A 50,979-nucleotide genomic window follows, 5' to 3' on the forward strand; every position below is an offset into this window, starting at 1 on the left:
AAAGTGGTGAAGCCGCCACAAAAGCCGAACACCAGGCGCTGTTCCTCCTGGCTGACGCCCGTCGGTCCACCCAGATACCCGACCCAAAGCCCAAGCAACAGACTGCCAAAGACGTTCACGATCAGCGTTGCAACGGGCAGGTCATGGCGAATTCGAATGGCGATCCAGTGCCGCAGAACCGCGCCCAGACCGCCGCCTAAACCAAACATTGCATGCAGATAGAGATCGCTCACTCTGACGACCTCGGTGTTGAAAAGCGACGCCCGGCGGTTTCACCCAAAATCGCCGCAAAAAGACCCGCCACAATTTCCAAACCCGCTGCGGTTAGGGCAAGCCCGAAACTGACCTCTGCCAGACGTTCCAATTCCGCGACAAATGAGGAAAACGTAGATAACCCGCCACAAAACCCAACCGCGCCCAGATGCAGGACGTGGGCATGCACCCGGTGCCGGATGGCGTATAACCAGCCAAGCACAAAGCATGCGGCTATATTGATGCCAAAGGTCTCGGTTAGGATCGGCAGACCCGAGATCCCGAGCGACAACGCTTCTCTGACCAGTGACCCAGTCGCGCCACCCGCGAAAACGGCACAGAACATGAGAGCCGTGGCCCATGCTGTTTGCGATTTTTTCACAGCTGCTGATCCCACCCGCGTTAGTCTGTTATCGGGGATACCGATTGGTGCGACCGGGATCAACCGCACTTGGCGGATCACAAGTTCAACCATTTGCGTGATTTCGGGCGTAAAGGCTTGCGTATAATCGCGAATTTGTTTCACGTTGACACAGGGAACCGCCATATTGGGAGAGCACGAATGATTGTACGCAGACTCTATTACGTATTGAGCCTTGTGTGTCTGCCATTGACAGTTTTGGCTGGGTTTTTCTGGCCACCGGCTCATTGGTTCCTTATTGTCCTGATCCCATATGCGGTGACCGGTCTCTATGATTTACTGACCACCAGGCATAACGTACTTAATAACTACCCGGTTCTGGGACATTTCCGGTATATGCTGGAATTCGTCAGCCCAGAGATACGGCAATATTTTGTTGAAACCAACGAAAACGGCCGTCCCTATAATCGCATCATTCGCAGTCTGGTTTATTCCCGTGCCAAAGGGCAGGTTGATACCCAGGCATTTGGAACCCAATACGACATCCAAACCGTTGGATATCACAGGGCCAATCACTCGCTTGCGCCCAAACATGTGCCGGAAAGCGAAGAACGGGTGATGTTGGGCGGGCCGCAATGTTCCCAACCCTATAGTGCCTCGCGCCTGAACGTTTCAGCGATGAGCTTTGGTGCCCTCAGCGCCAATGCAATCCGAGCGTTGAATGGTGGGGCAAAGGATGGAGGTTTTGCGCATAATACGGGTGAGGGTGGTCTGTCGCCGCACCATCTGGCCGAAGGTGGGGATATCATCTGGCAGATTGGCACTGGGTATTTCGGATGCCGCGCACCGGATGGCGGGTTCGACAAAGACAAATTCACCGAAAGAGCCAGGAACGAGGTCGTCAAGGCGATTGAAATCAAGCTGTCGCAAGGGGCCAAGCCCTCGCACGGGGGGGTGTTGCCTGCGGCCAAGGTGGATGAAGAGATTGCGCAGATACGCGGTGTTCCCCTGCATCAGGACGTGATCTCTCCGCCAATTCATTCCGCATTTGACGGACCTACCGGCTTGATGAATTTCGTTCAAAATCTGCGCGAGATGTCGGGTGGCAAACCTATTGGGTTTAAGTTGTGCATTGGTCGTCCGTCCGAGTTCTTAGCGATATGCAAAGCCATGCTGGAAACAGGCATCCTGCCTGATTTTATCACCATTGATGGTGCCGAAGGCGGCACGGGCGCGGCCCCTGTAGAATTCACCAACCGGTTGGGCATGCCTTTGAACGAGGCGTTGATTTTCGTGAATAACTGTCTGCGCGGTGTGGGTTTGCGCGATAAGATCCGCATAATTTGCTCGGGCAAAGTCGCCACAGGCTATGACATCATCGAGAAATGCGCGCTTGGGGCCGATATGTGTAATGCGGCAAGGGCAATGATGTTTGCAGTGGGATGCATTCAGGCGCTTCACTGCAACACAAACCGATGCCCGTCCGGCGTGGCCACACAGGATCCGGTCCGAGGCCGCGCTGTGAATGTTCCGCAAAAAAGACAACGGGTACATCGCTATCACGACGCGACTTTAGAGAGCTTTCGCGAGCTGCTGGGCGCCATGGGCAAGGAAAAGGTCTCCGAACTTCACCCTTCGGACATCCTTCGGCGTACTGCAGATGAAAGAGATCGCTCTTATGCTGAACTCTATTTGCATCTTGAAGAAGGCGCTTTGCTGAAGGCTCCGCTTCCGGATGAATATGCAGAGGACTGGAATCGCGCATCGGCGGATCATTTCTGATTTTTTTGTGTGCATTGCCAAGGATTGATGTTTTTGGTTCGTCTTACCCATTGTGATGCGCATGAAAACATCGGATGAGAATCTGGCAAAGGCCGCTGCTGCAGGGGACGCTGATGCGTTTGCCACGCTATTGGCACGCCACTACGACAGGGTCTTTCGGTTGGCTTTTCGACTGACAGGACGCGCGGATCAGGCCGAAGATCTGACGCAGGATATATGCGCCGCCTTGCCGTCAAAGATCGTAGGTTTTCGTGCCGAAGCCCGGTTTACGACATGGTTGTACCGTGTTGTTGTCAATGCAGCCGAGGATGCACGCCGTCGCGCGACCCGTCACACAAAGGCGGCCCACGGCTGGGGGGATGTAGAGCAGATGCGCCGGGCCGAGGTGCAGGAAACGGCCGAGGCTGTCGATTGGTTGCAACGGGCCATGCGGTCCCTGCCACAGGACTTGCAAGACACTCTGGCCCTGACCCTCGAGGATGAGATGACTCATGCAGAAGCTGCAGAGGTGCTGGGTGTTTCCGAAGGGACAGTGTCCTGGAGGATGTCAGATATCCGCAAACGGCTGCGCGCCTTGCGGCAAGAGGAACTGGCACAATGACCGATGAACTGGACAAGCTGAAGATGCTGATGGACGCCGCCACGCCGACCCCGGATGCGTCGCGACGGATTGAAAATCTGAGCCAGGCGCAAAAAAAATTCGATAATATCCAAGGATCGACCTCTGCGCGACGTCCCACTGTCAAGCGCGGCCTCATAGCCCGCCTGACAGAAGGAGCGAAAGCCATGTTGAATGCCCTCTCTTATCGCGGTGTCCTGACCGCTACCACCGCAGTTGCTGCTGTGGCTCTGATTGTGATCTTGCCGCAGACGCGCGACGAGGTTGTTGCGCCACTGCCCTGGTCCGAGGACCGCGCCGACGCACGGCAGGAGTCTGACCTATTGGTGGCGGATATGCCCGAGGCCAATCTCGAAGAACCAGTTGTTGAGGCGCCTGTTGTGATTGAAGAAACAATCGAACCTTCCGCCAAGAGGCAGGGGGCCGTTGCGCAGCTGGGGGCTGCGGACCTTTTACAGCGCGCGCCGGCATCGGCGGTCGGGAAACTTGACCTTCAACATGAGACTGTTCCCGCGCCGGAACAGAATACCGAAACTTTCGCCAACGCGGACAGCAACTCGCTGAAGATCACGACGGACGAACCGGTTTCGACTTTTTCGATTGATGTAGATACCGCCTCTTACGCCATTGTTCGGTCGTCTTTGATGAATGGCCATCTGCCGCCCAAGGATGCGGTGCGGGTTGAAGAGATGGTGAACTATTTCCCCTATTCCTACCCGGCGCCTGATGGGGCGGAACCGTTCCGTTCTACGATCACCGTGACACCGACGCCTTGGAATGAGGGGACGCAGCTTGTTCATGTCGGCATCCAAGGGGTCATGCCCCAGATCGAAGACCGTCCTCCATTGAACCTGGTTTTCCTGATCGACACATCGGGCTCAATGCAGGATGCTAACAAATTGCCGCTGCTGAAACAGTCTTTCAGGTTGATGCTGTCTGAACTCAGTCCGGAAGATCAGGTTTCGATCGTCACCTATGCGGGAAGTGCCGGGCAGGTTTTGCCACCGACCGCGGCAGCCGAAAAGACGACCATACTCTCAGCCCTCGACAGGCTCGAAGCCGGTGGCTCGACAGCAGGGCAGGCCGGGTTGCAGCAAGCCTATCAAGTGGCAGAAGGTATGGCTGCGGACGGTGAGGTGACCCGCGTAATTCTGGCCACCGACGGCGATTTCAATGTGGGTCTGTCAGACCCTGATGCCCTGAAGGATTTTATCGCCCGCAAGCGCGACAGTGGTACATTCCTAAGCGTTCTGGGTTTTGGCCGAGGCAATCTGGACGATGCCACCATGCAGGCTCTGGCCCAGAACGGAAACGGGCAGGCGGCATATATCGATACGCTGGTTGAGGCGCAAAAAATATTGGTCGATCAACTTACCGGGGCGCTTTTTCCCATCGCCAACGACGTCAAAATCCAGGTCGAGTTCAACCCGTCACAGATCGCTGAATACCGACTGATCGGTTATGAAACCCGATCCCTGCAGCGCGAGGACTTTTCAAATGACAAAGTGGATGCTGGTGATATTGGAGCAGGTCACACCGTAACGGCAATCTACGAGGTCACGCCAGTTGGTTCCGATGCGATCAGAAACGGCCCGTTGCGGTATGCTGAACAATCCATATCGGAAGATTCAGCGGAAATTGGCTTCTTCAAAATGCGTTACAAGCTTCCTGGTGAAGATCAAAGCAATCTGATGGAGCAGCCTATCTTACCCGGACAAGGGACAGTCACGGATGACTTCCGCTTTTCCTATGCGATTGCAGGATTTGGTCAGTTGCTCCGGGGCGGAGAATATCTTGGCGGCTGGTCCTATGCGGATGCCATTGATCTGGCCACGCTGTCCCGAGGTGAGGATTTTTTCGGATATCGGGCTGAAGCTGTCACCTTGATGCGTCTGGCCCAGACGCTGGCTGAGTAAGGTCCGGGCTTGGGAGAAACTAGAATGACCTAGGGTTGTTGGCTGTATGGGTACTAATTCTACGAATGCTCCATTCGACAGCATCCCGCATGGTTTTCCCCAGAGCAACGTCAAAGGCAGTAACCAGATCTTCGGTCTGGTTACTTTTGGCAATTACGTTCTCTTGGAACGAATTCGAAGCGATGATTTTGTCGTCGAACTCGTCCACGATCTTGATATTCATGCGAACTTCGACGCGTACGGTCGAGCTTTCACCATCCTGGTTAACGACAATGCCCTGAAACTCGCGTAGATCGGGAACAATCACATAATCCGGACGAAGCCCCACGGTCGAACGACCCACGGCGGATACCCGTCCACTGTTTTCATAGCTTTCGACCAAAAGCGCCTGGACGATCAGCGGCGCACGATCCACCCATCTGGCACGCGGCAGATATTGAACCTGCAAAGGTGTCGGCTGAACTGCAATTTGATCGGTATTTACCGCGGCAGTCGCGGTTGGCTCTTGGACCACGATCTGTTTCTGGATGCGTGGCAGCGAAGAAGAAAACGTGCTTTTGGGTGTCAGCAGATAGAGATCATTGGGTTCTGAGGCCTGCCGCAGCGTTTCCAGTCCAGTACACGCCCCCAAAGACGCCAAAACTGCGGTCATTATCAAATGCCTGATCATTGACGATACTCCGATGCTTGGGTCCCAAGAAGGAAACGGGCGGGGTCGCGTTCAACTTTGTCCACCAGACGATCGAGGCTGATCACCAGTCGTTGGGATTCTTCTATGAAACGCGTGAATTGTGGCAGGCCAACCCGCATGAAATCGGACAGTTGACGGCGATTGTCCTGAACGATGCCGTCGATGGTTCCCAAAAGTTCCGAGGCCGATTTGGACGCGCTGAGGATATCGGCTGAAATATCATCAAGCCTGTCTGTCACTTTCGTCACCGTGGACGCCACTTGGTTGGCGGCATTGCGGACATCATCCATGACGACGCCGATATCTTTGTTGATCACCTCATTGGCCGAGTCAAATGCGCGTTCAGCTGAGGTCAAAGTGCCCTTTGCTGTTTCCATCGTACCAGTGACGGAGCCGAGCGTTTTGTTTGCGTTCACGAAAGTCTCGGAAACCGTGGCCAGCGCGACGCGCCCATCTTCGGTCAGGACCGTAAGGTGGTCTGCCAGGGTCGAGGCCCGTTCGATGAAGGGCTGCAGATCCTGCTGCATGATGCGATCTGCTGCGTCAAAAGTATCTTTTGCGCTGTCTAGGGCCGATACAGCTGTGTCGGATGCGGTTTTCAGGCTATTTAATGTATTTGTTCCGGCTTCCAGCGTTGTTTCTGCGGTGTCTGCCAATTTTTCGAGGCGTTTTGAGAAGGCTGAAATTTCTTTAGCTGCGCCACCCAAATCTGAGGACAAGTTTTCGAAATCTGCAAGGGTTTTGTCCAGCCTTCCGGTGGCCGAAGATACGTTCTCCAGAATCTGAGATACCTGCTGGCGGTTCTTGTCATCCACCACCTTGTCGATATCCTCGATCAGCGTAATCGCCTTTTCCAACAGTTTAGGGGCACCTTCGAACAAGGACTGGATGGTGCTGCGTTTGCTTTTGATAAGGCTGTCCTGCTCTAGTCGTTTGGCCGATGCCGAACCTCCGGTCAGTTCCACATAGCTGACCCCGGTGACCCCAAGCGATTGTAACTGGGCGACGGTATCCTCGGTCACCGGGATACTTGCGTCTACTTCAATGCGGACGCGCACTTTGGATGGGTGCTCGTCATCCAAGTTAAGGGAGATTACCTGCCCGACTGGCAGTCCGTTGTAACTGACGCCACCTGCCGCAGACAGGCCGGAAACATTGTCGAACAGTACATTGTAATAGGCGTATTGCCGGGAAACCTCGAATTTGGCCAGCCATAGAAAAAAGCCAAACGCACCCAGTATTCCAGCCAGGGTGAATGCACCGATCAGGATATAATTTGCTCGGGTTTCCATGGGTGTTACCTGTCCTGACCCTTTTTTTGTGCTGCGCGCGCCCGGGGGCCGGTGAAATATTCTTGGACCCAAGGATGATCGACTTTGGTCATCTCTTCAATCGGACCATCAACCAGAACACGTTTTTCTGCAAGAACTGCGATCCTGTTGCAAATCGCATAAAGGCTATCCAGATCATGCGTGACCATAAACACAGTCAGACCCAGCGCTTGCTGAAGCTCGCCAATCAGGTCGTCATAAGCAGCGGCGCCGATGGGATCCAAACCGGCCGTTGGTTCATCAAGAAATACGATCTCAGGGTCCAGCGCCAGCGCGCGCGCTAAAGCGGCACGTTTGCGCATCCCGCCCGACAGTTCAGACGGGAATTTGCCACAGCTCAGCTGCGGCAGTCCGACCAAGCTGATTTTCAGACCGCCAAGCGCCGACATAAGGCTTTCACTTATTCCTGTATGCTCGCGCAGGGGGGCTACGACATTCTGCAACACGGTGAGCGACGAGAAAAGCGCGCCGTCCTGAAAGGCGACGCCCCAGCGGCGTTCGATGCGCCGCCTCTCTTGTTCGGGGCCGTTCAGGACGTCGACGCCCAGAACTTCGATGCTTCCAGCGGCCGGTTTGTTCAGGCCGACGATGGTGCGGAGCAAGACGGATTTGCCCGTGCCCGAGCCGCCGACAATGCCCAGTACTTCGCCCCGCCAGACATCCAAATTCAGATCCTGGTGCACGATCTGCGGTCCGAACCGGTTGGTCAGATTGCGGACCCGTATCACCGCCTCGCGCTGGGTGTCGCCAATCGGCATCTGTTCGCGGGTTACACCGTCCATTTCAGACCCCCAGTACCGAGAAAAAGATCGAGAACATGGCATCCAGCGCGATCACCAAGAAGATCGCCTGGACCACGGACGCGGTGGTTCTTTGCCCAACACTTTGTGCCGATCCTTTGACCTGTAAGGCCTGCCAACAGGCGATGATACCGATGACCAGCGCAAAGAACGGTGCCTTGATCATACCGATGGCAAATTGCCAGATGCCGGTGTTTTCCTTGAGGCGGGTCACGAACATTCCGGGGCTGACCCCAAGGTCGATCCAGCTCATAAGTCCGCCGCCAATCAAGGCGGCGATATCGGCGATGAACCCTAGGATTGGCAGCATGATCAGCAACGCCACAACGCGTGGAATGACCAGAACCTCGATCGGATCCAGGCCCAGCGTCCGCATGGCATCTATTTCTTCTTGCACCTTCATCGAGCCGATGGAAGCTGTAAAGGCAGATCCCGAGCGACCCGCAACAATGATTGCCGTCAACAAAATGCCCAGCTCACGCAGCACAGAGATCGAGATCAATTCGACCACGAATATCTCGGCCCCGAACTGCTTGAGCTGCGTGGCCCCCTGAAATGCTAGTACAACGCCGATCAGAAAACCCATAAGGGCAACGATCGGAATCGCTTTCAAACCGGTTTCTTCCATCTGCGATACCAGCGCAGCCCGCCGCAGACGCCGCGGCATCAAGATTGTGCGGACCAGCCGGTGTAGCGTCAGGCCCAGAAACTCAAGCAACGACAAGCTGTCTTTCCAGCCACCGACTGTACGCTCGCCGACACGTGCCACCCAATCCAGAAAATCTGGCTTTCCGGGATCAGGGGCGGATTCGTCCGGCATGTTGCGGGAAACCGTTTCGATCAGCGCGGAATGCGCGGCGGTTGCACCGTGCAGCTCTACTTGCCCGCCGCTGGACTTCACCTTGCGGACAAGGCCGGCAATCAGCCAAGCCCCGCCAGTGTCGAGTGCCTTAACGCCTGTCAAATCAACTGTGACCGTTCCACCGTTGGGATGGAAATTCGCGAATTCACGCTCAACCATATCCAGAGACTGGGTGTGAAGATCACCCGATATCTGCAGGTGAACCTGATCCGTATCCAGGTCAGTTGTGAATGTAGGCGGGGTCATGGGGGTATCTGATGTGAATCTGCATGGTGCTGCAACGGGTTTTTGTCACGCTTCAAGTATTTAGCCATCAGGCGATGCAAGATGGCATTCATCGCAAGAATGATGGTGTGAGCTTGCAAAAGGCTTGTTTCGGCAACCAGTAGTGTTATTCTTTGCGCAGGTTTTTTGTTTGGTTATTATGGTTGTGTTCAATGTCTGATCATCACGCGAAGGTAGAAGTCGAAATTGGGTCCGAACGGGGCTTTGGTTACGTCTTCACCGCTGTCTTCATAATTATCGCTCTTTGGCCCTTGTGGGGCGGAGGGTCGGTGCGCCTGATCCCAATGGTTATCGCTGGGGTTATTCTGGCTTTGACAGTTTTTGCACCCGCTACACTGAAGGTGCCGAACCGGCTTTGGTTCAAACTCGGCATGCTTTTGGGTGCGATTGTGGCCCCAATCGTCATGTTTTTGGTTTTTATCACTACGTTTGTCCCGTTTGGGCTGGTTACGCGCCTGTTGGGAAAAGACCTGCTGTCACAGAAACTGGACAGTTCATCAGATAGCTACTGGATTGTTCGTGAAGAGCAGCCCGGCAGCATGAAACAGCAATTTTAACAAGGGAGTACCAGGCGTGACATTCGTATCCGAGCTCTGGTCATTTATGAAAGTCAGAAAGAAATTCTGGCTGTTGCCCATTCTGATCGTTTTGGGTGTGTTTGGTGGATTGATCGTGTTGAGCCAAGGCTCGGCGATTGCACCTTTCGTCTACACGTTGTTCTGATCACATGGCATACATTTTAGGTATTTCGGCGCTGTATCACGACAGCGCAGCGGCGTTGCTTTGCGACGGCAAGATCGTTGCGGCCGCGCAGGAAGAGCGTTTTACACGGCGCAAACACGACCCCGGATTTCCGGTAGAAGCCATCAATTACGTGCTGGCCGAATCGGGGGTTTCGCTTGAAGACGTCGACAATGTGGTTTTCTACGACAAACCGTTTCTAAAATTCGAACGGTTGATCGAGACTTACATTGCGGTGGCGCCACGCGGGTTCAATTCCTTCCGCATGGCAATGCCGGTCTGGCTGCGAGAGAAGCTGTTTCTCAAGGATCTGCTTGCAAAGCAGCTTCGCAAAATCGACCCGGAATTCGATCTCGAAAAACTGCTGTTCGCCGAGCACCACATCAGTCACGCGGCCAGTGCGTTCTATCCTTCGCCCTTCGAAGACGCGGTCGTGCTGACTGTCGATGGAGTCGGAGAATGGGCAACCACCACCGTGGGTATTGGTCGCGGTAACGAGCTGACCATGGTGAAAGAGCTGCATTTCCCGCATTCGCTGGGTCTGCTGTATTCTGCATTCACCTATTACACCGGGTTCAAGGTGAATTCTGGTGAATACAAGGTCATGGGCTTGGCGCCCTATGGCGACCCCAAATACAAGGATCTGATCCTTGAGCATCTTGTCGACCTGAAAGAGGACGGTTCGTTCCGCCTGAACCAGAAGTATTTCAACTATACAGCTGGTCTGACCATGACGAGCAAAGCGATGGAAGAGCTGTTCGACCAACCGGTTCGAAAAGCCGAAACCGACCAGCTGACGCAGTTCCACATGGATATTGCCGCCTCGGTTCAGGCCGTGACCGAAGAGATCATGCTGCGGATCACTCGGGACCTGGCGAAAGAGCATGGTATACGCAACCTCTGCATGGCCGGAGGCGTTGCTCTGAACTGTGTCGCGAATGGCAAAATTCTTCGCGATGGCGCCTTCGACAATGTTTGGGTGCAGCCCGCAGCGGGTGATGCGGGCGGGGCGCTGGGTGCTGCCTATGCGGCCTGGCATCAAGAGCTAGCGCAGCCGCGGCAGGTGACCTCGGGTGACCAGATGCTGGGAGCCTATTTGGGTCCACGTTACGAAGATGATGACATCGCACAAGAACTGGCGGCGGCCGGTGCGAAGTTCTCCACCTATGAAAATGGTGAGTTGATTGACCAGACGGCGCAGGCGCTGGCTGACGGGAAGGCCGTTGGTTGGTTCCAGGGGCGGATGGAATTCGGGCCGCGCGCGTTGGGTGCCCGCTCCATTCTGGGCGATCCACGGTCAGCTTCGATGCAGAAAACGCTGAACCTGAAGGTCAAGTATCGCGAAAGCTTCCGCCCATTTGCCCCATCCGTTCTGCGCGAAGACGTAGCCGATTGGTTCGAACTGGATGGCGATAGCCCTTACATGTTGATCGTGGCGGATGTGCAGGAAAAAATCCGGCGCAAGATGACCGAGGAAGAAGACGCTCTGTTCGGGATTGAAAAACTGAACGTCAAACGATCTGACATCCCTGCTGTGACCCATGTTGATTATTCTGCCCGTATCCAGACAGTCCACCAAGAGACCAACCCAGCCTATCACGCGCTGATTTCAAAGTTTAAAGAACTGACCGGATGCTCTTTGGTGGTGAACACTTCATTCAATGTGCGCGGCGAACCGATTGTGTGCACGCCCACCGATGCGTTCCGCTGTTTCATGGGAACGGATATCGAGGTCCTGTCCATCGGGAACTGCCTGTTGCGTAAGGAAGATCAGGATCCCGCGCTTAGGGAGAATTACGAGACAAAATACGAGCTGGACTAATCTGTTGCGCAAGCGACGGAACCGCGACACAGTCTGCCCCTGAGACCTATTTGGTGGAATCGGGGGCAGGGAATGCGGCAGCGTGGAAATGTCTTGTTTGTCGTGATTGACCAGCTTCGGGCAGACTGTCTGACCGGCGCGCTGGCCGAGCATGTCAATTTGCCTAACTTGCGCGCTTTTATGGACGAGGGCGTCACGTTTCAGCGCCATTTCTCGGTTACTAACCCTTGTGGCCCGTCGCGTGCGTCCATCCTGACCGGGCAATATGCGATGAATCATAGATCGGTTCGCAATGGAACGCCTTTGCGGCACGACACGCCAAACATCGCAACCGAGATGCGTAAGGCGGGATATCTGCCCTTGCTCTACGGGTATACCGACACCTCGGCTGACCCACGGGTTTACGATGCCAATGACCCGATCCTGAAATCTTACGAACGTCCCATGGAGGGGTTTGAAGAGGTCGTGGAAATGCGGCTTGAAGAATCTTATCCCTGGCGCGCTGACCTGCTGAAAAAAGGTTATAGGTTCGACACATACTGGGATCTGCACAAACCTGTTTCAACCTCAGGTGAGCCATCCAAATTGAACGACCCGGCGGTGTACTGCGCCGAAGACAGCGACACCGCCTTTTTGACCAATGCTTTTCTGGACAGTATCGCGGCCTTCGGCGACCAAAGCTGGTTTGCGCATCTGACCTATATCCGGCCTCATCCTCCTTTGGTCGCACCCGCTCCCTATAACGATATGTACGATCCCGTCGCGTTGCCGGGGCCGGTTGGTCATGTCAGCCCAGAAGATGAACAGGCAATACACCCGTTTTTTGGACCAACGATGGCGCGGTATTCGGCTTCGGATTTCGTTTTGGGTTTTGATGAGGTGCAACCCTCCACGGCCAATATTCAGGCGCTGCGCTCTGTTTATCTGGGTCTTGCAACAGAGGTCGATTATCATATCGGCCGCGTTGTCCAGTTTCTCAAGGACAGCAATCAATATGATGAGACATTGATCGTAATCACAGCTGACCACGGTGAAATGCTGGGTGATCGACATAGCTGGGGTAAGATGACCGTCTATGACGCAGCTTATCACACGCCTTTACTGATCCGGATGCCAGGCAATCAGGCGCAGGCCGGAGCCGTGGTGACGGCACCGACCGAGTCGATTGACATCACGCCAACCATTTTGGATTGGGTGGGCCAGAGTATCCCGAATTCTATGGATGGGCGGTCTTTGATGCCGTTTCTGCAGGGGCAGGGACCCAAGGATTGGCGAAGCTTTTCTTTCAGCGAGCTTGACTTTGCCGAGCCGGAAAATCCAACCCTTTGGCAACAGAAATTGGGAACGGGTAGTAGCGATTCATGCCTGTCCATCTTGCGTGACGAACGGTTTACGCTGGTCGAGTTTGCGGCAAACCTGCCACCGCTTTTGTTTGACCACCTGCGTCGCGGCGAAATGGAAAACGTGGCGAGCAACCCGGAATACGCAACAGAACTGGCCAGGTTGGGGCGCGAGATGCTGCGGCACCGTATGCGAAATATGGACCATACGCTTTCCCTGCATTCCATCACCGAAGAGGGGCCAAAATCCAAGCTCAGGCATTAGTCGGGAATGTTGCCCTGTCTCTGCTACACCTGCGATCAATCTGATGTTACGCATAGCTTCAGAGAGGGGGCAGATTGAACATCACAGATAACCAGATAAAGGCAATGACGACAGCTGGGCTGAATCTGATCGGTCAGGCGTTGTCGATCTACGACAGTCAGTTGCGGCTGGTGCTTTGCAACCGGCCTTTTCAGGTGATGTTCGACCTTCCGGATGATCTGGTCCGGCCGGGTGCGTTGTTCCGTGACACAATACATTTTCTGGCGAGCATCGGCGAGTATGGCCATGATGAGGTTGTCGAGGACATCGTCGCACATAGGGTCAGTCAGGCCCTCACTTTTGAACCGCACTATATTGAGCGCGTCAGGGCGAATGGGCAAGTGATCTCGGTCGAGGGTGCACCGCTGCCCAACGGCGGATGGGTAACGGTCTATACCGACATCACAGATACCAAACAGGCCGAAGCGCTATTGCGGGCGCGTTCCGAAGAATTGTCGGACGAATTGTTGACCCGGGCCGAGGAAATGGCGGCGACCAACCGAAAGCTAGCGTCGACCATTTCGGCTTTGGAAGAGGCAAAACGTCAGTTAACCGAAATCGAAGCCCGCACCCGGATGACAACCGAAATGATGCCAGCGCATATTGCGCATCTGGATGCCGATGGGCGGTACGATTATTCCAATCGCAAGCTCAGTTCGGTTTTGCCCGGCCGACCCTCTGAGATTCTTGGGATGCATATTTCTGACGCTTTGGGACCGGCCGCATTTGCGCGGATCGAACAGAACCTGAACCGGGCCTACGACGGGGAAGCCACGGTATTTGAATTCACAGAGGGTCAGGATTCACGTCGAATCCGTGTTTCGTTCACGCCCGACAGCGAAGGCGGTGTCTATGTGATGTCAGTCGACATCACTGAAGAAACGCAAGCCCGTGTGGCCCTGCAACAAACACGCCGCCGGGAAATGGCGGCGCAAATGACAAGCGGTCTTGCGCATGATTTCTCAAACTTGCTGACAATTATACTGGGGATGCAGGCCAAGCTTGATAAAATGGACCTGCCGGAAGGCGCACAAAAGCTGGTGGCCGCCACGCGCCAGACTGCTAAACGTGGCGGGCAGTTGCTGAACCGCATAGCAGGCATGACCGGTAACCGAACGCCGCAACCCAAAGCCACGGATATGCGTGCTCTGCTCGAGGATTTGCGTATTCTCGCCACGCCGTCACTGCCGCGTGGCATGGGGCTTTCGGTCGTGAATACATTGCCGGATGTGGCACTTATGCTGGATCAGGGGATGATGCAGGACGCCATCCTGAATCTGGTGCTAAATGCGCGAGATGCCTGCGGAGAAACAGGTCAGATCACGATCAGCGCGCATACGATTGGTGGAACCTGGGTCGAGATTTCCGTCTCGGACACAGGGCCGGGCTTTTCGGAAGAAGCGCTTGGCAAGGCACTCAATCCATTCTTCACCACAAAGGGTGACAAGGGATCGGGTTTGGGTTTGCCCATGGTTTACGATACGGTCAAACTGACCGGTGGAAATCTGAGCCTGCGCAATACACCAAGCGGTGCCATGGTGGTTCTTCGGTTACCATATCGCGCCGCACCGCCGGCGCTGGAAGGGCTGGTTCTGTTGGTTGAAGACAGCAGCCAACTTCGTCGGAATTTCCGTGATATGCTTGTGGAGATGGGGTTCACCGTGATTGAGGCGACCTCAACCGATGAGGCGCTTTCATTGGTGAACCAGATCGAAGACATCGCATTGATATTGTCCGACATTCGGCTGGAAGGACCAGAGACAGGGCTTGACCTTTTGCAGAAAGTGAACCCTTCCTTGCCGTGCATTCTAATGACATCGCTGCCTTATTCCGACCCGCTGCATCGTCAGGCACTGGCTTTGGCACCAGTTCTGCGCAAACCGTTCACACAAGCGCAGCTTACTGCCTTAATCCGAAATGAGGCCGCATGATGAACCAACCGCTGGTAACCATCTTAGATGATGAGCCTGAGATACGTCGTATCCTGACCGACACACTGGAAGAGGCGGGGTTCCGCACTCAAAGTTTTTCCCGTGCTCGTGAATTTGAAGCATCGTTGAAAAGAGTGGTGCCCGATGTGTGTCTGGTCGACCTGTCTTTGCCGGACACAGACGGCTTGGCACTTGTTCATCGCCTGGCTTTGGAACAAGGTGCCGCAGTCATCATTATTTCGGGGCGGGCACAGGTACAGGATCGTGTCACCGGATTGGAGCTTGGCGCGGATGACTACATCACCAAACCCTTTGATCCAGCCGAAGTGGTCGCTCGTATCCGGGCGCGGCTTCGATCGTCGCGGGCACCAGTGCCTCAGTCAGAGATCGCAGAATTCAACGGCTGGACCGCGTATTTCGACCGCTATGTTCTTGAAGACGGTTCCGGATCAGAAACGCCGTTCAGCCACGCCGAGGCCGAGGTGTTACGTCTGTTTCTAGATAGTCCTAAACGATTGATCAGCCGGTCGCAGATGCAAGAAGCGCTCGGGGGAGGCGCGGGCGACAGCTTTGACCGGGCCATGGACGTGCGAATATCCCGATTGCGAACAAAACTGGGCGAGGACCCCAAGAACCCGCGATTGATTAAAACCATCTATGGGGCAGGGTACATCTTTTTGGGCGACGTCGCCTGGCGATGATGATGACGAAGCTGGGTGCATCTGGCGTTCGGTTTGAAACGGGCTCATAAGCTGTCGGAACGTAGGGGCGTTAAAGTAGATATTGCGGTCGCCACCCCGTTATTGTCGGTCGCGTGTTGATAATCTGTCGGCAGGCACTGGATTCTCGGTACAGTCAGGCATAACTAACACAACCGCGCGGTTCTTTGGCTAAGGCTAACTTGGGTTGAAACGTGATCAGATATCGAATTCGAAAAGGTTTTGGAGCGTAAAATGATCAAAGAGACCTTAGCGAACTGGCGATCCAGCCATCTCGGTCGACTTTTGAGTGAAAGTCTTCGGAAGCAGGGTTGGTTGTACGGTGTTGCCATGGTGGCGATGATTGTCGTCGCAGCAACAACTGCGGGAACCGCATGGATGATGGAGAACATCGTCAATGCGATGACCACGCCTGAGATGAAGTCGCAAGTCTACCTGATTGCCGCAGCGGTCGTCGGCTTGTTTTTGAGTAAGGCTGTCGCCTCTTATATCCAGTCAATCTTTCTGGCGCGTGCGGGCAACCGGATCATCGCGGTGCAACAGGAAAGGCTTTACAATAAGCTGCTGAAACGCGGTGTTGGTTTCTTTGCTGAAACAGAATCGTCCAACCTTCTTATGCGCGTAACTCATGGCGCTCAGGCCGCGCGGCGGCTTATCGACGTCATGGTGACCAGCTTCGTTCGTGATGCCCTGACATTGGTCGGCCTCATCTTCGTGATGATTTACCAGGAACCTGTACTGTCAATTCTGTTCTTCTTTGTGGGTCCCGTTGCGCTTTTGAGTGTGCGTTACATCCTCAAAGGTGTGCGGTCGATCATGCAGTCAGAAATGAAGGCGCTGTCTGAAATCATCAAGGTTCTGCAGGAAACATCTGCGGGCATTCGGGTCATCAAGGTCTTTGCTTTGGAAGACAACATGACTGACCGTATGAATGGGGCGATCAGGTCGGTTGAAAAACGGGCGAACTCAATTTCCAGATTGCAGTCGATTGCCAGCCCGTTGATGGAGCTTCTGGCCGGTGTCGCGATTGCGGGTGTTCTGATCATCAGTACCCTTGATATTACCGGCGGCGAACCGACTTCGGCAGGTCAGCTGATGTCATTCATCACAGCCCTTTTGATGGCTTATGAACCCGCCAAACGCCTGTCAAAAATGCGGGTCGTGATTGAAACGGCCCTGGTACCAGTGGGGATGATGTTCGAGCTGCTCGATCAGGAAGACCCGATGGTCGAAAGCGTGAACCCTGAAAAGCTGAAATCCGGCCCGGGTGAAATCCGTCTAAACAACGTGACGTTCGGCTATCAGGGTGAGCAAAAAGTAATCCGAGATATGAACCTGACCTTCGAGGCAGGCAAGACGACAGCTCTGGTGGGTCAGTCCGGTGGTGGCAAGTCCACGATTTTTGGGTTGATCATGCGGTTTTATGATCCCGATCAGGGCAAGGTCGAAATCGATGGCCAAAATCTTGTCGATGTGAGTTTTGCCTCTTTGCGCCGGAAGATATCCTATGTGGGCCAAGACACGTTCCTGTTCTCGACAACCGTGATGGAGAACCTTCGTTTTGCGCGACCTGGTGCCACCGATGAAGAGGTGATTGAGGCCGCAAAGGCTGCCCATGCTGATGTGTTCATCTCACAACTGCCATATGGGTACGATACGCAGGTAGGCGAAAACGGCGCGTTTCTTTCTGGAGGTCAAAAACAGCGTCTGGCGATCGCGCGGGCAATTCTGCGCAATGCCGAGATTTTGCTTTTGGATGAAGCCACCAGTGCTTTGGATGCGGAATCTGAGGCGCTTGTTAAGGCTGCGCTGGACAAGTTGACCGAGAATGTAACAACCATTGTAATCGCACACCGGCTTTCGACTGTGCTTCAGGCAGATACCATTATGGTTGTTCAAGACGGTGAAGTTATCGAACAAGGCAACCTTGATGCGCTAATCGAACATAACGGGACGTTCCGCCAACTGTTTGACCAGCAATTCAAGCTTCCGGGATCCTAAGCTCAGTCCGAATGGGCGGGGCCCCACATAGATTCTGAACGGCATCGAGAAGTAATGGGCGTTGGCCCGGTCAATTACTACTCACGAAGGGCCTGATCTTTAACTTTGACAATCGGCTGCAGCAGGTAGTCCAAAACGGTTTTCTTGCCCGCAAGAATATCCACCTCGGCAATCATGCCGGGAATAATTTCAACCGCTACCCCGTTCCCATCCAACATCGAGTGGTCGGTCCGGATTTCCACGACAAAAACTTCTTCATCGTCCCGCTCAGATCGCGTTACGGTATCAGCCCCGATACGGATAATTTGCCCGTCCAAGGCCCCGTATCGAGCAAAATCATAGGCAGTAATCTTGATCCGAACCAACTGTTCAGGGTGCAGAAATGCGATGTCTTCGGGGCGGACATAGGCTTCGACCAACAAAGACTCATCCAGCGGTACAATTTCGATCAGTTCCTCACCGCTCCGTGCCATACCGCCTATGGTCGTGCGATGAATGCGATTTACGATGCCGCGTACCGGCGACCTGATCTGTGCCTGTTCCGCTCTGTTTCGTAAGGCTGGCAGTGATGGTTCCAGAGTAGCCAGTTCCGCAGTTGCCAATGCAAGTTCGGTCAAAGCCGCACTTCGAAACCTGCTTTGTGTCGCCCGAACCCGATCATCAATTTCCTCCAATCCTGTCTTCAGACGGTTGGTAGCGGCTTCAGCCCTGGTCCGGCGGCCTTGCCACTCAGCCTCGCTGCGTCGCAATGACAATAGTGTCGTGGCGGGTTCCATCTGCTGTTCTACTAGGGGGGTAATGATTGCCCGTTCCTCGGCCAGAACTTTCAAAGTCTCGGACGCGGTCACCGTATCGACAAGCCCTTCTTCGTATTCTCTTAACCGCTGTTCCCGTTGGCTCATCAGAATTGAGATTTCTGCCTGCAACTCTGATCGCCGGCCTTGAAACAGAGCTGTCTCAGACTGAACAACAGTCGGCGCACCTTGGACCAGGATCGTATCAAATGTCAGCTCGGTCCCGTCTATCTCAGCTTGCAGGCGCTGGGATCGGGCTCTCAAGCCATATGCACGCTGTTCCTCTTGGCTGAGCTTACTGTCGATTTGGGTGGTATCGAACTCCATCAGCAACTTCCCCTTTTCAACAACCTCGCCTTCTCGGACATTCAATGACTGCAGAATTCCGGACTCCGTAGCTTCAATCATCTGAACATCCGCCGACGGCACGATGCGGCCTTCTACACGGGTGACATCATCAAGTTCAGTGAAATGGGCCCAAAACGCTGCTGCCGCCAGGAAAGTCAGGATTACCAAGAGAAGCAATGAACTCCTTACCGGTGACCCGCCTCGCATTTCCCGGGCAAGCGAGGCTAGGTCATGATGCTGCGACATTCAGATGCCTCCGTTGCTTTCCGGAATGCTGTGACAGTATGCTTTTTGGTCCATCTACCCGTACTTTGCCGCCCTCTATGACGATAACCCTATCGACAAGTTCCAATAGGCTGGTTCGATGGGTTACGATCAGCATAGTTGTGTCGGGGGTCGCCTTTTTGAGCCGCTGTATGACCTCAGCTTCGGTTTTGACGTCCATGGCACTTGTTGGCTCGTCCAGAAGAAGAACCGGAGGTTTACCAATCAAGGCTCTGGCCAAGGCGATGGCCTGCCGTTGTCCCCCTGACAATCCCTCACCGCGCTCTGCCAGATTTTGGTCATAGCCTCCGGGATGGCGAGAGACAAAATCCTCGACCCCAGCGACTTGCCCCGCCCAAATCAGGTCCTCATCCCTTGGCCTGATTGCGCCGCTTTTGATATTGTCGCGGATTGACCCGGAAAACAGCCAAATATCTTGCAGAACAGAGCCGATATTGCGCCGCAAATCACCTGGATCAATTTGTCTGATATCGACCCCATCCAATTGAACAGACCCGGCGTCTGGATCGTACAAACCAAGCATTAGCCGCGCGACCGTGCTTTTCCCCGAGCCGATCGGACCAAGGATTGCAACCTTCTCTCCGGGCGAGATGGTGAATGAAACACCGGACAAGACGTTGTCGTGTTTTTCGGGATAAGCAAACTGGATATTTTCGAAGGTTAATCTCCCTTCAAAGCGATCGCGACTGATCCAGCTCCGCCCTTCGGGGCGCTCACTGTCGGCCTGCATCAAGGCATTAAGGTTTCGATAGGCATTTCGGGCCTGATTAACCCGTGTCAGGGTCTGTGCCAGTTGCCCTAGTGGCGCAAGAGCCCGGCCGGTCAACATGACCGAAGCAACAAGCGCGCCCATGCTTGCCTGACCATCCATCACAAGAAAAACACCGTAGAAAACGATAAGGACCTGAGCGGCCTGTTGGGTAAATCCGGTCAGATTCAAGGCAAATTGAGTCACCGCCCTGCTGCGCGCGCCATGTGATGACTGAAGCTGTATGGCAGCCTCCCACCGCGACCTCATGGGCCGGGCCGCCGCTGTCGTTTTTATGGTCTCCAACCCGGATACAGTTTCGACCAGAACCGATTGCTTGGATTGACCATCGGTGAAGCTTTTCTCGGCAAGGCGAGAAAGTATAGGTTGCACGATGATGCCTGCTAGCAAAACGACAGGCACAGCCAGAGCTGGAACAAGTGCAAGTGGGCCACCGACCAAGTAAATGACAAAGACAAACAATGCTATGAAGGGTAGATCCACGACTGCCACCAAGGTGGCGGATGTGAAAAACTCACGGAGTGTTTCAAATTCACGAATGGTGCTGGCCATGGCCCCTGTCGAACCTGTGCGCGCCTTCATGCGAATGTTAAGGACCTGGTCAAAGACTCTACGGCCCATCGAAATATCTGCTTTCTGGCCAGCCCGATCTATGAATCCTGCCCGCAGGAGTTTGAGCGCGAAATCAAAAAGCAGCGCGATCCCAACACCTGCTGTCAAAGCAATCAGAGATTCTGTGGCTTCGTTTGGCAAAACACGGTCATAGACGACCATGATAAAGACCGAGGTAGATAGACCAAGCAGATTTGCCAACGCCGCCGCAAGCGCAACCTGAGTGTAAGACCAACGATTTGCCGCCATAGCGGACCAAAACCAATGGCCCGAAGCAGAACTGAGCCCCGTGGCTAAATCCTCACGGTGATTGCGCCGCAGCAGGATCGCAAACCCTGTATAGACTTCTGATAGATCGGTTTGCTGAATTTGACCTATTTCCGTGCCAACCTCCGGATCATAGATCAGAACCCGACCATTTGGGGTTCGGCCATGAAACACAACGGATCTTCCCCCTTCAAGAATCAACAACGCAGGAACCAAAGTGTTGTCAAAAGCTGCCAAAGCCCTTTTTCCGTATCCCGCCTGGACCCCAACACGCCGTGCCAGTTCCAATGAATCGCGGATTGTAAGCTCTCCGTTCGGGCCTGTTTGGGCCGCGAGGATCCCGGCAAAAGTGATTGGACAGTCAAGATGGGCCGCAGCGTGCATCAGGCATTTTTCAAAGCACGATAACTCGGGCATTGCGAAGGCAGGTGTCAATTGTTTCATTGAGAGCCCTCAACGGAACTGATTGAAATGCCAAGGAGGTCCAGGATGTCACCAGTCAAACTAAGGATTGCGTAGTCTGTCAGGAAATAGTTCTGTTCGGCTAGGATAAGTCTTTCCTGCGCATTCACATAGTCGCGCTGTGCGTCAAGGATTTCGATCAGACTGCGTCGTCCGATTGTGAATTGCGCGCGCGCCGCTGCAACACTGTCAGCATTCGCTTGCGCAGCTATTCGCGCCTCTCTAAGCCGTTGTGCTCCAGCAATTTGGTCAGCGCGAATTGTGTCCAGCTCTCTTTGTATTTCTCGCGTTAGGGATTGATGAACGAATTCCGCTTCGCGAACTTTGGCTTCAGCCGCGGTGATGGCGGCACGGCGCTGTCCAGTAGAGTCCAGCTCATAATTGAAAGACAGGTCGACCCCGAAATTTGCGTCATTGCTATCATCCCGATCCGCAAATGCCGAAACATTCACGCCGGGTTGACGGCGTGCCAAAGCGGCAGCACGTTCTGCCTTGGCAGCAAGCAGGGCCGCTTCTGAACGTCGAATCTGCAGGCTTCCCGTTACGATACTATGATCCGATTGTGAGATCGTCGGCGCTTTGACTGGGGGTTGAAGATCACCTGACGGGCTGCCAAAAACTTCACGAAACCGGGCATCTGCGAGGTCCACTCTGGCTTTTGCATCCGCCAGTCGCGTCCGTGCATCGGCCATCCGCGACCGCGCTGTCAATACATCGGCGTTCGAACCAGCGCCTAATGCAGCCCTCTCGGAAATTTGTTGAACGAGCTGTTGATGGACTTCCACATTTTTCACCGAAATATCCAGGATTTTCCGTAAATCCAAGACCACTATATAGGCCTCAATCGCAGCCAGAGCGGTTGCCGAGGCTGTTGATAACTGGCCGCCGCGACTTTCAAAAACCCGTGCTTTTGCAGCAGTCAAATCACCGGATGCGGCCCCCCCGTCATAAACGAGCTGTGAGATCCGCAGATAAGGGGTCACGTTGGCTTTGTCCGAGTCTACCCGCTCGGATCTGGCGTTGATTCCAAGTGAAACCTGCGGAAGAAAGGCCCCTTTTGCCGCGTCGTGGTTGGCTACGGCCACATCCAGCGCGGACATAGATCGCGCGAGGTTGGGGCTGGTCTCGACAGCGTTCCGTACACGCTTGCCAAAGGAACTGGTGGTCAGTTTCTGAGATGGTTCATGTGTGCGGAAACCCACGGCCCCGGTCGAAAAAGAAGCCTCGACCCCGGCAATGTCAGGTGGCTGGGTACAGGCCGATACTATGCTGAAAGAGAGAGCAGAAATCAGAAAACTCAAAAAGCGACCGCATGTGGGCATTTGTCATTCACACTTCATTAGGGCCAGATTACGTCATCGGTTTGGGCTTGGGCGAATGCATTCATGAAACCGGTAAGTTCTGAATTTTCGGTGTATTTTACAGATGCACCGGCCTGGGAAATCTGCTTTTGCGCCTGAAAAAGCCATCTGAGATTGGATAATGAAGCCTGATGGCCATAGATCAGGCGTAAGCCTTTTGTTTCGACCAGTTCCAATTTGCGTTTTGCCGATAGCTGTTCCAGGCGTGCAGAGTTGATTTGCAACCAGTTATGTGCAGAGCCTAATTCCAAATTGTCGCTCAAGGGCTCAAACAGCCCAAATGCGTCTATCATCTTGCAAATTTCGGTAGTTCTAATCTGAGAGGTTGCGCGCGCTTTCAGGAAGTCTTGAACTTCTTTCAATTCAGTGCCGAGCTTATCCGGAGCTGAAAAAAAGGGATTGTCAGAGCACTCTTCGGTCAACAGGCCCGAACCTTCATCTACCACCAGCTGAAAGGTGCTGCCGCTATCCAGCCGGCGGCACGTAAAAGGATGACTACGCAGTTCGGACGGAATATAGCTGGCCAGCCAACGCCCTTCTGTTGAAACAAATGGCGAGGGTTCACCAGCAAGAAGTGAATATACCGCAATTGGTTCAATTTCTGGGCCGGTCCTGCGAAACACGATCGGAAAAGTGGCTGCAATCTGGAGCACCTCTTCTTCCACGATCACGCTCTCGGTGCGTTCAGCTGCAAAGTCATAAGATGTGAAACGCTTCCAATACCGATGACTGTGACGGTTGAAATTGATCGGAACTAGGCCATTCTGTGCCATTTCTACCTCTTGAAAATCGAGAGTACTGCCACCCGCGTAGGGTGGCAGCGTAGTCGAGCGTCAGGCACTGGCCCCGGTTGGATCGGTATGCAGAATATTGTCAGCAGTAAGCCCGCTGAGGTCATCCAATCCGGTGAAATGGGCCACTGTTTCGACTGTCGCCGCATCGGATGCGGAATAGTCGACCTTGACCAGCACACTGTCAGTTCCATCCGTAGCCAGGACATAGATCTCGTCACCTGCTCCGGCGCCGGTAAGGCTTTCGACCGCTGTCTCGATGGTTTGAGCCGTCAGATCGCTCAGCTCTGTCGTCAAACCAACCACTCCGGTGTCCGCGCCTAGTGCATCCCCTACTGAAAGCGTTTCCACACCGGTTCCGTCGCCGCGCAGGCTGCCGACATCCAATCCACTGAACATGATCGCATCAGCGGTGTCAGTCGCGGGTCCAGTCGTGAAGCCAGTGATCGTATCAACGCCATTTGCTGTTGGGTCCGGCTCGAACACGACAATGTCCCGACCAGCACCTGAGACATCCACTGTGTCATCGCCGTCCTGGCCACGAATGACGTTGTCGATGTCGGTTGCAATCAAAGTGTCGTCGCCTGACGTCCCGATCTGCAGCACCGATGGACCACCATCCGGAGTCGTCAACGTCAGAACAATCGGTTCAGAGGCATCTAGAACTGTCATCGTGAATGTGACGATTGGTTGGGACAGGTCGGAATAGGTGGTCGCCGCGCCAGCAAAACTGACGGCTGATCCACTCACCGGGTTCGTCAGGAACAAATCGAATGCCCCATTCTCGACATCTGATCCGGTGTCAAACGTCACCACTGAGGGATCGAAACCCAGTTCGGCTGTGATCGCCAGACCGCTGGACAGATCCGTATCAGGATCTGCGTAGATTTCAAATGTGACCGTTGATCCACTTTGTCCGGCTTCAGTGATCACATAGGCTGCAGGTTCATGGGCCGTGTTTTCATCCGTAACTGGCAAAGGATCAGGGCCACCTGCCACAGATACCTCTGCGCCAAAGTCCAGATCATCTCCCGCCTCGACCGATGCAAAGGTGGCCGCACTTACCGACAGTGTCCAGGTTCCGTCGGCACCGACCGTAGCGGTTCCGACTGACACGGAATTCAACGTCACATTTACAGCCTCGCCTGCGGCAAGGCCTATTGACGTGCCAGAGACAACGACTCCTAAACTTTGGGCGTCATCCAATGAAACGGCACCAGTTGTTCCGGTGTCATTGATTGTCAGGACAGGCCGGAAATCCGTGGTTAACGGGGTGGCGGCGGCGGTAGAGATGTTGCCGGCGGAATCCGTAACCGTCGCTGAAACCTGGAAGGTTGTGCTGTCTGCCAACGCTCCCAAGTCACCGGACGGAACGGTTGCTGACCAGGTGCCACTTGAGGCGGTGCCGGTATAGGATTGCCCGTTCAGTGTGACTGTAACCGTTTCCCCATCGGCGGCATCTGTTGTGCCGGTGATCGTCAGGTCACTATCTTTTTCGGACACATCCAGCTCGGACCCGACCGAAAGAGGGTCGATGGTGACCGATGGCGCGGTAAAGTCTGTGTCAAAACTGGTTGATGTCGCTGTTGTGTTCCCAGCCGCATCCGAAGCAGATGCCTCGACATCGTAGGTTTCGCTATCCTGAAGCCCCGCCAAATCCCCGGCTGAGGCGGTATAGGTCCAGGACCCGCCCGTTACAGTCGCCGTGCCGGTGACGTCAACTGTGCCGTCCTGCCGAACGATTTCTACGGTCACAACCGTGCCATCTGCCGCATCGGAAGTTCCGGACACCGTAAGGTCGGTTCCTTGTTCTGCTGCGTTCATGACAGCACCATCCGACAACCCGGTGATGGAAACCGCCGGTGCTGTGAAATCCGTTGTGAAACTGCCGCTGGCCTGCAGGGCCGGATTGCCAGCCGCGTCAGAGACATCTGCGGTAACATTGACGGTTGCTGCATCGGACTGGGCAGCAAGATCTACCGCCGGGACGGTCGCCGACCAGGTACCGCCAGAGGCGGTTGCGGTGTAGTCCTGCCCATTCATGGAAACGGTTACGGTTTGACCATCCTCAGCGTTCGTCGTTCCAGAGATTGTCAGATCAGTGCCCTGTTCGGCTGCATTCATGACAGCGCCGTCGGAGAAGTTGTCGATGCTGACAGTTGGCGCAGTGGCGTCCTTGGACAGGGGCACACTTGCCTGCGGTGCAGATAGGCCGTCTGTGTCAAGCACATCCGCAGTGATTGTAAAACTAGCCCCGTCTGTCAGCGATGCAAGATCGCTTGCCGGGACTGTGACACTCCAACTGCCGCCGCTTACTGTGCCGCTGTAGCTTTGCCCATCCAGAGATACTGTCACCACCTGACCGTCCTGAACATTTCCTGTTGTGCCACTGATGGTCAGGTCGGAGGCGGTTTCGGCAGCGTTGATGACCGCGCCAACTGACAATGGCGCGATATTCACCGAGGGTCCCGTCAGATCGACCGGAACTGAGGCGGTGGCCGGTACCGATGAGTTTCCTGCCAAATCATCTACGGCAACACTTACCGTGGCCGGATTTCCGGTGGAAAGCGAGCCGAGGTCGCTGCTGGGTATGGTGACACTCCAAGTACCGCCTGACGCGGTGCCGGTATATGTCTGGCCATCGAAGGTCACGGTGACTGTCTGCCCGTCTGCGGCGGATGTCGACCCGGTGACACTCAGGTCAGAGCCGATGTCCCCCAGGCCGATCGAACCGCCAGAGACCGGATCAAGCGTGATCGTTGGAGCGCTAAAGTCTGTGTCAAAGCTTGCGCTTGTCTGTATCGCCGGATTTCCTGCGCGGTCATCGACATCGGCAGTCACTGAAACGGTCACCCCGTCAGGCAGGGCGGCCAGGTCTGCAGCTGGCACAGTAACACTCCAGTGGCCGCCGCCATTCACTGTCCCAGCATAAGTCTGCCCGTTTACAGATACCGTTACTGTTTGACCTCTCTCGGCGTCAGAAGTGCCCGAGATTGTAAGATCAGTCGCTTGCTCGGCGGCATTCAGAATGGCCCCGTCCGAAAAGCCCGTAATGCTGACCGTCGGTGGAAGAGTGTCCACATCGAATCTTACCGTTTCGACCGATACTTCCTCACCCGTTCCATCCAGGTTGCGAACGGTGACTGTTGTCACACCTTGAGGAAGGCTAGCCGCCTCAACCGCCGTAAGGGAAATACTCCAACTGCCATCTGGATTGGGCGTTGCCGTCTTGGTCAGTGACCCGATTGTCACCTCGACCGTTGTGGTTCCGGTCGGTGCCATCAGGTTTGCGCTGGCGCTGTTCAATGCGTTCGCTTGCAGACCAGCAAGGTTCAGGCTCTGGAAATTTGGAGCGGGCGCCGGAGCTTCGTCTTCTCCACCGCCACCGCCACCACCGCCTCCTGCTGCGGCTGCACCCGCCAGACCAAGGCCCCCCAAAACAGCACCGGCGCCGCTAACGCCGCCAGCGGCTGCTGCGGCTCCCCCGGCTTCGGCGGCCAGTGCGAATTGCGCGATTTCCGCCGCCGCATCTTCGGCAATCATGATGGAGCCGCCATCCAGGATATGAACATTCTCTGCCGAGACCAAAATCGTGCGCCCATCTTCCAATTTGAGGAGAACATCGCCATTTGCCAGTAGCTTTGCGCTGTTAACGCCGGGAATCGCATCAGCGAATTGGAAGGTGTCCAGTTCTTCGGTCGTGGCCTGTGCCAACGCAGGAAGGGCAAGCAAGGCCAAACTTAGGCTGCCTGCGATGCCGCGCCCGACCCAGCGGCGCATTTTGTTGTCGATCCACTTGCGTATCTGTTGCCGCTGACCCGCATCGGGCCGGGTACTTGCAGGATTGCGTGTCATATCAGGTGTTTTGGTCATCTTGCCCTCACATGCTGTTTCCGCGCTGAAATCATGGGCAGCGACGTTTTGTTCATGTGTGTTGCCCATCGGATGTTCATGCGGTCGGACCAGAAAAAATTGTGTTAAACTGAAACCGAACTCCTCGTTTTCACCACAATCCCGCTTTGGTATTGGACCGGGCATCAGATCATCCTGTTCAAGAGCCAGATTTTGGCGTGGGGTGATTTGGTATGATGCTTCAGTTCGGCGGAGTAGTTGCAACAGGGAGCGCAGCGCTCGATTCAGGTATCGGCGATACGGCTTTAGAAACGTTTAACGGGGAAACGTATCTGTACAGCCTGACCGGACAGGGAGGGGGCATTGTTGTATGGCACCTCGTCGAAGGCGCGGTTCCCCAGCAGCAAGACATAGAATATTTCAGTGGTACAATCTCGGGCACAGTTGGACGTTCCGGGGTAACGGTTTCTCTGTTGGGGGGCGATCACATCGTTCTGGATGTCAGGTCCGCAGCCGGCCTTGTCAGCTACGAAATCCTTCCAGACGGATCTATCGGAGAATTACAGGAAACCGGGACCCTGAGCGGTGGGGGTGGCTATTCGGCCTTAGTGCAGGTTTCCTTTGGATCGGTCGACATTCTGGCCGTGGCGCAAGAGGGCAGCGGGTTGATTTCGACCTATACGGTCGGCTCAGATGGCTCACTGACCTTTGCAGGGGCCGTTGCAGGTCAGGCCGACTCGATCCAGACCGCTCACTCCGGGTCGGATCATTTTGTCGTCGCAACCGACGCCACCAGCAATTCGATAACGACCTATTTGGTGGACAGCAGCGCGGGAACCTTGAGCCTCGCAGATTCCGGCGATGGGGTCTCGACCTTGGGCATTGGCGCCCCAACGGCCGTCGAAATTGTGCAGGCGCATGGCCATTCCTGGGTCGTCGTTGCTGGCAGCGAAAGCAACACGATCAGCGTCATGGAGCTGTCTGGTGATGGCCGGTTGATACCCACCGATCATGTGCTGGATACACTGAATACCCGCTTTGAATCGGCTCAGGACCTGGCCGTGGTCGAAGTGAATGGTCAGGTGTTTGTCGTGGCCGGGGGAGGCGATGATGGGGTGACACTGTTTACCCTGACACCGGATGGTCAACTGGTCTATCTGGACAGTTTTGCCGATACGTTGAGCACCGGGCTGCAAAATGTCGAATCGCTCAGCGTGGCCCATGTCGGGGACGAAATTCAGATCTTTGCGGCCTCACAAGAAGAGGCTGGGTTGACGCAGCTTACTTTTTCGGTCGCTGACCTGGGTATCGTCGCGGACGGTTATGGGACAGTCACTGGCACCGCGCAGAACGATATGCTCAGTGGCAGCATCCTTGATGCCTCTCTACTTGGCGGCGGCGGCGATGACATCCTGATAGCGGGGATTGGGGCCACTACGATGACCGGCGGTTCCGGGTCTGATATCTTTGTGATGCAGACCGGAACCGCGATGACAACGATTACCGATTTTGAAGTCGGATCGGACAGGCTGGATCTGTTTGACTATCCATTTCTGCGCTCACCTGGACAGCTCACTTTTACGTCCACCGTGCAAGGTGCGCAGATCGAGTATCTGGATAATGTGGTTCAGGTGTTTTCGGCGTCAGGTGCTCCGCTGACCAGTTCAGATGTCTTTGGCGCCGGATTTGGCGGGCCAGACCATATTCCGGTGGATTTGAACGGTTTGGGCGGGCTCGACCCGGACAGTTCGGCAGGCATTCAAGGGAATATTACCATTGATTCACAAGCTGCAAACCCCGGTCTGTCAAACGCTGAAATACGTTTCACCCCGGAAGGGGGCGGCACGGTTAGTGTCCAAGCCGACGATGAAGGGAGGTTCGATCTGGATCTGCCTTCGGGCACATTTATCGGTGAACTGGATATCATAAAGTCCTATTCGGCTGGGACCGGCGAGATCACCGCTCTGGACGCATTGCAGGTCTTGCGACTTTCCGTGGGACTGGACCCGACATGGGGGCAGGCAGCACCGGAAAACCTGATTGCGGCCGATATAAATCAAGATGGCCTCATCAACGCTCTGGATGCGCTGGCTATCTTGCAGATCGCCGTCGGATTGCCCACAGCGCATGAGGCAGAGTGGGTGTTTCTGGACGCAGACGCCGATTTGTCGGGGATCACAAGTTCAAACGTGACCTACGAAACCGGTGTCGATGTCGTCGCGGTAGAAGGAGTGATCACGACTGACATGACTTCGATCCTGTTGGGCAATCTCGAAGCAGTTTAAAGACGACGGAATCTATTCCCGGAAGGCCCTGTTAAAGTAATCGGCCATCGGTTTTATCAGATATGAAAACGGGGATCGCTCGTCCGTCTTGATCATCGCTTCGACTGGCATGCCGGGTACAAGACGTTGTCCGTTCAGGCGCTCGATCTGGTTGGCATCAGGTAACATTTCAGCGCGATAAAATGTGTGTCCAGTGTTCTCATCAGTGAACGTATCGGCAGAAATCGTGACAACATGCCCTTCGATTTCGGGGGTTTCGCGTTGGTTGAAGGCGGGAAATCGCAGGAGGGCGGGCTGCCCAATATACACTTGGTCCACATGAATCGCATCTACGCGAGCGGCGATCAGCAGAGGAATTTCCTGTGGTACGACATACATCATCGGTTCTGCCGGCTGTACAACCGAATGCAGTGCAAACACCTGGCTTCCATAGACAGTACCGGAAACCGGCGCCCTAATATCCAGCCGCGATAGACGAACAGCAAGCGAGAGCCTGCGTTCAGACAGTTCGGCGATTTTCGATTGCGCATCGCGTAAGGCGGTGATTGCTTCTTCGCGGCGTGTCGCCTGCAGTTCTACAATCTTGATCTCGGTTGCCGCGATTTGGCCTTTGAGCCGCGCGGCAGCCGCTTCGAGCCTGCCTATTTCACCTGTCAGGCTGGCTTCTTCGCGTTGCAAGGCGGAGACCCGACTGGCTTGTGTCAGACCGCGTTGAAGCAGGCTTTGCTGGTCCTGCAGCTCCTCCTGTATCAGATCGACCTGACGGCGCAGCGAGACCAGTTGCGCCAAGGTGCCCTCGATCTCGCTTTCTATCTGAATGCGTTGCTTGCTCAACTGCAGAGTCTGCTGATTTAGGGTATTCAGACGTGCCTCGAACAGGCGTTGCTGGCCGGCGATCAGCTCAGGGTCAATGTCTTCTTGTTTCTGTACGTCGTTCAGCGCGGATGTCAAAACAGTCAGATCAGTACCATCGCGTTCGGCCTGAAGCCGCGCCTTTCGGACGAGTAATTCAAACAGCTGCGCCTCAACGATGGTCTTTTCCGAGGTCAGAAACGTGTCATCCAGACGTAACAGAATGTCGCCGCCGGTGACGGAATCACCGTCGCGCACAAAAATCTCGCCGACCACGCCACCGTCTGGATGCTCGACTACCTGTCGGTTGCTTTGAACTTCGATGACGCCCTGCGATACAATGGCGCCTGCCAGCCTGGTCTGCACCGCCCAAAAGCCCAACCCGCCGATTAAAATAGCCAGTGCGAGAAACCCGACCAGAGCAGGAAATGTAATGCGCCAAACAGGGCGCGTGTCATTATGATTGGGCTTTTGCATTACTCACCCACCCGTGCCAGACCCTTTTTGATCGCATTTGCGTTCTGAACCATGGCGCTTAGCACCTCATCGCGGCTGCCGGATTTCACGACCTGGCCATTTTCAACAACAGCAAGATCGTCGCATTCCGAAATGGCCTGTGGCCGGTGCGTCATGATGATGGCTGATTTACCCGCGGCCTTCAGTTCTCGGATCGCGGTGTTCAATGCCTCAGTGCCATCAGCATCCAGAGCCGAGTTCGGCTCGTCCAGGATCAGTAGGACAGGATCTCCATACAAAGCGCGCGCCAGAGCAATACGTTGCTTTTGGCCACCCGACAGTTGACTGTCATTGCCTTCCAGAAACGTGTCGTACCCCTTTTCCAACGTCAGGATTAGGTCATGTGCCTTGGCTTTCTTGGCTGCAGCGATGACCGCTTCCGAATCCGGGTTTTGGGACATCCGGGCGATGTTTTCGGTCACTGTTCCGTTGAACAAAGTGACTTCCTGCGGCAGATACCCGATGTGTTGGCCCAAATCATCAGTGCCGTATTGATCCAGCGTAGCGCCTCCAAGCCTGATTTCGCCAACGGCCGGTTTCCACAATCCTAACAGGGCTTTGGCAAGCGTGGATTTTCCTGACCCGCTTTTGCCGATCACGCCCAAAGCTTTGCCCGGCTCTAGTTTCAGTGAAACGTTCCTGAGTGTCGGTAAATCGGCGCCGGGTGGTACAACGGTCAGTCCTTTGGCGATCAGGCGCGCATCTGGTACAGGCAATTTGGTCCGGTCTGGCTCGGGCGGGGTGGTGTCCAGGAATCGGTTCAGTGAAATCCACGCAGATCGCGCACGCTCCACCAATGCCCACTGGCCCACCGCCTGCTCGACCGGGGCCAATGCGCGCCCAAGCAGGATGGACCCTGCGATCATTGCCCCGGGGGACAGTTCGTTTCTTAAAACCAGCAAAGCGCCCAATGCCAGCATGGCAGATTGCAAGAACAGCCGCATCGACTTGGTTAATGAGGTAAAGCTTCCGGTCCAGTCGCTTGCCGAGATGGTCTGTCTCAGCGCATCGGTCCTCTGGGTCAGCCAGCGTTGCGAGATGTCGTGCTGCATTCCTTGCGAGCGGACAACTTCAGCGGCTTGTCTGGCATGTTCTGAGAATGAGCCTGCCCGCGCCGAGGCCTGCTGCGCAGCGGCAACCTTTCTATGAGTGAGCGCCTGATTAAGCAGAGCGATGACAATCAGGATCGCGCCACCCGCAACCGCAAGCCATCCAAGTATCGGGTGGAATAGGAAGATTGCTGCCAGAAAAACCGGTGTCCAGGGGATATCCATTACGGCCAGCAAAACAGGTGAGGAACACAGGTTCTGGATTGCCTCAAGGTCGCGCAAGGCAGTGGCTGGGGCTGCACGGGCCTGCGGAACAAGAGATTTTCGCAGCGTTGCCTCGAACACCCGCTCGTCCAGTTGCGACTGGAACCTCGCTCCGAACCGCGCAACGATACGTCCTCGCGCAAAATCCAGCATGGCCATAAGGCTATATAATAGAGCGACAATCAGAAACAGCGCCGTGAGGGTTTCAACCGCCCGAGAGGCAAGGACGCGGTCATAAACCTGTAGCATGAATAAAGGCCCGGTCAGCATCAGCAGGTTGACAAAGATGCTGAACAGGAAGGCCAGTGCCAGAAATGACAGCCCCTTGTTGCGCACCTTGCGCAACTCATGTCTGGCAGGCAGGGACCTGGGAATTTCAGAGCTCACGTTGTTAGCCTTGGGTTACTGTTCGATACGGGCATTTGCGCCTTAATTTCTTGCACATTAGCCTTTGCTAAGCCTAATGCAAATGTGCGACTTCCCGGTTCAGGGAAATGGGCTGATATGTCAACATGATCACCACAGTCTCAAGCGGGTTTCTGCCAGACTGGGGCGATGGATCGCAAGGTGCTAAACGCTGCACTCAGATGAGCAACTTATGATCTGTAGGAAAACAAAAACTGACCAATCTGAATCCGGCGTCAGCCTGAATTCTATTGATGCAGGTCAATGCGCAGCGCCAGCGAATGGCGTTCATGTAGAACCGTTCAGGTCGCCTCGGGGTCATTCATCCTTTGAAATCTCATATTGAGACTGTATGAAGAGACCGGAAGTTTCGAAACCCAATCTCAGCTCTTTTAGGAGTTTGATGACATGAAGCTCAAGTTTCCAACTGCATATACAATTCTGTTTGCGTTGATAGCACTGGTCGCCATTGCAACCTGGTTTGTTCCAGCTGGCCAATATGACCGCGTCGCTAACGAAGCCCTAGGACGCGATGTTCCGGTACCGGGCAGCTATCAGGTTGTCGAGCCCAATCCGCAGGGGTTCTATGATGTCGTACTGGCCCCTATCGGGGGGTTCTATGACCCTGTCAGTTATGAAGCGCGGGCGATTGATGTTGCACTTTTTGTGCTGGTGATTGGCGGTTTTTTGGGAGTTGTAACGCGAACCGGGGCGATTGACGCCGGGATTGCGCGCGCAATGGTGCGTCTGAAGGGGCGCGAGAAATGGATGATCCCCATCTTGATGGCCTTCTTTGCTGCGGGGGGCACAATCTATGGCATGGCCGAAGAGTCACTGGCTTTTTACGCGCTGATCATCCCAGTGATGATTGCCGCGCGCTATGACGCGGTAGTGGGTGTGGCCATCATCATGCTGGGGGCGGGGGTTGGCACGCTGGGATCGACGATTAACCCGTTTGCCACAGTCATCGCCTCGGATGCGGCGGGGGTGCCCTTCACCAATGGCATAATGCTGCGCTTTGCGCTGTTGCTGGCATGCTGGTTGGCCTGTGTGGTTTTTGTCATGCGATATGCAGCCAAGGTCAAAGCCGATCCGGATCTGTCCATCGTTGCCGACAAGCGCGAAAGCAATGAGGCGCATTTCCTCAAAGGTGGCCGCACGGGCGGTGAAGCTCCGACCTTTACGGGTATGCATGGGCTGATCCTTTTGATCTTTGCGGCCAGCTTTGGCGTGATGATCTGGGGTGTCGCGGCAGGAGGCTGGTGGATGGCCGAGATGTCCGGCCTGTTCATTGTGTCCTCGATAATCGTGGGATTGATCGCACGGATCGGGGAAGAGGAATTCACCTCGACCTTCGTTGACGGTGCCCGGGATTTGCTGGGCGTTGCGCTGGTGATTGGGATCGCGCGCGGGATCGTAGTGGTCATGGACGCAGGAAACATCACCGATACCATTTTGTATTGGGCCGAAGGTGCCGTGGATGGTTTGGGCAAAGTGGCCTTTATCAATGCGATGTTCGCCTTGCAGGGGCTGTTGTCCTTCCTCGTCCCGTCATCCTCGGGCTTGGCGGTTCTGACCATGCCGATCATGGCGCCGCTAGCAGACTTTTCCGGCGTAGAACGGTCCTTGGTCGTGACGGCCTATCAGTCAGCCAGCGGTTTGGTGAACCTGATTAACCCCACCTTTGCGGTGGTCATGGGCGGGCTTGCCCTGGGGCGTGTGCCCTATGAACGCTGGCTCAGGTTCATGTGGCCGCTTTTACTGATCCTGATCGTCATCATCATGGCCGGGCTCAGCCTTTCCGCGTTGGCATGAGGTCGCATTATGCCCACCGACACCCGATCTAAACCCAAAGGAACCCTTGGGTTCTGGATGTGCACCGCGCTGGTGGTGGGCAATATGATCGGGTCCGGTATTTTCCTGCTGCCGTCTTCTCTGGCCGTGTTCGGGCCAATCTCGATGGCGGGATGGGTTCTGACCGCAGGTGGCGCGATTGTGCTGGCCCTGATCTTTGGACGGCTGGCGCGATTGTCTTCCAATACCGGCGGGCCATACGCTTATGCGCGCGAGGGCTTTGGTGATTTTGCCGGTTTCCTGATTGCTTGGGGCTATTGGATCGCGCTGTGGTCTGGGAATGCCGCCGTTGCCGTCGCCTTTGCTGGCTATCTCAGCTTTATGGTACCCGCCATCGGGGAAACTGCGCTCGCGGGATTGGCGGTCTCACTTGGTGCGATTTGGCTGCTCACCTGGGTCAATCTGCGCGGCGTTCGGCAGGCCGGGATTGTGCAAGTGCTGACCACGGTGATGAAGCTGGCCCCGCTGCTGGTGCTGATCCTGCTGGGACTGTCCCATGTCCAACCGGCCAACTTCCGGCCGGCCAACCTTAGTGGAATGTCGAACATATCGGCGATCTCGGCCTGCGCGGCGTTGACGCTTTGGGCCTTTGTGGGGCTCGAATCCGCAACGGTTCCGGCGGGCGATGTCAGGAACCCTACCAAAACGATCCCTCTTGCGACGATTGTCGGAACCTGTGTTGCCGCATTGGTCTATATCGCCACGACCTATGTGGCGCTTGGGGTGGTGCCATCCGGCACGCTGGCCGGAAGCAACGCACCGCTGGCGGATGTTGCGCATGTGATGTGGGGGTTTGGCGGTGCGGTATTCATCGCGGTCGGGGCCTGCGTTTCGACCTTCGGCACGCTCAACGGATTTGTGCTGCTGACCGGGCAAGTGCCACTGGGCGCGGCGCGTGACGGGTTGTTCCCGGCCGGTTTTGCCCGAGTGTCACGGACTGGTACGCCGGCATTTGGCCTGATCTCCTCAAGCCTGCTAGCCAGCGCTTTGATCGCTATGAACTATACCCGATCCCTGGCTGAACAGTTTGAATTCATCATTCTGTTGGCCACCCTATCCACGCTGGTTCCCTACCTGCTGTGCGCAGGTGCCGAGATTATGATCCGCGCAAAACGCAAAGAACGCACCCGCCTGCCACCGCAGGCCTTTGTGCTGGCGGGTCTCGGTTTTGTCTATTCATTCTGGGCGATTTTCGGCGCTGGAAAAGACGTCGTTTTCTGGGGCGTCCTGTTGCTGTTGGCTGGGTTGCCCATCCATGTCTGGCTGCGTTGGCAGTCCGGCGCGATTACATCAAAGGAGATATCATGACTGGATTTGGCGCACATTCCGAGATTGGGAAACTTCGAAAGGTGATGGTCTGCGAACCGGGTCTGGCCCATTCCCGCCTGACCCCCGGCAATGCGGCAGAGTTGCTTTATGACGATGTCCTTTGGGTGCACAAAGCCCGCTCTGACCATGCCGATTTCCGCATGAAGATGGAGGATCGCGGGGTTCAGGTTTTAGAATTCCAGACGCTGCTTGCAGAAACGCTGAAGGACAAGGGAGCCCGTAATTGGGTTCTGGACCGCCGCATTACCGAAAATCAGGTGGGCGTCGGTATGCTGAATGAGCTGCGCGGCTGGCTGGATGAGATGGCGGCCAAGGATCTGGCCAGATATCTGATCGGCGGCATCGCGGTCGAAGATATGCCGTTCAAACCCTCAGGTATGTTCGGCAGCTATCTGGGGCCATTGGGCTTTGTGATTCCACCGATTCCAAATACGCAGTTCACTCGTGACAACAGTTGCTGGATCTATGGCGGCGTGACGGTCAACCCGATGTACTGGCCGGCGCGGCGCCCCGAAACCCTGTTGGTGACCGCGATCTACAAGTTCCACCCCGAGTTCCGCGACGCAGATTTCGAGATCTGGTGGGGTGACCCAGACAAGGATCACGGCGCGGCCACGGTCGAAGGCGGTGATGTCATGCCCTGGGGCAATGGCAGTGTGTTGATCGGCATGGGCGAACGGACCAGTCCGCAGGCGGTTGGTCAGGTCGCCCGCGCTCTGTTTGCCAAAGGCGCGGCGGAGAGGGTTGTTGCCTGTCAGATGCCCCGCAGCCGCGCGGCTATGCATCTGGATACAGTGTTCAGCCATTGCGACCGTGAGACCGCGACTGCCTATGTTGATGTCTGTAACGACATCCAGTGCATCAGCCTGCGCCCCGGAAACAAAGAGGACACGATCGACTTCCGGCGCGATGACAAACATCTGTTCGATGTGGCCGCCGAATGTCTGGGGATCAAATCTCTGAACATCGTGCAGACCGGCGGAGACGCATTTAATCAGGAACGCGAGCAATGGGACGACGGCAACAACGTGGTGGCGTTAGAGCCCGGCGTGGTCGTCGCCTATGACCGCAACACCTATACCAACACGCTGCTGCGCAAGGCGGGGGTCGAGGTGATCACGATCTCGGGCTCGGAACTGGGGCGTGGGCGAGGCGGCGGGCATTGCATGACCTGCCCGATCTGGCGTGACCCTGTGGATTACTGAAAAAGGAGATTGACCAATGGCATTTAATATCAAGGGCCGCAGCTTTCTGAAACTGCTCGATTTTGACCAACGTGAGCTGCGTTATCTGCTGGACCTGTCGCGCGATCTGAAGCGCGCAAAATATGCGGGGTCTGAAATCCAGCATCTAAAAGGCAAGAACATCTGCCTGATCTTCGAAAAATCCTCGACCCGGACCATGTGCGCCTTTGAAGTGGCCGCGATGGATCAGGGTGCCGGTGTCACCTATCTTGGGCCCTCGGGGTCACAGATCGGGCATAAGGAAAGCATGAAGGACACTGCCCGTGTGCTGGGCCGCATGTTCGACGGCATTGAATATCGCGGTTTTGGGCAGGAACTGGCGGAAACTCTGGCCGCCAATGCGGGCGTGCCGGTCTATAACGGGCTGACCGATGAGTTCCACCCGACCCAGATGCTGGCCGATCTGCTAACCATGCAGGAATTTGGCGAAAAGCCCCTGCATGACATCAAATACGCCTATGTGGGCGACGGGCGGTCCAATATGGGCCATTCGCTGATGATCGCGGGCTGCATGATGGGGATGGACGTCCGCATCGCCGCCCCACGTGATCTGTGGCCGTCCGACGAATTCCGCGGTCCGGCAGAAGAAGCCGCCGGGCGCTACGGCGCGACGCTGACCATCACCGATGATCCTGCGGCCGCCGTGGATGGCGTGGATTTCATCCACACCGATGTCTGGGTTTCGATGGGCGAAGCACCCGAGGTCTGGGACAGCCGGATCAAGCAGCTGACCCCCTATCAGGTCAACAGCGCGCTAATGGCAGCGGCAAACAATCCAAACGTCAAATTCATGCATTGCCTGCCCGCCTTTCACAATACCGAGACTAAAGTGGGCGAAGACATCCACGAGAAATTTGGCATCACCGAAATGGAGGTCACCGAAGAGGTATTCGAAAGCCCCGCCGGTATTCAGTTTGAACAGGCTGAAAACCGGATGCACACGATCAAGGCGGTTCTGGTCGCCACATTGGGGGCCTGAGCCATGCGGATCGTCGTCGCCCTTGGGGGCAATGCGCTGCTGCGGCGCGGTCAGGCCCTGACCGCCGAGAACCAGCGTGAAAACACGGCCATCGCCGCTCAGGCGCTGGCCACCATTGCCGAGGGGAACGAGTTGATTGTGACCCACGGGAATGGCCCTCAGGTGGGATTACTGGCCCTACAGGGCAACGCCTATAAACCGGATGAGGCCTATCCGCTGGACGTGCTTGGGGCGGAAACCGAGGGCATGATCGGGTACATGATCGAGCAGGAGTTGGGCAACCGTCTGCCGCCCGAGACGCCTCTGGCCACGCTGCTGACCATGATTGAGGTCGATGCCAAGGATCCCGCCTTTGACGACCCCACAAAATTCATCGGTCCGGTATATGACAAACCCGAGGCTGAACGAATGGCCGCCGACAAGGGCTGGCAAATTCGTGCGGATGGTGACAAATGGCGACGGGTTGTTGCCTCTCCGCTGCCGAAACGGATTTTTCAAATCAGGCCGATTAAATGGCTGCTGGAACGGCAAACCGTGGTGATCTGCGCCGGTGGCGGGGGCATTCCCACGGCCTATACTTCTCCGGGTTATCTGGAGGGGATAGAAGCGGTGATCGACAAGGATCTGGCCTCGGAGCTGCTGGCCCGAGAGGTCGGGGCCGATTTGTTCATTTCGGCAACGGATGCTGATTGTGCCTATCTGGACTGGGGTACCGATACTCAGCGTGGCATAAAAGCCGCCTCACCAGAGGCCATGGCCAAGTTCAATTTCGCCGCCGGTTCGATGGGCCCAAAGGTCGAGGCCGCCGCCCAGTTTGCGCGGCTTACCGGCAAATCCGCAGCCATCGGCGCACTGGCCGATCTGGCGGATATCGTTGCGGGCAGGAAGGGCACAACCATAAGTAAAGACGCAGCTGAAATCCTATTTCACGACTAACTCAGATGATTGCTGGGGCTGACGGCATCTCTAACATAACCGCCAGCATGTTCAGTCCCACCTAAGTGGTTCTGTTTGAATTCTGGCAACAAGGGCGAGGCGGCACCGGGCGTGTATTCTCCAGAACCAATAACGGCTTGAACTTTCATTTTCTTTGCGCGACTTGAAAGCATGAAGACTTTGAACTGTCCAAACTGCGGTGCGCAAACCCCGATTGCGCTGAAAGGGATAAAGGTTGCCACCTGTGCGTCCTGCGGTACGACGTTGATGATCAATGATGTCCAGGTTCAATCGGCGGGCCAGCAGGGTGAGATGCACGATGCACCGCTTTTGTTCGGGATAGGCGATCAAGTGCAACTGGGTCGAACGTCGACATTGATTCTTGGTCATGCGCGCTATTCCTACGGGCGGGGGTTCTGGGATGAGTTCTGCGGTGTCGATGGTGATGGCCGCACCTGCTGGATATCGCTCGATGAGGGAGATGTCGTTCGGCAGAAACGCTTGACCGAAAAGGACACGCCGAAATTCATGCCTCCGTTCAAGCTGGGCGAAACGCTGGATTTCGACGCGGCCACATTCACGGTTACCGAAGTTGAACATGCCGAATGCATCGCCCTGCGCGGACAATTCGATGAGGTGCTAAAGGTCGGGGAAAGCCATGAATTCGTGAACGCTTCCGCCGGAGACGAGGCACTGTTGTCCGGTGAATTCTGGCCGGGTCATGCGATCTGGTTCTACGGTCGGTGGTACGACGCGTTTGATGTGAAGGTTCAGCGGCAGTCATGACCCGAAATCCAAGTCTTCTTTCGATCAACTGCACTTGCTGCGGCGCCGGTCTGGATGTACTGGGCGGGGGCAGGGTGATCGTGCAGATCTGTTCGTATTGCGGGGCCGAGCTGGATGCACAGAACAACTATCGGACATTGCGGCAGTTCAAGGATCAGAAACGCCCGGAAACCCCGCTTTCGATTGGGATGAGTGGGTCGTTGTATGGTGCCGAGTTCACCATAATTGGTCTGATCGAACATGCCGAACGCTGGGGCGGACGGGTCTATCAATGGATAGACCATCAGCTCTATTCGCCAACTCACGGCTATGCCTGGCTAACGCTTGAGGCGGGGCATCTGGTGTTTTCCAGACGCTATCGCGGATCGGCCTGGATGTCGGAGCGGTGGGTTGAGACAGCGGAATCTCCTCCCTCTGTGACGACCGAGGATGGGCGCTTTGTGTATTACGAGACCACCACAAGCGCGGTCACCTATGTCGAGGGCGAATTCACCTGGACGCCTTCACTGGGCGAAAAGACAACGACGATTTCAGCGATGTCTGATACGGCGATGCTGGGGTTTTCAACCACTGGGTCCGAACGCGAGACCTATCGCTCGTTCTATGTTTCGAAACAGCAGGCCGAAGCAGCTTTTGGGGTTTCATTGAACCTGAACCCACATCGGGTGCATCCGCTGCAACCTTTCATCGAGGGCCCAAACTATAGATTTCTGCTGGTCGTATCATTCGTGTTTACGATCCTCTGTCTTGTGATGGCGGTCTCCTTCTCTCAACGATCAGGAGAGAGGGCGATAGAGCGTCAGGCGCTAAAACGTGGCGACTTCCCCGCCGAGATCACAATCCCGCTTGAAGCCAATAGCCAACTGACGAAGGTTACCTTTTCGGGCAATGTTGAAAACAGTTGGATCTATCTGGACATTGAGCTGCTTGATCCGGACGGAGAGCCGGTGTTCCAGGCGGGTCGAACAATCGAATATTACACCGGTCGCGACTCGGACGGCACATGGCGTGAAGGCAGCAAATTTGCGAGCCTGACGTTTCGGCCAGATCGCACGGGTGACTACACATTGGCACTGGACGTGCCAGAGCAGGGGCTTTGGAACGGGCGGGGCGCAGGTTATGTGCCGGGGCAGCCGTTCAGCCAGTTGCAAGTCAGTGTCAAAACCGGACTGTCCAGCGGTCTTTGGACATTTGCGCTGGCCGGGGTTTTTGGAGCGCTGTTCCTGTTTCAGTTCGGGCGCAAATGGTTGCATCAACGCGCCCGGTGGTCGGGAACTGATTGGGTAGATGAAGATTAAAGTGACAGCTTTCAGGATCATTTTCATCGTCATTTCAACCCTGGCCGTGGCCGCCACGGGTTATGTCTCGTGGCATGGGTATTGGGCCGAAAGCCGTGACTTGGACACTTCGGTTCGGGTCGGCAGCGGTGGCGGCGGGTACTATCGGTCAAATCGGATAAAATAACGAGGAATCAATGGATTATATAGCAGCAATTCAGATTGCAGAAATCATCAGCACGATCTTTTATACCCTTCTGGGCGTCACACTGATGTGGGTTGTTTGGAAGGTGATCGACTGGATGACACCCTTCTCGGTCGTCCACGAAATCGAAAAGGATCAAAACATCGCGCTGGCGATCCTGATTGGGCTGCTGTTTGTAGCAGTTTCCATCATCATTGCGGCTGTCATCTTGTCATGACCCCGCCCCGCGCGGTTGAGGCGCGTGCCGCGTGGTTGTTGCTGGCCACCTTTCTGGTGGCCGTCGCCGGGCTGATCTACGAGCTGATTGCCGCCACCTTGTCCAGTTATCTGCTGGGGGATTCCGTCCGCCAGTTTTCACTGGTAATTGGCATCTTTCTGTCGGCGATGGGAGTAGGTGCTTGGCTGTCGCGCTTTGTCTCGGATGCGTTTTCCGGTTTTGTCTGGGCGCAGATCCTACTGGGCATCGTTGGCGGATTTTTAGCGCCGGTGCTGTTTCTGAATTATGCGTGGTTGGGGCAGGTGGCTTTGCCACTTTACGGCGCTTTGATTGCCATTGGCATCCTGTCCGGGATGGAGATCCCATTAATTGCCCGGGTGCTTGAACAGATCGGGGCGCTGAAGTTCCGATTTGAGAACGTGCTGAGCGTCGACTACATCGGAGCGCTGGTCGCCTCATTGGCTTTTCCACTATTGGTGATCCCGTATCTGGGGCTGATGTCGGCGAGTCTGGCTTTTGGCGGTCTAAACCTTGCCGTGGCTGGCCTGTCTCTGCTGGTGTTTCGGGAATGGGCTACGCGGGTCCAGGTGGCAGTCTGGGCGGTGGCCTTTGTGGCAACGCTGGGCGCACTGTGGCAGTCCGAACGGCTGGTCTCGGTCGCCGAGGCCGAACTGTTCGAAGATGATGTAATCCTGTCCGAGGCCACGTCGTATCAGCAGATCACCGTCACCCGGTACCGCGACCGGGTGCGCCTGTTTCTGGATCATTCGATCCAGTTCGATTCCCTTGACGAACACCGCTATCACGAGCCACTGGTGCATCCGGCCATGGCCCTTGCGCCGCGCGCGCGTGACATTCTGATCCTGGGGGGCGGAGACGGCATGGCCGCGCGCGAGGTGCTGCGCTATCCAGATGTTCAAACTGTGACGCTGGTGGATCTTGATCCGCGTGTGACGCAGTTGTTTCGCGACCATCCAGATCTGTCCAAGCTGAACGACAATGCTCTCAGCGACCCGCGCGTGACGGTTGTCAATGAAGACGCCTGGAGATTTCTGGAGCGGGAAACCCAGATTTACGACGTGGTGATCATTGATCTGCCAGACCCCAAATCCATCGCCTTGTCCAGACTATACACCAAGCAATTCTACGGCTTGCTGGCCGAACGGCTAAGCGGGCAGGGGGTCTTTGTCACTCAGGCCGGATCACCGTTCTTTGCTCGGCAGGCCTTTTGGTCGGTGGCCAAAACGATCGAGGGCAGCCGCAATCCGCAAAGGCCCGGACGGGGACTGCAGGCGGTTCCCTATCACAGCTACGTGCCGAGCTTCGGCGAATGGGGGTTTGTTCTGGCTACATTTGAACCATTGACCGACCGTAGAATCGAACTGCCGGATGGGTTGAGCTATCTCGACGATGATGTTTGGCGCGCGGCACAGATTTTTGGCGGTGATACCGACCGGATCGATGCCGAACCTAATACACTGCAATCGCACGCACTGATGGGATATTACTTAGACGGTTGGGACTACTGGTTCCGGTAAACCGCGGTTGACGCGCGTAATTTCAACTCGGGCAGGGTGCAGGTGCTTCTCAAGAAATGCGGCCGCTTTGTCCGGTTGCGTTGTGCCACACATGAAGATGTCGATGGCGGCATAATCATTTTCCGGCCAAGTGTGGATCGAAATATGGGATTCAGCCAGCAACAACACACCGGTCACACCGCCATGCCCGCCAAATTTGTGGAACTTGCCCGACAGTATCGTTGCGCCAGCTTCCCGCGCCGCGCCGGTCAGTGCCTCTTCGATGCGCGTTACGTCGGTTAGGTATAGGCTGCCGTAATGATCGACCAGAATATGCATTCCCGAGCCAGCCAGCGTGCCTGTGTCAGCGTTTTTGATTGCCGGTATGGTCATGATCCTGGTCCTTTCTGCGATTTGACTTTTCGCAGATTCTTAGGGGTTTGTGCGCGGCAAGTACCTAGTTGGCTTCGCCCTTCAGGGCAATGGAAATGAAATTGAGGGACGCAAAGAGGACTTTTCGAATTTAATAGTTAAGAAAGAAGAACGTACTCAGGTTAAATTTTCTCTTGATCAAATGGGACGCAGCTTTCCACGATTATGCTCGACCTAAGGTCCAGACTTGCGTGTCATGGTTCTGGGGTGATGGGCCGAGACGATAGGTTTCACTGGATAGTAATTTGGAGTTTTATCCTTGTAAATCTTCCACCAAATGGAATAAATGCAAGGTATGATCAAGCGCGGCGATAGAAAGTCAGTTGAAGACTCTCTCGAGAACCAGGCGGGCGTAGTCCTGCTTGGGCCGCGGCAAGTTGGGAAGACAACCCTCGCGCAGGATATCGCTGAAAGCCGTGACGCTGTCTATCTTGATATGGAGAGATCTGCTGATCGCCAGGTGCTCGAAGAGCCAGACCTCTATCTCGACGAGCAGGTTGGGCGCCTGGTGGTGATCGATGAAGTTCAGCTTATGCCAGGCCTGTTTAAGGCATTACGCGGTCAGATTGACCGACGACGAAGACAAGGGTATCGGACTGGGCAATTCCTGCTGCTGGGGTCGGCCTCGAACACGCTTCTGCACCAAAGCGCAGAATCCTTGGCTGGCCGGGTCAGCTATCACGAGCTGACGCCTTTCATTTTGTCGGAAACCGGAGTGGACTCGATCTCTGCGCTGTGGTTGCGGGGTGGGTTTCCAGATAGCTTCCTTGCCAAGAACGACAAAACCAGCCTGGCATGGCGCGAGGATTTCATCCGCACCTATCTGGAACGCGATGTTCCGGCTTTTGGGTTGCGCATCCCGGCGGAAACATTGCGCCGGTTCTGGACGATGCTTGCCCATGAGCAAGGCGGGTTACTCAATGCGGCGAAACTCGCGGGAAACCTTGGCGTATCGGGCCAGAGCGTTGCGCGCTATCTTGATTTGCTGGTCGACCTGATGCTGGTGCGCCGTTTGCAGCCCTGGCATTCCAATGCCGGAAAGCGTCTGGTCAAATCTCCCAAGGTTTATATTCGCGATTCCGGGCTGGCCCATGCGCTTCTTGGGATCGAAACACAGGAAGACCTGCTTGGGCACCCGGTTGTCGGCGGCAGTTGGGAAGGATTCTGTATCGAGAACCTGATCGCCGCGGCACCACGCGGAACAGAAGCAAGCTTCTATCGCTCTTCAGCAGGGGCTGAGGTGGATTTGATGTTGAAACTTCCCCGCGGCGGCCTCTGGGCCATAGAGATCAAGCGGTCGACATCAGCGAAGGTCACGCGTGGGTTTCACATCGCGACAGAAGAACTGGACGTCTCAGAGCGCATCCTTGTCTATGCCAACGACAAGGAAGTGCCGGGGCAGGGAGGTGTACGAGCTATGCCTCTCATGAGCGCGATGAAACGGCTGGCGTCTGCGTAGACGCAAGAGGGACCGCGCCATTGGCTCAACGTCATGCTCTAAATTCGAAGAAAACGTGGTCGTAGAAGCTATCGAATCCGACTGCTTGTAGTAGATTTCCCGAAGGAGTAGTCACGTTGACCGCCAGCCCGACAGGGACAGCTGGTTTACAGACGGTTGAAAGCTCTACAGAAAAACGCCTGTTTTGATTATTCCAAGCCTGCGCTTCTGCCGCGTCTCAACAAATTGAACCGAAAGCGGCGAGGGTCTCAAGCCGCTACTGAAAGGGAGCAGTACGGACAGGATACGGGATTTTCAGCGCATCTGCCCCGGTTCGTGGCTATACAATAGTCAAGACACTCGTTAAGGGGCTGTCTTTACCCATGGATGATGCATTGATTGCAATACCGCACAATCCCATCTCCTGACCGATGAAAAGAACCACCGCTGTGAAACAAACCATTGCAAATGCGCTGGCTCGCAAGGGCTATGACACCTTAACCCAAGTTCAGCAGGCTGTAACCCGGCCCGAACTGGAGGGGAAGGATATGCTGGTTTCGGCCCAAACCGGATCGGGTAAAACCATCGGATTCGGTCTGGCGATTGCGCCGCGACTTCTGGGTGACGCTGAGACTTTCGAAACCTCGGGCGCACCGCTGGCACTTGTTGTAGCACCAACAAGGGAACTGGCGCTGCAGGTCAAGCGTGAACTGAGCTGGTTGTTCGCCGATGCGGGCGCGTTTCTGGCGTCCTGCGTCGGAGGCATGGATATTCGGGATGAACGCCGTGCATTGGCGCGTGGCGCGCATATTGTTGTCGCCACTCCGGGACGGCTACGGGATCATATCATGCGGGGCTCGATCGACCTGACGGCCATTCGCGCCGTGGTTCTTGATGAGGCCGACGAGATGTTGGATCTCGGGTTCCGAGAGGATCTGGAATTCATTCTGGATGAAACACCATCAGACCGTCAGACTTTGCTGTTTTCTGCCACTGTCCCACGTGCGATTGCCAATCTGGCGACACGGTATCAGCGCGATGCAGAACGTGTGAGCACCGTCAGCGAAAAGACGCAGCACGCCGATATCGATTATCGTGCTATGTTGGTCGGCCCGCGCGACGGCGAGAATGCAATTATCAATGTGTTGCGCTATTATGAGGCGCCGAACGCCATCGTGTTCTGCAATACCCGCGCAATGGTGTCACGTCTGACAGCGCGCCTGTCAAACCGGGGCTTTTCGGTCGTCGCCCTATCCGGAGAATTGACCCAGAGCGAACGCTCGAACGCTTTGCAGGCCATGCGCGATGGGCGTGCCAGGGTCTGTGTGGCAACGGATGTTGCCGCCCGCGGTATTGATTTGCCTAACCTTGATTTGGTGGTCCATGCGGAACTGCCAAACAGCCATGAAACACTGCTGCACCGCTCGGGTCGAACAGGCCGGGCCGGACGCAAGGGTGTTAGCGCACTAGTGGTTGCACCCGCGTCGCGGAAAAAGGCGGAACGTATTCTGAAATTCGCCAAGCTGACCGCCGATTGGGGGACAGCCCCGTCAGCCGAAGAGGTGACCGAACGCGATCAGGTGAGGATGTTCGCATCGGATGACTGGCAAGCAGAGATCACGGAAAGTGAACGCGCAGCAGTTCAGAAAATGGTAGAGAGCTTTGCCCCTGAGCAGATTGCAGCAGCTTACCTGCGGCAGTACAAGCTGCGTCATTCCGCGCCAGAAGAGTTGTCGACGGTCGATCAGCAAAGCCAGAAACCGCGCGCGGCCTTTGGCCCCAGCGTCTGGTTTTCGCTGTCCGAGGGGCGCAATCAAAATGCGTCGCCGCGTTATATGCTGCCGATGATCTGCAAGTCAGGCAATCTGACGAAGGATGACATTGGGGCCATCCGGATTGCCGATGATGTGACCTATTTCGAGATACGTGAGCCCAGCGTCGAAGGGTTTCTGACAGCCGTTGGGCCCGAGATGAAGATCGAAAAGGTCAAGAATCTCGTGCGTCTGGACACGGCACCGGACTTTGCTGCAGCTGGCCGGACCAAGCCCATCGGAAAGCAAAGAGGCAAACCGATTACGAGCAAACGAGATACGACTCCGACCGAACGGAGCAGCACTGCAACTTATGGACGTCGCAAGCCTGAATCCGAGGGCCGGGCACCTTCCAGCCCTGCAGAACGTCCCACAAGGGCCGTCAAATCAGCCAAAGTAGAACGCCAGCGTGCTTCGAAAGACGAGGCAGATGCCTTGTTCAAACCGGTTGGTGCAAAGCCAAAGGCACGTAAGGGCGGTAAATCTGAAGCCAAAGGCGGCGATATCAAATCTGCCCGAACAGCATCAAAGGGTCCACCTCCACCCAAAGGTAAGTCAAGCAGCAAGAAGAACCGAGCGCGAGTCGCAGCGGCCAAATCTACAAAAGGTGGCGATTCTGTCCCGAAACGGCGGAAGACTTAGCCTGCATTCCATTCCGAACCTGGTTTTTTGGCTTTGGGCATTACCTTTAAGGGACAATGGAAGGCATGGGCGAAAGAAACCGCTCCATCACGACCAGGATCGGACTATCCCCCACAATGTACCTTTGGTTCACGGGTCGAGATTGTGTGAGAGGCTCACCATGGAGAGCCGACAAGCCTATCCAGTTGCTGTACCACGCGGGTAGCAGAGACGCTGGTGGAAACCATTAGGCAGAGGTTCTTTCGTATTCGTTTGCTCCCAGAAAATTTGGCGAACTTCACATCAGAACGAGGAAAGCTTCGCGGACAGGTCGAAACCCATGTCTGTAATTGTCGAGAGGCAGATATAACTGCCTCTCGACAAATTGAACCACAATGGCTGCCTATCTGTTGAGGAACTCCATTTCGTACTTATCCTCAACATCGGGCACTGGATGCTCAGCGTGAAGCGACGAGACAATACCATAGATCATGAACAACAAGATCACAGCGATTGGTAGCCCTGCGACGATGGACGCTGTCTGTAGCGCGCTCAACCCACCGGCCAGCATTAGGACACCGGCAACAACGCCTGCGGTAATACCCCAAAACACTCGGAACTTGATTGGCGGATGCTCGTCACCCATCGACAGCATTGTGCACATCACCAGTGTCCCCGAGTCAGAAGACGTGACAAACCACGAAATCAGCAGAACCGTAATCAACACTGTGATCGGGTACACCAACCATGTGTAGCCAAATCCTTTGACCGTTTGGAATACGCCAGCGGCGTAGTCGTTGTTGACCGCCTCGACGACACCTGCGTCGTAGAACAGATCAACCCCGGCTGCAGCGCCACCAAAGACACCCATCCAGAGCATCACGACTGAGGTTGGGATAAGAAGAACGCAATAGCAGAATTGCTTGATCGTCCGCCCCTTTGAAACCCGCGCAATGAACAGTCCAACAAACGGGCACCATGCGATCCACCAGCCCCAGTAAAAGATCGTCCACCAGCTCTGCCATTGGTTTTCGGGCTCACCGTTGATCCAGAAACCCATGGGTATCACCGTCCAGAGGTAATCTCCAAATCCGGATATGGTTATGCCCAACAGGAATGCCGTCGGTCCCAGAATGATGAACAGGAGCAGCAGGCCAACACTTGCCATAACGTTGGCTTCAGACAAGATACGCACGCCTTTGCCAACACCCGATGCAGCAGAAGCCGTGCCAAGACAGGTGATGATTGCGACGAGGATCAACTGATTTGTCTGGGTGTTTGCCATCCAGCCAAGATCCTCAAGACCGGCGGCGATTGGTGTGACGCCCAACCCCAATGAGGTTGCGAGGCCAAAGATTGTACCAAATACGCCAATCAGATCGACGAGATGACCCCAGGGACCATAGATCCGTTCCTTCAGCACAGGATAAAGAGCGGTGCGCAAAGTCAGAGGAAGCCCATGGCGGTACGAGAAATATGCAAGGCAGAGGCCAACCAGCACATAAAGGGCCCAACCGTGGAAACCCCAGTGGAAATTCGTGATCGTTACCGCAGAAACCGCGGCGTCAACCGAACCTGGTTCAATTCCCGCCCGCTCAAGGAATGGGCTGCCTTGGATATGGAACATTGGCTCTGCAACACCCCAATAGATCAGACCAGATCCCAAGCCCGCACTAAACAGCATGCAAATCCATGAAAACGTTGAAAAATCTGGCTCGTCATCATCCTTGCCCAGCTTCACGTGTCCGAACCGGCTGATCATAAGCCAAATTACGAAAAACAGTGCCGCGTTAACGACCAGTACATAGAACCAGTCCAGGCTACCGATGATGAAGTTTTTACCTGTCGCAAAGATCGCACTTGAAGCTTCAACATCACGGATCGTGAAAAACACAAATCCCAATATCATCACCATCGAAGCGATACCCATCGTCGGATTCATACCTTTGAACAAGCCGCTCTTTGCTACAAGATTGTCAGGTTTCTGTGTTGATTGATCACTCATTTTGCACCTCTTAGACCTGTTGTTTCGGCTTACCGTGTTGAACCCGCAGCGCCCTGACGGGCGGAGGTTGCGAGCCAGGACTGGAACGCCTCTTCCAGGCGCCCGTGGTTGGTGGCCCACCACTCGGCGTCCGACAGAATGTAAAGATTGTCTTCATACGCCGGACCGTTCGGGATGCGCTCCAAAACGTCGTCTGACAGGAGTGTCATCGAAGATTTTCGGGTTGGACCATTTGGCAGGTGCCCGACCATATCGGCCAGCGAATTTGAGCTGCTAGCAAAGCGAATAAAATCAATGGCCTCTTCTTTATTCTGGCTTCCTTTTGGAATGCCGAACAGATCCAGCTCAATCACACGGCCGTCCATGTTGACCGTAAAATCGGAACCGTCTTCCTGGGCGGCCGTTGCACCGGTAGTGGCCCAGATCGATGACATCGCAATGTCACCAGAGTTCAGCAGACGTACGGGTTCACGCCCGGTTTCCCAGATTTGCAGGCCGGTTTTTATGTCGTCCATCTTTTTCAGCGCGCGCTCAACACCTTCTTCGGTTTCGAGCGTTGGATACACATCATCGCGGGCTACGCCGTCGGCCATAAGGGCCCATTCCATGATCACTGTCGGATCATTTCGGATGGCACGTGGCCCAGGATAGGTTTCTGTGTCGAAGAAATCCGAAATGGTTGATGGAGGCGTTTCTGCGAATTGAGAATTGTTATACGCATATGCGGTGCCCCATACGATGACTCCTACGCCACAATCATTCAGGGCACCTTCGACAAAATCCTCTCGAAATGGTGTGCCATCGACTCCATCAGGCAGTTCTATGTCAGATATGTTCTCCAGCAAGCCCTCTTCGCAGGCGCGAAGTGAATCTGCTTGCGTAAGGTCGACCACATCCCAAATCACATTTGCGCTTTCGACCTGATCGCGGATTTCCGAGATGCCACCATTGTAATGTGCAACATGCACATCGGCGTTTTTGGCTTGCTCATAAGGGCGCACAAACCCAAGCATCTGACTTCGCATGTAAGGGCCGGTCCAGGATGTGAAGGTGATGGACGGCCCGGGCTCTGGGATTGTGGTTTCGCTCTCAGAGTTACTTTGCGCCATCGCATTACTCACAGAGAGAGTAGAAAACAGCGCAGCTATCATTATCCGACAGCCCCTGACCGCCTTTAGCCTATAGTACATCATCAAATTCCTCCCTAGTCGCTTCAAATTTTGTATAAGCGCTTTGTTTGGGTCGTCCTCCTGGTCAATTCCCAGCACATTCAGCAAGAATACATCAAATTCACCCTGATGATCAGCAATAATCAAAAATTGCGAAAGCTAAATACGACTATTCCGCCAGACAGAGCGACAGATTTGGCAGAGCCACCAAGAAACAAGGCTTGCGGTTACAGGCTGTTTTCCAGAAGCCAGCGATACAGAGAAATCGGTTCCTGTTCATCTACCACAGTTAATTACGGACCTGATCTTGGGGCCTATCTCACCTTCGGCGAAAGAGCCTCAGGGGCGTGCGCAGGCGCTGGAATGACGACGCCCACGGGCGTAAAATTGATGTTTTTTCTCAAAACCTTGATGTGTCATCGCAATAAATCTGACCGACAGATCGCCAAATTGAATGCACACACAGCGTTTCAAACACGCTCAACCGAAA

At 55.3% G+C, this 50,979-nt stretch carries 41 protein-coding genes (1 of these 41 running past the window's edge); 24 read left to right on the forward strand and 17 right to left on the reverse strand.

Going from position 1 to position 50,979, the window contains the following annotated elements:
* Both AC2FLE_RS16300 and AC2FLE_RS16305 read right to left on the reverse strand, forming a co-directional pair.
* Positions 1-233, reverse strand: the 5' portion of a protein-coding gene (locus AC2FLE_RS16300) for a fluoride efflux transporter FluC (RefSeq protein ID WP_496698343.1). Its footprint begins 130 nt before the window's first position; 233 of the gene's 363 nt are visible here — the first part of the coding sequence; its start codon is at positions 231-233; the stop codon falls past the left edge of the window.
* The gene (locus AC2FLE_RS16305) at positions 230-778 is read right to left on the reverse strand and encodes a fluoride efflux transporter FluC (protein WP_496698345.1); all 549 of its coding nucleotides are present in this window, start codon (positions 776-778) and stop codon (positions 230-232) included. Before AC2FLE_RS16305 ends, AC2FLE_RS16300 begins: the two co-directional genes overlap by 4 nt.
* A gap of 36 nt (positions 779-814) precedes the next feature.
* On the opposite strand from AC2FLE_RS16305, the gene AC2FLE_RS16310 reads away from it, so the two are divergent.
* The 3 genes from AC2FLE_RS16310 (at position 815) to AC2FLE_RS16320 (ending at position 4,930) form a co-directional block, all read left to right on the forward strand.
* Positions 815-2,395 carry an FMN-binding glutamate synthase family protein gene (locus AC2FLE_RS16310; RefSeq protein WP_496698347.1) on the forward strand — a complete coding sequence of 527 codons (1,581 nt, stop codon included), beginning with the start codon at positions 815-817 and terminating at the stop codon, positions 2,393-2,395.
* A gap of 61 nt (positions 2,396-2,456) precedes the next feature.
* Complete coding sequence (locus tag AC2FLE_RS16315) at positions 2,457-2,996, forward strand: RNA polymerase sigma factor (RefSeq protein ID WP_496691551.1); 540 nt, start codon at positions 2,457-2,459, stop codon at positions 2,994-2,996.
* Positions 2,993-4,930: a vWA domain-containing protein gene (locus AC2FLE_RS16320; protein WP_496698349.1), complete on the forward strand. Its 1,938-nt coding sequence runs from the start codon at positions 2,993-2,995 to the stop codon at positions 4,928-4,930. The genes AC2FLE_RS16315 and AC2FLE_RS16320 overlap by 4 nt, the downstream gene beginning before the upstream one ends.
* A gap of 19 nt (positions 4,931-4,949) precedes the next feature.
* Here the strand turns inward: AC2FLE_RS16320 and AC2FLE_RS16325 are convergent, their stop codons facing one another.
* The 4 genes from AC2FLE_RS16325 to AC2FLE_RS16340 are packed head-to-tail and all read right to left on the reverse strand — an operon-like array spanning position 4,950 to position 8,860.
* On the reverse strand, positions 4,950-5,582 hold the full coding sequence (locus tag AC2FLE_RS16325; protein WP_246097221.1) for an ABC-type transport auxiliary lipoprotein family protein: 633 nt from the start codon (positions 5,580-5,582) through the stop codon (positions 4,950-4,952).
* 14 nt (positions 5,583-5,596) lie between these two features.
* Positions 5,597-6,913 (reverse strand): MlaD family protein, encoded by a 1,317-nt coding sequence (locus AC2FLE_RS16330; protein ID WP_142636429.1) that lies wholly within the window; start codon positions 6,911-6,913, stop codon positions 5,597-5,599.
* Between the two features lie 5 nt (positions 6,914-6,918).
* Positions 6,919-7,734, reverse strand: coding sequence for an ABC transporter ATP-binding protein (locus AC2FLE_RS16335; RefSeq protein WP_271949003.1), 816 nt, complete (start codon positions 7,732-7,734; stop codon positions 6,919-6,921).
* 1 nt (position 7,735) lies between these two features.
* Positions 7,736-8,860 (reverse strand): ABC transporter permease, encoded by a 1,125-nt coding sequence (locus AC2FLE_RS16340; RefSeq protein ID WP_496693778.1) that lies wholly within the window; start codon positions 8,858-8,860, stop codon positions 7,736-7,738.
* Positions 8,861-9,051: 191 nt separating this feature from the next.
* Here AC2FLE_RS16340 and AC2FLE_RS16345 point away from each other — a divergent pair, with 191 nt between their 5' ends.
* The 7 genes from AC2FLE_RS16345 (at position 9,052) to AC2FLE_RS16375 (ending at position 17,757) form a co-directional block, all read left to right on the forward strand.
* Complete coding sequence (locus AC2FLE_RS16345; RefSeq protein WP_142636423.1) at positions 9,052-9,456, forward strand: SxtJ family membrane protein; 405 nt, start codon at positions 9,052-9,054, stop codon at positions 9,454-9,456.
* 16 nt (positions 9,457-9,472) lie between these two features.
* Entirely contained in the window at positions 9,473-9,622 is a 150-nt protein-coding gene (locus tag AC2FLE_RS16350; RefSeq protein ID WP_142636421.1) for a DUF5989 family protein, read from the forward strand.
* Positions 9,623-9,626: 4 nt separating this feature from the next.
* Positions 9,627-11,462 carry a carbamoyltransferase family protein gene (locus tag AC2FLE_RS16355; RefSeq protein WP_496698353.1) on the forward strand — a complete coding sequence of 612 codons (1,836 nt, stop codon included), beginning with the start codon at positions 9,627-9,629 and terminating at the stop codon, positions 11,460-11,462.
* A 72-nt stretch (positions 11,463-11,534) separates the two neighbouring features.
* Positions 11,535-13,067, forward strand: a complete 1,533-nt coding sequence (locus AC2FLE_RS16360) for an alkaline phosphatase family protein (RefSeq protein WP_496698355.1) — start codon at positions 11,535-11,537, stop codon at positions 13,065-13,067.
* Positions 13,068-13,171: 104 nt separating this feature from the next.
* Positions 13,172-15,037, forward strand: a complete 1,866-nt coding sequence (locus AC2FLE_RS16365; RefSeq protein ID WP_496698397.1) for a PAS-domain containing protein — start codon at positions 13,172-13,174, stop codon at positions 15,035-15,037.
* Positions 15,037-15,738 carry a response regulator transcription factor gene (locus tag AC2FLE_RS16370; protein WP_496698399.1) on the forward strand — a complete coding sequence of 234 codons (702 nt, stop codon included), beginning with the start codon at positions 15,037-15,039 and terminating at the stop codon, positions 15,736-15,738. The genes AC2FLE_RS16365 and AC2FLE_RS16370 overlap by 1 nt, the downstream gene beginning before the upstream one ends.
* Before the next feature lie 252 nt (positions 15,739-15,990).
* Positions 15,991-17,757, forward strand: a complete 1,767-nt coding sequence (locus AC2FLE_RS16375) for an ABC transporter ATP-binding protein (RefSeq protein ID WP_496698356.1) — start codon at positions 15,991-15,993, stop codon at positions 17,755-17,757.
* A gap of 77 nt (positions 17,758-17,834) precedes the next feature.
* Here the strand turns inward: AC2FLE_RS16375 and AC2FLE_RS16380 are convergent, their stop codons facing one another.
* From AC2FLE_RS16380 to AC2FLE_RS16400, 5 genes are read right to left on the reverse strand one after another with little or no spacing between them, the layout of a single operon-like run.
* The gene (locus AC2FLE_RS16380) at positions 17,835-19,076 is read right to left on the reverse strand and encodes an HlyD family type I secretion periplasmic adaptor subunit (protein WP_496698358.1); all 1,242 of its coding nucleotides are present in this window, start codon (positions 19,074-19,076) and stop codon (positions 17,835-17,837) included.
* 52 nt (positions 19,077-19,128) lie between these two features.
* A complete protein-coding gene (locus AC2FLE_RS16385) occupies positions 19,129-21,276 on the reverse strand; it encodes a type I secretion system permease/ATPase (protein ID WP_496698360.1) in 2,148 nt (715 codons plus the stop codon).
* Positions 21,273-22,595, reverse strand: a complete 1,323-nt coding sequence (locus AC2FLE_RS16390) for a TolC family protein (protein ID WP_496698362.1) — start codon at positions 22,593-22,595, stop codon at positions 21,273-21,275. Before AC2FLE_RS16390 ends, AC2FLE_RS16385 begins: the two co-directional genes overlap by 4 nt.
* Before the next feature lie 38 nt (positions 22,596-22,633).
* Positions 22,634-23,428, reverse strand: a complete 795-nt coding sequence (locus AC2FLE_RS16395) for a SapC family protein (RefSeq protein ID WP_496698364.1) — start codon at positions 23,426-23,428, stop codon at positions 22,634-22,636.
* 60 nt (positions 23,429-23,488) lie between these two features.
* Positions 23,489-27,319: a beta strand repeat-containing protein gene (locus AC2FLE_RS16400; protein ID WP_496698366.1), complete on the reverse strand. Its 3,831-nt coding sequence runs from the start codon at positions 27,317-27,319 to the stop codon at positions 23,489-23,491.
* A 212-nt stretch (positions 27,320-27,531) separates the two neighbouring features.
* On the opposite strand from AC2FLE_RS16400, the gene AC2FLE_RS16405 reads away from it, so the two are divergent.
* The gene (locus tag AC2FLE_RS16405) at positions 27,532-29,583 is read left to right on the forward strand and encodes a beta-propeller fold lactonase family protein (protein WP_496698368.1); all 2,052 of its coding nucleotides are present in this window, start codon (positions 27,532-27,534) and stop codon (positions 29,581-29,583) included.
* 12 nt (positions 29,584-29,595) lie between these two features.
* Here AC2FLE_RS16405 and AC2FLE_RS16410 read toward each other — a convergent pair whose 3' ends face one another.
* On the reverse strand, positions 29,596-30,912 hold the full coding sequence (locus AC2FLE_RS16410) for an HlyD family type I secretion periplasmic adaptor subunit (RefSeq protein ID WP_496698369.1): 1,317 nt from the start codon (positions 30,910-30,912) through the stop codon (positions 29,596-29,598).
* The gene (locus tag AC2FLE_RS16415; RefSeq protein ID WP_496698371.1) at positions 30,912-32,651 is read right to left on the reverse strand and encodes a type I secretion system permease/ATPase; all 1,740 of its coding nucleotides are present in this window, start codon (positions 32,649-32,651) and stop codon (positions 30,912-30,914) included. The genes AC2FLE_RS16410 and AC2FLE_RS16415 overlap by 1 nt, the downstream gene beginning before the upstream one ends.
* A 426-nt stretch (positions 32,652-33,077) precedes the next feature.
* Here AC2FLE_RS16415 and AC2FLE_RS16420 point away from each other — a divergent pair, with 426 nt between their 5' ends.
* The 5 genes from AC2FLE_RS16420 to arcC are packed head-to-tail and all read left to right on the forward strand — an operon-like array spanning position 33,078 to position 39,011.
* Positions 33,078-34,484 (forward strand): YfcC family protein, encoded by a 1,407-nt coding sequence (locus tag AC2FLE_RS16420; RefSeq protein ID WP_496698373.1) that lies wholly within the window; start codon positions 33,078-33,080, stop codon positions 34,482-34,484.
* A 9-nt stretch (positions 34,485-34,493) separates the two neighbouring features.
* Positions 34,494-35,831: an amino acid permease gene (locus AC2FLE_RS16425; RefSeq protein ID WP_496698375.1), complete on the forward strand. Its 1,338-nt coding sequence runs from the start codon at positions 34,494-34,496 to the stop codon at positions 35,829-35,831.
* Positions 35,828-37,057 (forward strand): arginine deiminase, encoded by a 1,230-nt coding sequence (locus AC2FLE_RS16430; protein WP_142636397.1) that lies wholly within the window; start codon positions 35,828-35,830, stop codon positions 37,055-37,057. Before AC2FLE_RS16425 ends, AC2FLE_RS16430 begins: the two co-directional genes overlap by 4 nt.
* Before the next feature lie 16 nt (positions 37,058-37,073).
* Positions 37,074-38,075 carry an ornithine carbamoyltransferase gene (gene argF, locus AC2FLE_RS16435; RefSeq protein WP_496698377.1) on the forward strand — a complete coding sequence of 334 codons (1,002 nt, stop codon included), beginning with the start codon at positions 37,074-37,076 and terminating at the stop codon, positions 38,073-38,075.
* Positions 38,076-38,078: 3 nt separating this feature from the next.
* Entirely contained in the window at positions 38,079-39,011 is a 933-nt protein-coding gene (arcC, locus tag AC2FLE_RS16440; protein WP_496698379.1) for a carbamate kinase, read from the forward strand.
* Here the strand turns inward: arcC and AC2FLE_RS16445 are convergent.
* Positions 39,008-39,253 carry a hypothetical protein gene (locus tag AC2FLE_RS16445; RefSeq protein ID WP_496698381.1) on the reverse strand — a complete coding sequence of 82 codons (246 nt, stop codon included), beginning with the start codon at positions 39,251-39,253 and terminating at the stop codon, positions 39,008-39,010. The two genes, arcC and AC2FLE_RS16445, sit on opposite strands and share 4 nt — an antisense overlap.
* A gap of 25 nt (positions 39,254-39,278) precedes the next feature.
* Between AC2FLE_RS16445 and AC2FLE_RS16450 the strand changes: the two genes are divergently transcribed.
* The 5 genes from AC2FLE_RS16450 to AC2FLE_RS16470 are packed head-to-tail and all read left to right on the forward strand — an operon-like array spanning position 39,279 to position 43,034.
* The gene (locus AC2FLE_RS16450) at positions 39,279-39,797 is read left to right on the forward strand and encodes a DUF4178 domain-containing protein (RefSeq protein ID WP_496691570.1); all 519 of its coding nucleotides are present in this window, start codon (positions 39,279-39,281) and stop codon (positions 39,795-39,797) included.
* Positions 39,794-41,095, forward strand: a complete 1,302-nt coding sequence (locus AC2FLE_RS16455; RefSeq protein ID WP_496698383.1) for a DUF4178 domain-containing protein — start codon at positions 39,794-39,796, stop codon at positions 41,093-41,095. Before AC2FLE_RS16450 ends, AC2FLE_RS16455 begins: the two co-directional genes overlap by 4 nt.
* A complete protein-coding gene (locus AC2FLE_RS16460; RefSeq protein WP_496698385.1) occupies positions 41,085-41,261 on the forward strand; it encodes a hypothetical protein in 177 nt (58 codons plus the stop codon). Before AC2FLE_RS16455 ends, AC2FLE_RS16460 begins: the two co-directional genes overlap by 11 nt.
* 10 nt (positions 41,262-41,271) lie before the next feature.
* Positions 41,272-41,496, forward strand: a complete 225-nt coding sequence (locus AC2FLE_RS16465) for a DUF350 domain-containing protein (RefSeq protein WP_142636390.1) — start codon at positions 41,272-41,274, stop codon at positions 41,494-41,496.
* Positions 41,493-43,034 carry a polyamine aminopropyltransferase gene (locus AC2FLE_RS16470; protein WP_496698387.1) on the forward strand — a complete coding sequence of 514 codons (1,542 nt, stop codon included), beginning with the start codon at positions 41,493-41,495 and terminating at the stop codon, positions 43,032-43,034. The genes AC2FLE_RS16465 and AC2FLE_RS16470 overlap by 4 nt, the downstream gene beginning before the upstream one ends.
* Here AC2FLE_RS16470 and speD read toward each other — a convergent pair.
* A complete protein-coding gene (gene speD / locus AC2FLE_RS16475; protein WP_496698389.1) occupies positions 43,005-43,406 on the reverse strand; it encodes an adenosylmethionine decarboxylase in 402 nt (133 codons plus the stop codon). The two genes, AC2FLE_RS16470 and speD, sit on opposite strands and share 30 nt — an antisense overlap.
* A 325-nt stretch (positions 43,407-43,731) precedes the next feature.
* Between speD and AC2FLE_RS16480 the strand changes: the two genes are divergently transcribed.
* Both AC2FLE_RS16480 and AC2FLE_RS16485 read left to right on the forward strand, forming a co-directional pair.
* Positions 43,732-44,904: an ATP-binding protein gene (locus tag AC2FLE_RS16480; RefSeq protein ID WP_496698391.1), complete on the forward strand. Its 1,173-nt coding sequence runs from the start codon at positions 43,732-43,734 to the stop codon at positions 44,902-44,904.
* Positions 44,905-45,332: 428 nt separating this feature from the next.
* Positions 45,333-47,336, forward strand: coding sequence for a DEAD/DEAH box helicase (locus tag AC2FLE_RS16485; protein ID WP_496698392.1), 2,004 nt, complete (start codon positions 45,333-45,335; stop codon positions 47,334-47,336).
* Between the two features lie 382 nt (positions 47,337-47,718).
* Here the strand turns inward: AC2FLE_RS16485 and AC2FLE_RS16490 are convergent, their stop codons facing one another.
* Both AC2FLE_RS16490 and AC2FLE_RS16495 read right to left on the reverse strand, forming a co-directional pair.
* Positions 47,719-49,320 carry a BCCT family transporter gene (locus tag AC2FLE_RS16490; protein ID WP_496698393.1) on the reverse strand — a complete coding sequence of 534 codons (1,602 nt, stop codon included), beginning with the start codon at positions 49,318-49,320 and terminating at the stop codon, positions 47,719-47,721.
* Positions 49,321-49,349: 29 nt separating this feature from the next.
* Entirely contained in the window at positions 49,350-50,429 is a 1,080-nt protein-coding gene (locus AC2FLE_RS16495; RefSeq protein WP_185956670.1) for an extracellular solute-binding protein, read from the reverse strand.
* 111 nt (positions 50,430-50,540) lie between these two features.
* On the opposite strand from AC2FLE_RS16495, the gene AC2FLE_RS16500 reads away from it, so the two are divergent.
* Positions 50,541-50,979: hypothetical protein (locus tag AC2FLE_RS16500; protein ID WP_496698394.1), on the forward strand; the 439-nt coding region annotated here is incomplete at its 3' end.

The organism is Ruegeria sp. CDSA077 (assembly GCF_059612265.1).

What these genes read in the sequence shown, in the direction of transcription:
- AC2FLE_RS16310 (WP_496698347.1), top strand. Translation starts at nt 815, where the DNA reads ATGATTGTACGCAGACTCTATTACGTATTGAGCCTTGTGTGTCTGCCA.
- AC2FLE_RS16315 (WP_496691551.1), top strand. Translation starts at nt 2,457, where the DNA reads ATGAAAACATCGGATGAGAATCTGGCAAAGGCCGCTGCTGCAGGGGAC.
- AC2FLE_RS16320 (WP_496698349.1), top strand. Translation starts at nt 2,993, where the DNA reads ATGACCGATGAACTGGACAAGCTGAAGATGCTGATGGACGCCGCCACG.
- AC2FLE_RS16325 (WP_246097221.1), bottom strand. Translation starts at nt 5,582, where the DNA reads ATGACCGCAGTTTTGGCGTCTTTGGGGGCGTGTACTGGACTGGAAACG.
- AC2FLE_RS16330 (WP_142636429.1), bottom strand. Translation starts at nt 6,913, where the DNA reads ATGGAAACCCGAGCAAATTATATCCTGATCGGTGCATTCACCCTGGCT.
- AC2FLE_RS16335 (WP_271949003.1), bottom strand. Translation starts at nt 7,734, where the DNA reads ATGGACGGTGTAACCCGCGAACAGATGCCGATTGGCGACACCCAGCGC.
- AC2FLE_RS16340 (WP_496693778.1), bottom strand. Translation starts at nt 8,860, where the DNA reads ATGACCCCGCCTACATTCACAACTGACCTGGATACGGATCAGGTTCAC.
- AC2FLE_RS16345 (WP_142636423.1), top strand. Translation starts at nt 9,052, where the DNA reads ATGTCTGATCATCACGCGAAGGTAGAAGTCGAAATTGGGTCCGAACGG.
- AC2FLE_RS16355 (WP_496698353.1), top strand. Translation starts at nt 9,627, where the DNA reads ATGGCATACATTTTAGGTATTTCGGCGCTGTATCACGACAGCGCAGCG.
- AC2FLE_RS16360 (WP_496698355.1), top strand. Translation starts at nt 11,535, where the DNA reads ATGCGGCAGCGTGGAAATGTCTTGTTTGTCGTGATTGACCAGCTTCGG.
- AC2FLE_RS16365 (WP_496698397.1), top strand. Translation starts at nt 13,172, where the DNA reads ATGACGACAGCTGGGCTGAATCTGATCGGTCAGGCGTTGTCGATCTAC.
- AC2FLE_RS16370 (WP_496698399.1), top strand. Translation starts at nt 15,037, where the DNA reads ATGAACCAACCGCTGGTAACCATCTTAGATGATGAGCCTGAGATACGT.
- AC2FLE_RS16375 (WP_496698356.1), top strand. Translation starts at nt 15,991, where the DNA reads ATGATCAAAGAGACCTTAGCGAACTGGCGATCCAGCCATCTCGGTCGA.
- AC2FLE_RS16385 (WP_496698360.1), bottom strand. Translation starts at nt 21,276, where the DNA reads ATGAAACAATTGACACCTGCCTTCGCAATGCCCGAGTTATCGTGCTTT.
- AC2FLE_RS16395 (WP_496698364.1), bottom strand. Translation starts at nt 23,428, where the DNA reads ATGGCACAGAATGGCCTAGTTCCGATCAATTTCAACCGTCACAGTCAT.
- AC2FLE_RS16400 (WP_496698366.1), bottom strand. Translation starts at nt 27,319, where the DNA reads ATGACCAAAACACCTGATATGACACGCAATCCTGCAAGTACCCGGCCC.
- AC2FLE_RS16405 (WP_496698368.1), top strand. Translation starts at nt 27,532, where the DNA reads ATGATGCTTCAGTTCGGCGGAGTAGTTGCAACAGGGAGCGCAGCGCTC.
- AC2FLE_RS16410 (WP_496698369.1), bottom strand. Translation starts at nt 30,912, where the DNA reads ATGCAAAAGCCCAATCATAATGACACGCGCCCTGTTTGGCGCATTACA.
- AC2FLE_RS16420 (WP_496698373.1), top strand. Translation starts at nt 33,078, where the DNA reads ATGAAGCTCAAGTTTCCAACTGCATATACAATTCTGTTTGCGTTGATA.
- AC2FLE_RS16425 (WP_496698375.1), top strand. Translation starts at nt 34,494, where the DNA reads ATGCCCACCGACACCCGATCTAAACCCAAAGGAACCCTTGGGTTCTGG.
- AC2FLE_RS16430 (WP_142636397.1), top strand. Translation starts at nt 35,828, where the DNA reads ATGACTGGATTTGGCGCACATTCCGAGATTGGGAAACTTCGAAAGGTG.
- argF (WP_496698377.1), top strand. Translation starts at nt 37,074, where the DNA reads ATGGCATTTAATATCAAGGGCCGCAGCTTTCTGAAACTGCTCGATTTT.
- arcC (WP_496698379.1), top strand. Translation starts at nt 38,079, where the DNA reads ATGCGGATCGTCGTCGCCCTTGGGGGCAATGCGCTGCTGCGGCGCGGT.
- AC2FLE_RS16450 (WP_496691570.1), top strand. Translation starts at nt 39,279, where the DNA reads ATGATCAATGATGTCCAGGTTCAATCGGCGGGCCAGCAGGGTGAGATG.
- AC2FLE_RS16455 (WP_496698383.1), top strand. Translation starts at nt 39,794, where the DNA reads ATGACCCGAAATCCAAGTCTTCTTTCGATCAACTGCACTTGCTGCGGC.
- AC2FLE_RS16460 (WP_496698385.1), top strand. Translation starts at nt 41,085, where the DNA reads ATGAAGATTAAAGTGACAGCTTTCAGGATCATTTTCATCGTCATTTCA.
- AC2FLE_RS16465 (WP_142636390.1), top strand. Translation starts at nt 41,272, where the DNA reads ATGGATTATATAGCAGCAATTCAGATTGCAGAAATCATCAGCACGATC.
- AC2FLE_RS16470 (WP_496698387.1), top strand. Translation starts at nt 41,493, where the DNA reads ATGACCCCGCCCCGCGCGGTTGAGGCGCGTGCCGCGTGGTTGTTGCTG.
- speD (WP_496698389.1), bottom strand. Translation starts at nt 43,406, where the DNA reads ATGACCATACCGGCAATCAAAAACGCTGACACAGGCACGCTGGCTGGC.
- AC2FLE_RS16480 (WP_496698391.1), top strand. Translation starts at nt 43,732, where the DNA reads ATGCAAGGTATGATCAAGCGCGGCGATAGAAAGTCAGTTGAAGACTCT.
- AC2FLE_RS16490 (WP_496698393.1), bottom strand. Translation starts at nt 49,320, where the DNA reads ATGAGTGATCAATCAACACAGAAACCTGACAATCTTGTAGCAAAGAGC.
- AC2FLE_RS16495 (WP_185956670.1), bottom strand. Translation starts at nt 50,429, where the DNA reads ATGGCGCAAAGTAACTCTGAGAGCGAAACCACAATCCCAGAGCCCGGG.